The sequence below is a fragment of the Paenibacillus sp. genome (assembly GCF_035645235.1).
In the GTDB taxonomy this organism is placed as follows: Bacteria; Bacillota; Bacilli; order Paenibacillales; family YIM-B00363; genus Paenibacillus_AE.
Map to the genome: position 1 here is coordinate 1 of NZ_DASQMZ010000010.1, position 57,099 is coordinate 57,099.

Genomic DNA, 57,099 nt, shown 5'->3' on the forward strand with positions numbered 1-57,099 from the left:
GTAAGTGGGCGGGAAAGCGGCGGAAACCGGGCAAGTTAGCGGAGAACTCCGGTAACGCGGCGGGAAAGCGGCGGAAACCGGGGGAGTTAGCGGAGAACTCCGGTAAGTGGGCGGGAAAGCGGTGGAAATGGTGCGAGTTAGCGGAGAACTCCGGTAAGTGGGCGGGAAAGCGGCGGAAACCGCCGCTGTACTGAAAGGTTTTTCGCTGCAGCAGCGGAAGGGGCGCCGGCGGCTCAGCCGCCGAGACGCCGCGCGGAGGCGCGCTCCTCGAGCACGGCGTCGAGGAGCGACTCGCGCCGGGCCGGGCCGTCGGCCGCGAGCAGCTCGAGCAGCGCCTCGGCGATGCGCTCGGCGAACCGGTCGACCGGCGCGCCGACGGCCGTCACCGGAACGTCGAGCTCGGCGAGCTGCGGAATATGGTCGTAGCTGACGAGCGACAGGTCGTTCGGCACATGGAGCCCGCCGTCGAGCGCGGCGCGCAGCAGCCCGGCGGTGACGTCGTAGGCGCCGGTGATGACGGCGGTCGGGCGACGGTCGAGCGACAAAAGCCGCCGGCCCGCCTCGAAGCCGTGCCGCCACGTGTTGCCGTCCGAGTTCAGCACGATCGCGTCGGCGGACGACAGCCCGCAGGCGAACGCGCCCTCCGTAAAGCCGGCGACCTTCTCCTGCTGCTTGGCGTCGGATTCGCGGGCATCGCCGATATAGGCGATGCGCGTATGGCCGAGCCCGGCGAGGTACGTGACGGCCGCGCGCAGCGCCTCCTTGCGGCGCACGTCGACGACGGCGAAGCGCGAACCGACGAGGTGCGAGACGCCGATCGAGACGACCGGGATGTCGGTCGAGACGGGCTCGACGTGCGCCGCTTCCGGCGTAATGTCCTCGAAGACGATGATCCCGTCGACCTGCAGCCGCTGAAACAGCCGAACGGCCGATGTCGGGGGCAGGATCGACAGGATGACCTCGTATCCGCGATCCGCCAATGCGTCGTTGATGCGGCCGACGAGCGCCGAGAGCGCGACGCGTTCGAGCGATGGAAGCAGCACGCCGACCGTCATGCTGCGCCGCGAGACGAGGCTCTTCGCGGCCAGGTTCGGCTCGTAGCCGAGCTGCTCGGCGAGCTCGACGATGCGGTCGCGCGTCTCCGACTTCACGAGCGGGCTGCCGTTCAGCGCCTTCGAAACGGTGGAGTAGCTGACGCCCGCCAGCCGGGCGATATCTTTGATGGTGACGTTCATGCCGGACGCGGCCTCCTCGCGATCGCAAAAATGCAAACGTTGTTATTTTTTTAGTATACTGAAAAAATAGCATTGATGAAACTTAATTTTCAACATATGATAGACGCAGGCAAAAAAATAACAACGTTGTTATTATGGAGGGACGTACGCAATGGGAACGGCAACGAATACAGCGACAGCGGCGGCGGCGCTTGCGAAGGGTTCATCGCTCGAAGGCTTGGAAGGCGTCTATGCGGCATCGGCGGCGGAGCGAGGCGGGGACCGGGTCGCGATGGTAAAGGACGGCGGCGAGCGCAAGCTGCTCGCGGTCGGCGGCGGGGCGTTGTACAACGCGCTCGAAGGCGCGGAGCGGACGGAGGAAGGCGTCGCTTATAAGCTCTGCCCGCTCACGCACGCCAACCGGCTCGCGCTGAACGAAGCGTTCGATTATACGCGTCCGCGCGCGATCGGCACGCAGACGGCGACGATCGGCCTCGGCGACCGGCTCGGACTGGCGTCGCCGGGTCACATCCAGACGACGCGCGGCCGCGACGTCCGTCCGATCCTCGCGCAGCAGAGCATCCGCGAGCTGACGCTAACCGGACGTACGTACGAGGATGTGCTGGATGCGGCGTCGTACGCCGTTTTCCAAGAAGGGTATAAGGACGGCTGGGGCGCCGACGGCGACCACCTGAAGACGACGGCCGACATCGAATACGCGCTGCGGCTCGGCTTCTCGATGCTGACGCTGGACGCGTCGGAACATATCGACAACGCGGCGGGCGCGGCGAATCAAGACGAGATCGAGCGCCGGTACGAGTCGGAGCTGGACGCAGGCTACCGCAGCCGTCTCGAAGCGGAATATGCGAATCAAGCGTTCGAAATCCCTGGCGCGACGCTCGAGCTAAGCAGCGACGCGCTGAAGCGGTACGCGCTCGTCTACGGCAAGGCGATCGCGTTCATGGTCGACATCTACCGCAAATATATCGAGCCGGCCGGCAGGCCGATCGACTTCGAAATTTCGATCGACGAGACGGCGACGCCGACCGATCCGGCGGCGCATTGGTTCGTCGCAAGCGAGCTGAAGCGCGAGGGCGTCGAGGTGTACAGCATGGCGCCGCGCTTTTGCGGAGAGTTCCAGAAGGGCATCGATTACATCGGAGACCTGGCCCAGTTCGAAAAGGAGCTCGCCGTCCACGCCGCCATCTGCGATTATTTCGGTTACAAACTAAGCGTTCACTCGGGCAGCGACAAGTTCAGCGTCTTCCCGCTCGTCGCGCGGTACACGAAGGGCCGCTTCCACTTGAAGACGGCCGGCACGAACTGGCTCGAGGCGGTGCGCGCCGTCGCCCGCGTCAACCCGTCGCTGTACCGCCGGATGCACGCCTACGCGGCTGCGCACGTCGAGGAGGCGCTCAAATATTACCACGTGTCGGCGGATTTCACGAAAATCAAGCCGCTGGGCGAGGTGTCCGACGCGGAGCTGCCGGAGTATATGAACGAAGACAACGCGCGGCAGCTGATCCATATTACGTACGGCATCTTGTTGACGGCGAAGGACGAGAACGGCGCCTCGCTGTTCAAGGACGAATTTTACGCGACGCTGCGCGCGAACGAAGACGCCTACGAGGCGGGACTCATCGCGCACATCGGCAAGCACCTCGAACTGCTGAACAAATAACGATCCGCGAGAGGGGACATTCCCATGAGCGATATGATTCGAGACATGCTGCGCCCGATTCCGATCCCGCCGGTCGTGCGCATTAAGCAGAAGTTCGACCCGTCGAAGCTCGACGACCCGGTGGGCGCCCTGCGCGAAGAACTCAAGAAGCCCGGCGCGATCGACCGCATCCGGCCGGGGCAGCGCGTCGCGGTCGCCGTCGGCAGCCGGGGCGTCGCGAACATCGCGGGGCTCACGAAGGCGACGATCGACGCGATCAAGGCGGCGGGCGCCGAGCCGTTCATCGTGCCGTGCATGGGCAGCCACGGCGGCGCGACGGCGGAGGGGCAGGCCGAGGTGCTGCGGCATCTCGGCGTCGACGAGGCGTCGATGGGGGCGCCTATCGAGTCTTCCATGGAGGTCGTGCAAATCGACCGCCTCGCGAACGGCCTGCCGGTATACGTCGATAAAATCGCCTCGACGGCCGACGCGATCGTCGTCATCAACCGCGTCAAGCCGCACACGGCGTTCCGCGGCCCGATCGAGAGCGGCATCATGAAGATGATCGCGATCGGCCTCGGCAAGCAGAAGGGCGCGGAGGCGTGCCATCAGCTCGGCTTCAAATACATGGCGGAGTTCGTGCCGGAGATGGCGACGCTCATGATGAAGAAGCTGCCGATCGTCTTCGGCGTCGCGACCGTCGAAAACGCGTACGACGAGACGTGCCACGTCGAGGTGCTGCCGGCGGAGCGCGTGCACGAGCGGGAGATCGAGCTTCAGAAAATGGCCAAATCGCGCATGCCGAAGCTGCTGTTCGACCAAATCGACGTGCTCGTGATCGACTACATCGGCAAAAACATCAGCGGCGATGGCATGGACCCGAACGTGACGGGCCGCTACCCGACGCCGTACGCGTCTGGGGGGCCGGACGTGAACAAGATGGTCGTGCTCGACGTGACCAAAGAATCGAAGGGCAACGCGAACGGCGTCGGCACGGCCGACTTTACGACGCGGCGGCTCGCGGACAAGATGGATTTCACCGCGACGTACCTCAACGGCCTGACGTCGACCGTCTGCGCGCCGACGAAGCTCGCGACGACGCTCGAGAGCGACGAGCTCGCGATCAAGGCGGCCGTGAAGACGTGCAACGTGCTCGACTTCGCCGCTTGCCGGCTCGTGCGCATTAAGGACACGCTGCACCTCGGCGAGATCGAAATTTCCGAAGCGCTGATCGAGGAAGCACGGAATCACCCTGACATCGAGATCGTCTCCGAGGCGCCTTATCATTGGACGTTCGACAGCGAGGGGTATCTCACCAAATGACGAAGCCTTACATCGTAGCCGCGGACATTGGCACGACGAGCACGAAGGCGGTGGTCGTCGACGAGAACGGCGTCGTCCGCGCGTCGCTGTCCGTCGAATATCCGCTTCACACGCCGGCGCCGGGCCGGGCGGAGCAGGACCCGGACGAGATCGAGCGGGCGGTCGCCGAAGCCGTCCGCGCCGCCGTCGCCAAAGCGGACATCCGGCCGGACGACATCCGCTGCGTCGTCTTCAGCGCGGCGATGCACAGCCTCATCGCGCTCGATCGCGAAGGCGCGCCGCTCACGCCGTCGATCACGTGGGCCGACAACCGCGCGGCCGCCTACGTCGACGTCCTGAAGCAACAAACCGACGCGCAAGCGATCTACGCCGCCACCGGCACGCCGATTCACCCGATGTCGCCGCTGCTGAAGCTCATGTGGCTGAAAGACCTCGACCCGGACACGTTCGGCAAAGCGCGGAAGTTCGTCGGCATTAAAGAATACGTCCTCGGAAAATGGTTCCCGCACGCGGAGCTCGTCGTCGACCATTCGATCGCCAGCGCCACCGGTTTGTTTTCGCTTGCGACGCGCGACTGGCACGCGCCGTCGCTCGCCGCTGCGGGCGTCGACGCCTCCCGCTTGCCGGCGCTCGTCTCGACGACGCACGTCCTCGAGGGGCTGCCGAGCGCGACCGCCGAGCGGCTCGGCCTCGCGCCCGGCACGCCGGTCGTCGTCGGCGCGTCCGACGGCGTGCTCGCGAACGTCGGCGCGGGCGCGCTCGAGAGCGACAAATTCGCCGTGACGATCGGCACGAGCGGCGCGGTGCGCGCTATCGTCGATGCGCCGCGCACCGACGCGACCGGACGGACGTTCTGCTACGCGCTGACCGACGACAAGTGGGTCGTCGGCGGCGCGATCAACAACGGCGGCGCCCTGTTCCGCTGGGTGCGCGACCACCTCGCCACGAAGGAAGCGGACGAAGCGCGCGCCGCGGGCGTCGATCCGTACGAGCGGCTGACCGAGCTCGCGCAAACCGCGCCCGCCGGCAGCGACGGCCTTATCCTGCTGCCGCTGTTCGCGGGCGAGCGGGCGCCGTACTGGAACGCCGACGTGCGCGGCGTCTACTTCGGTCTCTCGCTTGCGCACGGCAAGCCGCATATGGTGCGGGCCGCGCTCGAGGGCGTCGGCTACGCCGTGCGCTCCGTCGCCGAAGCGGTCGCGGACGCGGCCGGCAAACCCGGCAAGATCGTCGCTTCGGGCGGCTTCGCGCGGTCGCCGTTTTGGCGCCAGACGATCGCCGACATTCTTGGCGCGCCGCTGACCGTGCCGGACGCGATCGAAAGCTCCGCGCTTGGCGCGGCGGCGCTCGGCCGCGTCGCGCTCGGCGACTGGCGCGACTTCGAGCCGTGCCGCGGCTGGTCGACCGCATCGCATACGCACGAGCCGAACCCGGCGACGCGCGCGGCGTACGACGAGCTGTTCGGCATCTACAGCGAGCTGTACCCTAGGCTCGTCGACCCGTTCAAGCGCATCGTCGATTTCCAAACGAAATAGGAGGCTAAACCCGATATGAACTTATTCGATTTGTCCGGCAAAACCGCCGTCATCATCGGCGGCAACAGCACGCTCGGCTCCGTCATGGGCGAAGCGCTCGGCGCGTACGGCGCGAAGGTCGCCGTCGTCGGCCGAAACGCGGAGACGTCCGAAGCGGCGCGCGAACGGATCGCGGCGGCCGGCGGCGACGCCGCGGTATTCCAAGCCGACGCGACGAGCAAGGAAGACCTCTCCCACATTCTTGACGAAATCGTCGCTTGGAGCGGCGGGGTAGACATCCTGATGAACTGCCCGGGCCGCAACAGCGCGACGCCGTTCTTCGACATTACCGAAGAAGAATGGGACGGCATTATGGACGTGAACCTGAAGAGCGTCGTGCTCGCCTGCCAAGTGTTCGGGAGGCGCATGATCGACCAAGGCCGCGGCGGCAGCATCGTCAACATCTCGTCCGTCTCGTCCGGTCCGCCGCTCTCCCGCGTGTTCACGTACTCCGCTTCCAAGGCGGGCGTCAATTCCGTCACGCAATTTCTCGCGCGCGAGTTCGCGCCGCACAACATTCGCGTCAACGGCATTATCCCGGGCTTCTTCCCGGCCGAGCAAAACCGCAAGATTCTCTCCGAGGATCGCATCAAGAGCATCATGGGACACACGCCGATGAACCGGTTCGGAACGCCCGAAGAACTGCAGGGCGCGGCGGTGTATCTGGCGTCGGAGAAAGCGTCGGGCTTCGTGACCGGCACGTTCCTGCGCGTCGACGGCGGATTCGGAGCGATGACGATATGAAGAAACAACAGATCGGCGTCGTCGGCCTCGCGGTCATGGGGAAAAACCTCGCCCTCAACATGGAAAGCAAGGGGTTCTCGGTAGCCGTCTACAACCGGTCCCCGGAGAAGACGAAGGAGCTCATCCAGGAAGCCGAAGGCAAAAATCTCGTCGGCGCTTACAGCGTCGAGGAATTCGTCACCCGGCTCGAGACGCCGCGCAAAATTATGATCATGGTTAAAGCGGGCGAGCCGACGGATAAGACGATCGAGTCGCTGCTGCCGCACCTCGATCCGGGCGACATTCTCATCGACGGCGGCAACGCCTATTTCCCGGATACGCAGCGCCGCGAGCAGGAGCTTACCGCGAAGGGCTTTCGCTTCATCGGCACCGGCGTGTCCGGCGGCGAGGAGGGCGCGCTCAAGGGGCCGGCGATTATGCCGGGCGGCCCGAAGGACGCGTACGAGCTCGTCGGCCCGATCTTCGAAGCCATATCCGCGCACGTGAACGGCGAGCCGTGCTGCACGTACATCGGGCCGGGCGGCGCCGGGCACTACGTCAAGATGGTGCATAACGGCATCGAGTACGGCGACATGCAGCTCATCTGCGAAGCGTATCAGTTGCTGAAGGACGTGCTCGGCTTGTCCGCCGAGGAGCTGCACACGACGTTCGCAGAGTGGAATCGCGGGGAGCTGGACAGCTACCTCATCGAAATTACGGCGGACATCTTCCGGAAGAAGGACCCGGAGACGGGCCTGCCGATGGTGGACATCATCCAGGACACGGCGGGGCAGAAGGGCACGGGCAAATGGACGAGCGCGAGCGCGTTAGATCTCGGCGTGCCGCTGTCGATCATTACAGAGTCCGTCTTCGCGCGGTTCCTCTCTTCGATGAAGGCGGAGCGCGTCGAGGCGAGCGAGCGGCTGAGCGGACCGACGGGGACGCAGCCGACGCCGGACAAGGCCGAGTTCATCGAGCAGGTGCGCCGGGCGCTGTACGCGAGCAAAATTTGCTCGTACGCGCAAGGCTTCGCGCAGATGCGCGCGGCGTCGGAGCATTACGGGTGGAATTTGCAGTACGGGGAAATCGCGAAAATTTTCCGCGGCGGCTGCATCATCCGCGCGCAGTTCCTGCAAAACATAACGGACGCCTACAACCGGAACCCGGCACTGAAAAACCTGCTGCTCGACGACTATTTCAAGAGCGCAGTCGAGAAGTACCAAGACGCATGGCGGAGCGTCGTCGCGACGGCGGTTACGCGCGGCATTCCGACGCCGTCGTTCTCGTCGGCGCTCGCTTACTACGACTCGTACCGGACGGCGCGGCTGCCGGCGAACCTGCTGCAGGCGCAGCGCGACTACTTCGGCGCGCACACGTTCGAGCGCGTCGACAAGGAAGGTTCGTTCCACTTCGAGTGGATGCAATAACGGCTCGACCACGAAAGCCAGCCGACTCGGACCGAGCGGCTGGCTTTCCCTTTTTCGGACTGTTCCGACTTGGCGGCTTATGTTATGATGTTGAAAAAAATGGGACGGGGTACAAGGCGTGACCGCTAACCAACGCAACATTATTTTGATCGGGTTCATGGGGACAGGGAAGTCGACGGTGGGCGCAGCGCTCGCCGACCGGCTCGGCTGGCGGTTCGTCGACACGGACGAGCTCCTCGTCGCCCGGGAAGGAAAGAGTATTCCCGAGTTGTTCGAGGAACGAGGGGAGCGGTATTTCCGCGACGCGGAGACCGCCGTATTGGCCGACGTACTGAAGGGAACGAAGCAGGTCGTCTCGACCGGGGGCGGCGCCGTGCTACGCCCCGAGAATCGGGAAGCGATGCTAAGCGGCGGACTCGTCGTCGCATTGACCGCGCCTGCGGAAACGCTGCTCGTTCGGCTTCGCGGGGACGTGAACCGACCTCTCTTGTCGGGCGATAAAGAAGAACGCGTTCATCGGCTCCTCGCGGAGCGGAAGAACGCGTACGATTTCGCGCCGCTCGTCATCGACACGTCCCGAAGCAACGTGCGCGAGACGGTGGATACGATCTTGGAACGGGCAGGCGCGGCGAAGCGATAGAGCGCGTTAGAGCGCTTCCCAGGCGAGCATGCCGCCGTTCATGTTGATCGTGTTCGCATAGCCTTGCGCTTCAAGAAAGTCGTACACGCGGCCGCTGCGGTTGCCGCTGCGGCAGACGAGAACGACTTCTCCTTCGGTCGGGATTTCGCTCAGGCGATCCGGAATGGTGCCCATCGCGATATGTTTCGCGCCCGGGATCATGCCCTGGGCGACCTCATCGTCCTCTCGTACGTCGACGATCAGGAGGGTCTCGCCGGCGTCAAGGCGTCTCTTCAGTTCACTCGGTTCGATCGTGCGTCGGGTGTTCAAGCGCAACGCTCCTTTCGGGATATCGGATGGCGGCGAACGGATGAACGCCGCGTCTGCCAACATCTTACGTCTGCACAATTTTCAAGTCAAATGGGAGGTGCGCGGATGCGTTACGCGTGGATCGCCGTCGGCGGCGCGGCGGGCTCCTCGGCGAGATGGCTCCTCGGTTTATCGATGGCCGGCGTGACGGTCGGCGGGTTTCCGCTGCCGACGCTGCTCGCGAATCTGGCCGGCTCGTTCGCGCTCGGATTCGCGTTCGGCCGATGGGGCGATCGAAGCGCGTCGGCGGCATACCAAGCGGCGACGTCCGGCTTCCTCGGCGCCTTCACGACGATGTCGGCGTTCGGCTGGGAAGCATGGACGCTGCTGTCGGACGGCCGCGCCGCCGCCGCTGCTGCGTACGTCGCGGCATCCGCGCTCGCCGGCCCGCTGCTTGCCGGCGCCGGCTTGCGGGCGGGGGCCCCTTGAACGCCGCCGCGCTCTTTGCCGTCGCCTGCGGCGGCGCGATCGGCGCCGTCCTTCGCGCGGCGTTGCTGCGACGCGGGCGGGCAACGTTCCGGATGCCGTACGATACGCTCGCGGTCAACGGGGCCGGCTCGTTCCTGCTCGGCTGGGCGGCGGCGGCGGGCTTCGCGCCTCCGATCGCGGCGGCAGCATTTACGGCCGGGTTTTTAGGAGGCTTTACCACGTATTCTACGTTTGCGCTCGAGACGGCGCAACTTGCCGCCGCCGGCCGCCGGCGGCGGGCAGCCGCTTATGTCGCGCTGACGTTCACCGCGTCGATCGCCGCGGCCGCCGCCGGCGCCCTCGTCGGCGGATTCGCTCTACGATAAGAGAGGAGATTATATTCATGGATGCAATCGTGAAACCGACCGCCCGCCTGCAAGGCGAGCTCCAAGCGTTATCTTCGAAAAATTACACGACGCGGTATATGCTGGTCGCCGCGCTCGCCGACGGGCTGAGCCGCATTCGTTACCCCGCCAGGAGCGAGGACAGCGACGCGCTTCGCCGTTGTTTGAAAGATTTGGGCGCGGAGCTGACCGAAACGGAGGACGAAATGACGATCCGCGGCTTCGGGCGGAATCCGTACCCTGCCAAGGAGCTGAATGTGGGCAATGCGGGCGCGGTGCTCCGGTTCTTGCTTTCGATCGCGTCGCTGCTTCCGGAAGTCACATTCGTGAATACATATCCCGATTCGCTCGGCAAGCGACCCCACGACGACTTGATCGCCGCGCTGCAGACGATGAACGTGCGCATCGACCATAATCGCGGGAAGCTGCCGATCACCGTGTACGGCGGAGACCCGAAGGGCGGCGCCATCGAGGTTTCCGGCAGCGTATCGTCGCAGTTCCTAAGCTCCTTATTATTTCTTGCGCCGCTGCTGCGAGAAGACAGCGAAATCCGCGTGCTTCACGATTTGAAATCGAAGATCGTCGTCGGACAGACGCTCGAGGTGCTTCGCGACGCAGGAATCGTCGTCGAAGCGAGCGACGACTTGATGTTTTATCGCGTCCCGGGCGGCCAATCGTACCGGACGGCCGACTATACGGTGCAAGGCGATTATCCGGGCTCCGCGGCGATTTTGGCCGCGGCGGCCGTTACGCAATCGGACGTGACGGTACACAGGCTGCTGGAACATAGCAAGCAAGGGGAGCGCAAGGCGGTCGACGTCATTCGCGCCATGGGAGCGCCGCTCACCCACGAGAACGGCGTTGTGCGCGTACAGGGGAACGGGAAGCTTCAGGCGGTCGAGTTCGACGGCGACGAATTTACGGATGCGGTGCTCGCCTGCGTGGCGGCGTCCGTCTTCGCCGAGGGCACTTCGCGCTTTTATAACGTCGAAAATTTGCGTTATAAGGAATGCGATCGGATCACAGACTACCTTACGGAGCTCCGCAAGGCGGGCGCGAACGTCGAGGAGAAGCGGGACGAAATCATCGTCCACGGCAAGCCGGAAGGCGTCCAAGGCGGCGTCGTGATCGACGCGCACTACGACCATCGCGTCATTATGGCGTTGTCCGTCGTCGGGCTTCGCTCCAAAGAAGGGCTCGTCATCCGAGACGCGCATCACGTAGCGAAATCGTATCCGCAGTTCTTCGATCATCTCAAGTCGCTCGGCGCAGATATTCGACTGGAATAGGGGGAAGTACCTATGGCATATGAACACCCGGACAGAGAAACCATTAAATCGCTGCTCGAGCAAGCGGGCGCGATCGCCGTCGTCGGGCTGACGAACAATCCCGATCGGCCGGCGTACGAGGTTTCCGAGGCGATGATGCATCGCGGCTACCGGATTATCCCGGTCAATCCCCGGGGCGAGGACGTACTGGGACAAAAGGGGTATGCGTCGTTGGCCGACATACCGGAGCCGGTCGACATCGTCAACGTATTCCGACGCGCGGAGCATACGCCAGAGGTGGCGAAGGAAGCGGTCGCGATCCGGGCGAAGACGCTCTGGCTGCAGCTCGGCATCGCAAGCGAAGAAGCGGCCGACATCGCGCAGCGGGGCGGCCTGAACGTGATCATGGACCGGTGCATTAAAGTGGAAGACGCGGTGCTGCGCCCGAACCGAAAATAAGGCGGATCGTCATAAATAATTTCGCTCCTCGGTAGACACAATATAAGAGGCTTCGTTCGAAGGCGGGGCGCAGGCGCCGCCCGCGGGGGAAGACCACAGACATCGAGGAGGAAATTCAATCGTGTACAATCCATCGTACCAACCTTCCTTCGGGCAACAACAGGGCTTCTCGCAACAGCAAAGCTTCGGCCAACCGCAGGGCTTCGGTCAGCAAGTGCAGTCCCAGTACCGCGGCCTGCAAAAGACGTTCCAACCGACGGGCAACGTGCAATCCTTTTATCAGCCGCAGCAGACGTCGTCTTTCGGGATGAACGCGAATTCGCAGCAGTATCATACGAGTTCGTATAACGGCAACCAACCGAGCCACGATTCGTATCTGCGCGAAGACAGCTTGTCCCCGACGGGCATGAGCGCGAACGCGGCGAATTATCACACGAGCAGCTATATCGGCAGCCAGCCGAACCACGATTCGTACCGCGAGGACAGCACGAGCCCGAGCTCGTACGCATCGAACCGCGGTCCGTCCTCGTTCGGCGGCGCGGTAAGCAACGCGCAAATGGGTTCGTTCCAAAATACGAACCGTTACCACACGCAAAACTACGTCGGCAATCGTCAAGACCATGACGCGTACCTGCGCGAAGACAGCCTTCGCGGCAGCACGTATTCGACGGGTCGAGCGCAAGGCATGAACACGCTCAACAACGTGCAAGGCACCTATAACGTAAACACGCCGACAAGCCAATTTACGCAACAGCAAGGCGGCTTCGGCGCGTTTCGCAATTTCTAGTTCAAAGGCTCGCTAGAAGAACGGCGGACGAAAGACGTCCGCCGTTTTTTCTTTGACAAATGACAAGCGGTTCATTACCATAACGATAGACGAGAGGGGGATCGATGCGTGAATTGGATGGGGCTGTTACAGCAATTCGGCAGGTCGTTGATGATGCCGATGATTGCGCTTCCCGCCGCCGCGATCCTGCTTCGGCTCGGCGCATTCCCTTGGGAAGCGCTCGGCTGGACACAATTCGGCGATTTGCTCACTTACGCGGGAATGACCGTCTTTACCTATTTACCGTATATTTTCGCCGTCGGCGTCGCGCTCGGGTTGTCGGAAAGCGCCGGCATCGCGGGCATGTCGGCGTTAGTCGGTTATTTCGTTTACGACCGAGTGACGCAATTTTTCATCCCGGCCGGTTTTGAGCTCGGGGTGACGAGCGGAATCGTAATCGGCATTATGTCCGCGGTATTATTTCATAAATTCAAGGAAATTCAATTTCCCGAATACATACAATTTTTCGGCGGTCCGAGATTCGTCCTGCTCATTATGTGCTTCGCTTCGTTCCTGTTTTCTTTCTTGGTCGTTCAGATCGGGCCGTATGTGCAGACGGGGCTTCGAGACCTGAGCGGCCTGCTGCTCGGCATGGGGGGCTTCGGAACGTTCCTGTACGGCATGATGCACCGACTGCTCGTTCCTTCGGGCCTGCATTACATTCTGAATAATATCGTCTGGTTCCAGACGGGGACGTACGAGCGCTGGGACGGCAGCATCGTGAACGGGGATTTGCCTCGATTTTTTACGGGGGATCCGTCCGCGGGCATCTTTATGGCCGGGTTGTACCCGACGATGATGTTTGCGCTGCCTGCAATCGCTTTCGCGATTATCCACGAAGCCCGCGAGGACTTAAAGCCGAAAGTAAAGGCGACGTTCCTGACCGCGGCGTTGTCCTCTTTCCTTACGGGCGTTACGGAGCCGATCGAATTCGCGTTTTTGTTTGTCGCGCCGTATTTGTTCGTCGTCCATGCGCTGCTCTCCGGCATTTCGATGTGGATCACCTACGCGCTCGACATCCACCACGGTTTCGCGTTCTCCGCGGGAGCGATCGATTACTTGCTGAATTATCATTTGTCGACGAACGGATGGATGCTCCTGCCGATCGGCCTTGCCTACGGCGCATTATATTATGTGCTGTTTCGGTGGGCGATCCGCCGCTTTCAAATTCCGACCCCGGGCCGAGAGGAGGGCTCCGCCCTCGACGACTGGGCCGGCGATATCCCGTATCGGGCGCCGCTCATTCTGCAGGCGCTCGGCGGGAAAGAAAATATCGTTCGGATCGAAGCCTGCATCACGCGGCTGAGGCTGACGCTCGCCAACGATCGCGAGATGGACGTAGCGACGCTGCGCCACTTGGGCGCGGCCGGCGTCATCACCTTAGGCGGGGGCAACGTGCAGGTCGTGTTCGGCACGTTCTCCGAACTGATCCGGGAAGAGATCGTAAAGACGATGCGGAAGGATCCTCGGGTCGTCTTGTTCCGCGCCCCCGTGGCGGGCCGGATGATTCCGCTGGAGGAAGTGTCGGACCCGGTGTTCGCCGCGAAGATCGTCGGCGACGGCGTCGCGTTCCTGCCGGAGCGCGGGGAGCTTCTCGCTCCGGCCGCCGGCAAGGTGACGCACTTGTTTCCGACGGCGCATGCCATCGGCCTCGCGACCGCGGAAGGACTCGAGGTGCTGCTGCACATCGGGATCGACTCGTCACAGGTGGAGGGCGCGTTCGAAGCGCATGTACGGGAAGGGGAAACGGTACAGCCCGGCCAATTGTTGATCTCGTTCGATCTCGGCAGACTTCGCAAGCATGCCAAATCGGTCGCCACCCCGATGGTCATCACCAATTCGGAACGCGTGAAGGCGTGGAGCTATGCGCCGTTCAAAGCCGTTCGCAAGGGTCAAGCGTCCGTTATGTCAGTCACGCTAAAGGAGGATCCTACCGATGTCAACCGCGCGTAGCATACAAGGAACGGGAGCCTCGACAGGCATTGCGATCGGCAAGGCGTTCGTTCTTCCGCATTGGGAGTGGGACGTAACCGAGAACAAGAAGGACGTGACCGATCTGGCCGCCGAGTTCGAGCGGCTTTACGAAGGAATCCGGCACTCGAAGCTAGAGATTGCATCGATCAAACAAGAGATTTCCGGCTATATCGGGGAGCAGGAGTCAAACATTTTCGACGCGCATCTCGCCATTCTCGACGATCCGGTGTTCATGAACGAAATCCAAGGCATTATTCAGCGGCAGTATAAGGCGGCGGAGGTGGCGGTGAAGGAAGTCATCGACAAATTCGTCAACATGTTCGACCTGCTGGACGATCAATATATGAAGGAACGGGCGCTTGACATCAAGGATGTGGGGAACCGGCTGCTGAAGCATCTGATCGGTTCGCCGGACGTCAAACTGCCGACGGATAATAAGCCGTTCATCCTTGTCGCGAAGGAGGTATCGCCCTCTCAGCTCGTGCATCTGAATCCGAACCATGTGCTCGGGATCGTCACGCTCGCGGGGGGCAGCACCTCGCATACCGCGATTATGGCCAGGGCGCTCAACATTCCGTTGGTGCTCGGCCTCGAGGGCAAGCTGCCCGAGCCGATCCACACCGGGGATGCGCTCATTATCGACGGCAAAGCCGGCATCGTAATCGTGCATCCGACCGATGCGGAACGGGCGCGGTACGAAGAGCTGCGCCTGTCGCAGGTGCGCGTGCGGGAGCGGCTGCAATCGCTCGTCACGGTGCCGAGCGCGACGAGGGACGGCGTGCCGATGTCGTTGTTCGCCAACATCGCTTCGCTTCGGGATTTGGAATCGGCGCTCGAAGGCGGGGCGGAAGGAGTCGGACTGTTTCGGACGGAATTTATTTATATGGATCGGGAGACGTTCCCGACCGAGCAGGAGCAGTACGAGATCTATTGCCAGGCGGCGTCGCTGCTCGAGGGCAAGCCGCTCACGATTCGGACGCTCGACGTCGGAGGCGATAAGCAGCTGGACTACATGGAACCGCCCGAGGAGGAGAACCCGGTCCTCGGGTTCCGCTCGATCCGCATCTCGCTTGTGCAGCCCGGCCCGTTCAAGACGCAGCTTCGCGCGATTTTGCGAGCGGGGGCCTGCGGTACGGTGCGCGTGTTGTTTCCGATGATTCAATCGGTGGAGCAATTTCGGGCGGCAAAGCGGATTTTCGACGAGGCGCGGGCCGAGCTTCGGGCGGAGCGCGTCCCGTTCGACGATCATATGCGCGTAGGCATGATGGTCGAGGTGCCGGCGGCTGCGATTATCGCCGATCTGCTGGCAGGCGAGGTCGACTTCTTCAGCATCGGCACGAACGACCTCACCCAGTACGTGCTTGCGGCGGATCGTCTGAACGAGCATGTCGCGCACCTGTACGATCCGTACCATCCCGCGGTGATCCGCATGGTACAGACGACCGTCGCCGCCGCGAAGCAGACGGGGATCGGCGTCAGCGTTTGCGGCGAGCTGGCCGGCGATCCGCTGGCGCTGCCGATTTGGCTGGCGCTCGGCGTGCGGGAGCTCAGCATGGCCGGCGGTCTGGTACTGCCGCTGAAGAGCGAATTGCTGCGCTCGTCCTCGGCGGAGTCCGCCTCCTTATGGACGGAGCTGTCGAGGCTGCGCACGAGCGCCGACGTGAAGGAAACGCTGGAGCGGTTCGCCGCGAGCGGAGTGGAAGCATAGGAGGCCGGAACCGCTTGCCGGGGCCGGAAACATTTTCTACGAGAAAAAGGAAGGAATGATCGACATGCGGTTGGCGGGAATGAAAGTGTTGAGCCTTGTCGACGAGGAATTCGAGGATTTGGAGCTGTGGTACCCGATCTATCGGGTACGGGAAGAGGGAGCGGAGGTCGTCGTCGCCGGCGCGAAGAAAGGGCATGTCTATACCGGGAAATACGGAGTGCCCGCCGCGTCGGACGTCTCCTTCGACGAGGTCGACATCGATGCGTTCGACGGCCTCTTGGTGCCCGGCGGCTGGGCGCCGGACAAGCTGCGCCGGTATCCGCAGGTGCTCGAGATGGTGCGCCGCATGGACGCGTCGCGCAAGCCGATCGGCCAAATTTGCCATGCCGGATGGGTGCTTATTTCGGCGAAAATTTTGAACGGGCGGAACGTGACGTCGACACCCGGCATCCGCGACGATATGGAGAACGCCGGAGCCGTCTGGCATGACGAGCCGGTCGTCGTCGACGGCCATCTCGTGTCGAGCCGCCGTCCGCCCGATCTGCCGCCATACGCGAAGGCGTTCTGCGATGCGCTGGCCGCGGGCGCACGCGCGTAACCCCCGAGTTCCAAGAACTTCTAACGGCAACGCGGAAGGAGTCTCGCGCCGCGCCTCGAATACGTAAAGAGGCACAAACGCGCGAACGATCTTGCCACGGCTCTTAGGAGGGCTCGGTTTGGAGAAATATTGCGTCTGCGGGCATTCGATGTCCATTCGGCTACGTACGGTGATCTTTTCGAACAAAGTAAAAATTGAAAACGTTCCGATTTATTCCTGCGGCGGCTGCGATCGCAGCGAAGTGCTGCAGGACGTCAAGCATGAACTCAGCTCCTTGATTCGGCGACTGGGCCGCAATCCGGAAAAACAGGAAATTCGATTCAACGAATCGAACGAAGTGGCGTTCTTGCTTCACGAAGTGACGAAGAAAGAGCGCGCGAACGTTCCGGTGGAGCAAATCGTGAAGGAGCGCGTCAATCAGCTGCTTGATTTGCTGCTGCTTGCGCAATCGCTCGGCGACGAACCGTGGTCGGAGGAAATCCGCGATCGGCTGTCGCAAATCGCGAAAGGCAGCATCGCGACGTAATTCGGAATACGACCTTTCCCGCCTCCGGACCTGTGCCGGAGGCTCTTGTTTTTTGCGCGCGGGGGGCGGTCGTTGCGTAAAGTAAAAATTTGTCGTATCATTAATAATTATATCCGTATTTCCGCCTTGCCGAGGATTGGTCTACTACCCGCTGTTCATATCTACAAATATTTATTATTGGAGAGAATGCTCGTGACAGTGACAATTTACGACGTGGCTCGGGAAGCCGGAGTATCGATGGCGACGGTGTCGCGCGTTGTGAACAACAACCCGAACGTCAAGCCGCAAACCCGGAAGAAAGTATTCGAAGCGATCGAACGGCTCGGGTACCGCCCGAATGCGGTAGCCCGCGGACTGGCCAGCAAGAAGACGACCACGGTCGGCGTCGTCATTCCGGACATTTCGAATACGATGTATTCCGAGGTCGTACGGGGCATCGAAGATATCGCGAATATGTACCATTACAATATGATCCTTTGCAACTCGGACAAGAAGAAAGACAAAGAAATCCGAGTGATCAATACGTTGCTCGAGAAACAAGTCGACGGCTTGTTGTTTATGGGCGGCGTCGTAACGGACGAGCATATCGAAGCGTTCCGCACCTCGGTGCCGATCGTCTTATGCGCGACGACCGATGCGAACCGCGTCATTCCGTCCGTCGATATCGATCACGAAGCCGCGGCTTATGACGCCGTGAAAGTATTGATCGAGCACGGCCACCGCAACATCGGCATGATCAGCGGCAACCTGCAAGACCCGTCCAACGGCTTCGCCCGGTATCAGGGCTATAAGCGCGCGATCGAGGAGGCGGGCATTCCGTTCCGGGAATCCCATGTGCGTGTTGGCAACTACCGATACGAAGCGGGACTCGATACGATGGAGTACTTCCTTCAGCTCGAGGATCGTCCGACGGCGATGTTCGCCGCGACCGACGAGATGGCGATCGGCGCCATTCATGCGATTCAAGACGCCGGACTGCGCGTGCCCGAGGATATCGCCGTCATGTCCGTCGACAACGTTCGTATGGCTTCGATGGTCCGTCCGCAGCTGTCGACGGTCGCTCAGCCGATGTACGACATCGGCGCGGTATCGATGCGGCTGCTCACGAAGCTGATGAAGAAAGAACCGGTTTCGAATCCGGTCGTAGTTTTGCCGCACGAGACCATCATGCGCAAGTCCGTGGCTCATGTCTAATGAGCCCTATTTTTTTTGACGCGGAGGTATACGGCACGTGGAATATCGTACGTTAGGCGTAATCGGCGCGATGGACGAAGAGGTGGAGCGGTTCTTGCTCCGCATGGAGGACGCGGTCGAGACGGTGAAAGCGGGCATTCGGTTCCGCGAAGGGGAATGGAACGGCAAGCGCGTCATCGTGTGCAAATGCGGCGTCGGCAAAGTGAACGCAGCCGTATGCACCCAACTGCTGATCGATACGTTCGGCGTCGAAGCGGTCATCTTCACCGGCGTCGCCGGCGCGGTGCATCCGGAGCTGAACATCGGAGACATCGTCGTCTCGACGGATTGCCTGCAGCACGACATGGACGTCACGCCGCTCGGCTTTGCGAAGGGCGTCATCCCGTACGCGGAGGAATCGACCTTCCAGGCGGAGCCGTCGCTTGTGGAGGCCGCCCTGGCCGCAGGGGAGAGCCTATACCCTGGATTGACAAGGGCCGGCCGCATCCTCTCCGGCGATCAATTCGTCGCGAGCCGGGAGTCTGTCGCTTCCTTGCACCGGGATCACCAAGGCGCATGCGTAGAGATGGAAGGCGCCGCCGTCGCGCAAGTATGCCGCATGAACGGTACGCCGTTCGTCGTGCTGCGTTCCATGTCGGACAAGGCCGACGGTTCCGCGCACGTCAACTTTCCCGAATTTACGAAGCTTGCGGCAGAGCGTTCGGCGGCGATCGTGGAGCGTATGCTGGGTGTGCTGTAAGACGAATTCGTATGGAAAAAGGAGCCGTCCTCGTCGTCTCGAACGACTGGGGACGGCTCCTTTCTGTTCATGCGCCTTCTTCGGTGCGGCGTAGGTTACTCCGGCGCCTTCGGCTTGAAGTGGACGGCGGCGGTCGGCTCGGATTCGCCCGCAGGGTTGACCGCGGTTATGCGATACCAGCCTTCAGAGGTTAACGTTATATATTCGAATTCGGAGCTGCGCGAGCTTCCGATTCGTTTGTACGGTCCCTCCTGGGCGGGGGCGTAATAAATATGGTACGTCTCCACGCCCTCCTCCTCCGGGCTCGGGCTCCACGCGACGCGAACGCCGAGATCGCGCTCCGTCACGAGCGGCGTCCCGGGCGGCTGCGGCGGGGAGACGTCGCCCGTCTCCTGAGGCTCCTCCTCCGGAGGAGGTATCGGGAACGGCTCGCCGTTAAAGACGGTTTGGCTCGGCTCGGATTCTCTTCCCGCGATATCGACCGCCGTCAAATAATACCCGTAAATTCGGTCCTTGCTCGCTTGATCGGTGAAAGCGAGCTCGCCGCCCGTCAGCACCGTCTTGTTCGGCAACGGCAGGAACGGCCCGCCGTCGATGGAACGGTATACGCGGTATCCGGCTACGTCGGCATTGTAGCTCGCTCCGAAGGAGACGCGGACGCCGTCGGCCGTGTCGGCCAATTGTACCCAAGGGGGCGGGGCCGGCGGGATGCCGTTCTCCTGCCGCGGGTCGACCTCCGTCGGGGCGTCGCCGTACCCGTCCGTCGGTCGGTACGATTCCAGCGGTCTGCGGTTATTCGCAGGCAGCTTCGCCAACGCTTCTTCGATGCGCTTCATTAAATCGCTGATCGGCTCCTCCCGGCGGACGACGCGCATCTTACGGATCATATCCGGCGGGGTGCCCGGCTGCGGCGCGTACGCCTTCCCGTCGACGATAACGACGTCGGCAAGCGCAAGCACGTCGTCCTGCTGGGTCGGGATGAATTCCCGGTTAAAGATGTCGGTGACCGTCAGCTTCTCTTGGGTCACAATTTCGCTCGGCAGCATGCCGGATACGGCCGACACGGTCTTGGACACGATGCCCTCCGGCTTCTCGAACGCCGGCGTAACGAATAAATCTGGCGTCGACTCGACGAGCTCGTTCATGACGTCGGCCCAAACGTACTTCGCGCGGTTCGCGTCCGTCAGCGTAGACGGCTGATCGTACCCGATCCATACGCCCAGCGTGACGTCTGGCGAATAACCGACGAACCAAAGGTCGTAGTTGTCGGACGTCGTCCCGGTCTTGCCGACGATCGGCACCTTATCCTCGTGCTCGAATCGGCTTTTCACCCTCGTCGCGGTCCCGTTCGTAATGACCGTCCGCAGCATGTCGGTCATCAAATAAGCCGTCTGCTCCGAAAAGACGCGCTCGGGCTGCGGTTGATGCTCGTAGACGACATTGTCGTTCGAGTCCGTAATCTTCTCGATAAAGTACGAGTCTACATACACCCCGCGGTTCGCGATGGCGGAATAGGCGTTGGTGAGCTCCTCGACCGAGACGCCGTACTGCAGGCCGCCGATGACGCCGGTCTGAGCGTGGTAGTCGCTGTCCGTCAGCGAAGTAATGCCGAGCTTCTTGGAAAATTCCCACGCCTTCTCGATGGTCACGTCGTACAAAAACAGCTTGATCGCGGGGATGTTCCAAGACTGGTTCAGCGCTTCCCTCGCCGTTAACAAGCCATGGTATTTGCCGTTGTGATTTTTCGGAATATGGACGCCTTTCGTGCCGTCGGGCAAGATGATCGGCACGTCGTCGATAACGTCGCCCGGTTGAATCGCGCCGGATTCGAGCGCCGGCAAGTACGCCGCGATCGGCTTCATCGCCGAGCCCGGCTGCCGCTGCATCTGCGTCGCATGATTCAACTGCTCCAGGTAGAAGTCCCGTCCCTCGATCATGCCGAGGATCGCCCCGGTATCGTTGTCGAGCAGGATGCCGCCGACTTGTTCGACGCCTTTCTTCTCATGGTCGGCCGTAAACAGCTCCGGATTTTCGGAAATCCGATGCATCGCTTCGTAGACCGCTTTGTCGATGGTCGTATAAATCTTGTACCCTCCGCGAAGAAGAGCCTCCCGCGCGTCCTCTACGGCTTCTTGATACTCCGGCTTGCGGAAATCCGCGGGCCCGAGCTCCGGGTTGCTTTGCCGCAGAAGCACTTCCGCCGCTTGGCGTTCGGCTTCGAGCATCAAATACGGGTACGTCGAGTAAGCTTTCTGACTCGGCTTCGCGAGGCTCCCCCGGATATCGAAGGCGAGCGCTTCTTGATATTGCGCTTCGGTAATTTTCCCGACGCGCTTCATATGATGCAGCACGAGCTCTTGGCGCTTCCTCGCTTCCCGGAAGCCTTCCTCGTCGAACTCGCCCTTGCCCGTGAACGCCGAATACGTGGAGGGAGACTGCGGCAAGCCCGCCAAGTAGGCGGCCTGCGCGATGTTCAGCTCGTCCAGGTTTTTGTTGAAGATCCCGGTCGCGGCGGCTTTAATTCCGTAAAGGTTATACCCGGAAGATCCGTTGCCGAACGGAATTTTGTTTAAGTACGCGGCTAAAATTTCTTCCTTGGTCATGAATCGCTCCAGCCGCAGCGCTAGAAAAATTTCCTTGAATTTCCGGCTGTCGGTCCGATCGAGGCTCAGGAAGACGCGGCGCGCGACCTGCTGCGTAATCGTGCTGCCGCCCGTCTGGACGTCTTCGTTGAGCACCTTCTGCTTTACGGCCCGCAGCAAGCTGGTCAAGTCGATGCCGATATGGTTGAAAAATTCCTCGTCTTCGGTCGCGAGGACGGCGTCTTTCACGATCTGAGGGATTTCCTCGTACTCGATCAGGCGGCGGTCCTCTTCGGTGCGGAGCTGCCCGATGACCGTACCGTCCCGAAAGTAGACGAAGCCGGTTTCGGTATTGTGCTGCATCGCTTGCACGATCGTTTCGCGGCTGCGGACCTCGTCGTCGCGCACGAGCGCGGAGACGTAGCCGGCGACCGCCGCGCCGGCGGTCGCCGCGCCGACGATGCCGAGCAGCACGGCCCATTTGGCCGTAGACAGCGCGATCTTCGCGGCGATCGGCATTCGTTTTCGCTTCTTCGGCGCCCTCGATTCGGCCGGGTCGGCGGCGGTTGCGTTCTCTTTCGTATCAGGCATGTATGATGTACCTCCCCAATTTCCATCCACATTATAACATAGTCCGGCAAGGGAGGTCACCGTTCGATTGTCTTCGTGTTGACTCGACTCGCTTGATATGCTATATATTGGAGATTGTAAAGGGAGTTGATCGCGAGCATGGACAAGGCAATCGAATTAACCGACGCCCAGAAGGCGGAGGTAGAGCGGCAGCTGGCGCGCATCAAGCGAGGGGTCGCGGAGATCGTGCCGGAGGACGAATTGCGGCAGAAGCTGGCCCGTTCCGTCTCGACCGGAACGCCGCTGAAAGTAAAACTCGGGCTCGACCCGACGGCGCCGGACATCCATATCGGACATACCGTCGTGATGCAGAAGCTGCGTCAGTTCCAAGACTTGGGGCACCGCGTACAGCTCTTAATCGGCGATTTCACGGGCCGCATCGGGGATCCGACGGGCAAGTCGGAAACGCGCAAGCAGCTGACGGACGAAGACGTCAAGCGCAATGCGGCGACGTACCGCGAGCAGCTCGGCAAAATATTGGATCCCGATAAAACCGAAATCGTATATAACTCCGAATGGCTCGCGCCGCTCACGTTCGCAGACGTCGTCTCGCTGTCCGCGAAGGTGACGGTGGCTCGCATGCTCGAACGGGAGGACTTTACGAAGCGTTATACGAACGGGCAGCCGATCTCGATTCATGAATTTTTCTACCCGTTGATGCAGGGGTACGATTCCGTGGCGCTCGAGTCGGATATCGAGCTCGGCGGCACCGATCAGAAGTTTAACCTGCTCATGGGGCGGACGCTTCAGAAGGAGTACGGCAAGGAGCCGCAGGTGACGATCATGACGCCGCTGCTCGAAGGGCTGGACGGCGTCCAAAAGATGAGCAAGAGCCTCGGCAACTACATCGGTATCAGCGAAGCGCCGAAAGAAATGTACGGCAAGGCGATGAGCATCCCGGACGAGCTGATGGTGAAATATTACGAGCTGGTCACGGACGTGCCGATGGAAGAGGTGGACGCGCTGCGCCAAGGGCTCGCGGACGGCGCGGTCCACCCGCGCGACGCGAAGATGCGGCTGGCGGCGACGATCGTCCGCATGTATCACGGCGAAGCCGCGGCGCAGGAAGCGGAGCAGCATTTCGTCACGGTGTTCCAGCAGCGGGCGCTGCCGGACGATATCGAGGATTACGTCGTGCCGGCGGAGGAGCTCGAGGACGGGGCGATCCGGCTTGTCAAGCTTCTCGTGGCGAGCGGCCTGCAGCCGTCCGGCGCCGAGGCGAGACGCACCGTCCAGGGCGGCGGCGTGAAGCTGAACGAGGAGAAGCTGAGCGATCCGAACGCTTTGCTCGTCGTTCGGGACGGCGACATTATGCAAGTAGGCAAGCGGAAATTCGTACGGCTTCGCACGCGATAAGGAAGAACGGCCCGCGCAACCGCGCGGGCCGTTCTTTGCATGAAGGCGTAAAAAAACCGGCCTGCGCATGCAGGCCGGTTGTTGATTAACGGCTGTAGAACTCGACGATTTGCTTCTCGTCGATTTCTTGCGGGAGCTCGGAACGCTCCGGAAGGCGAGCGAACTTGCCTTCGACGGCGGCTTCGTTGAACTCGAGGTAGTTCGGCAGGAAGTTGCGGTTCGCGATCGCTTCCTTCACGGACGCGAGGCCGCGGCTTCTCTCGCGAAGGCCGATGACGTCGCCCGTCTGCACGAGATAAGACGCTACGTCGACCTTCTTGCCGTTCACCGTCACGTGACCGTGGGACACGAGCTGGCGGGCGCCTGCGCGGGAATGCGCGAAGCCGAGGCGGTAGACGAGGTTGTCCAAACGGCTTTCGAGCAAGACCATGAAGTTCTCGCCCGTGATGCCCTGCATCTTCGAAGCCTTCTCGAACAGGTTCGCGAATTGCTTCTCGTTAAGGCCGTACATATGGCGCAGCTTTTGCTTCTCCATCAATTGTACGCCGTAGCCGCTGACTTTCTTGCGCTGGCCGGGGCCGTGCTGTCCCGGAGGGAACGGACGCTTCAGTTCTTTGCCTGTGCCGCTAAGAGAAATGCCGAGTCGGCGGCTCAATTTGAATTTGGGTCCGGTATAACGTGCCATAGGTTGAGTTGCTCCTTTGTCCGATGAAAATATTGTAGGTTTCGCGTTAGCTGATGGATTCCGCAAGCGGAACCGTCTTGCGCCTGTTCGCGGGCATCTTGCGATGCGCTTCTCGAGCAAGTTCAGCCGCTGGCTCGAAAAGGCGTTCAGGAGGGTATCGCGAAGGGGTCCGATTTACGTACTCGACTATACATTTTACGTGAGTAGACCAGGCGCTGTCAAGGAAAAATCAACGCCGCCAAAAAGGGCGGATTTTCCCCCCAAAAATGTAACGAGCCAAAAAAATATAGTACAATATTGAGAGTAATAACCGATATACATTTTAGAGAGAAGCAGTAGGCAAGGAGGCGGGGAGGATGGGCGGTTCCGAGAGCTTTTATCGTTCGATGTTCGATTTAAGCCGATCGTTGTTTTTGCAGCAGACGACGGACGGCGTGTTAAAGCATATCGTGACCTCGCTGAAGGGACATTTCCCGGAAGCCGTCTCCCAAGTATATATGTCTCAAGATACGGCGCCTACCGATCCGTCGGTACTGCCGTTGGTGTTCCGGCACGACGGCAACGATCTTTGCACCCGCGCCTTCATGGAAGGCAAACCTGCGCTGGGCCATCCCGCGGAGGGAGCGGACGCGTCCGGCCTGCCGGCTTTCGCCGCCGCCGTGCCGTTGATCGGTAAGCAGGGCGTGTACGGCGTGCTGGAGGTTCGCGCAAGCGGGAGCCCGCTCGGTCCCGAGCAGATCGACCTGCTGGTCGGCATCGGCGAAACCGCCGGTGCGGCGTTCGAGAACGCGAAGCTGTACGAACAGTCGAATTTGCTCGTGACGGAGCTGCGGCTGATCAACGAAATTACGAAGCGGCTGAATCAAAGTCTGCGCGTCTCCGAAATATTTCAATACGCTTGCCAGGAATTGATCGAGGTGTTCCGAGCGGACTTCGCCTGCATCTTGGAGCTCGACCGCAAGACGCGGACGTTCCGCGTGCAAGCGACCAATATGACGGAGATGCTGAGCGACATCTTCGAGCTCGACTACGGCTTCGCGGGGCTGCTGCATCGAACGAAGGAACCGGTCATCGTGTCCGACTACGCCGCGAATTCCAGAGTCGAGTCGAAGCTCATGCATTCCACGGGCTCCCGTTCGCTCATCGCCGCCCCGATCCTCGTAAACGAGGAGGTCGTCGGCGCCGTACTGGTGACGCACTCGCAGCCTAGTTATTTTACCTATGAAAATTATAAGCTGTTATTGCTGCTCGCGGGACATATCGGCCTTGCGATCATGAAGGCGCAGCTGCACGCCGAGTTGAACCGGATGGTCATCACGGACAACTTGACGGGGTTATACGCGCGAAGGTACTTGGATGAACAAGTGCACTCGATGCAGGCGAAGGATGTCCGCGGGTCGCTCATCGTCGTCGATATCGACAACTTCAAGCAAGTGAACGACACGTACGGCCACCAGATCGGCGATCAAATTTTAAAGCAGGTGAGCGGCATCGTGCGCTCCTGCATCCGAGATACCGATATCGCGGCGCGGTGGGGCGGGGAGGAGCTGGCGATTTACCTCCCTCAGCTGACGCTCGAGCAAACCGAGCGCGTCGCCGAGCGCATTCGCAGCCGAGTCGAAGCGGAAACCGATCCGCAGGTGACCGTCTCGTGCGGCATCGCGGAGTGGAGCCGGAGCGACGAAAAAATCAGCGTCGAATCGCTGTTTTACAAGGCGGATATGGCGTTGTACTCGGCGAAGCACAACGGGAAAAACCAATACTGCATAGGGTAAGGAGAGCCGTCCCATCGAGCGAAGTCGCTCCGGGGGCGGCTCTTTCGCGCCGAGGATCGCCTCGGGCTCGCCGCCCCCGCGAGTTGTTCCGAAGAAAACGGCTATGCTACAATTGTCCAGTATGGGCCTGCGGGCCGCGCGACAGCCGAAGGAGGAAGTCTCTTGAAGGATCCTAGAATTCAAAAATTAGCCAAGACGATCGTAAATTACTCGACTCGGGTGCAGAAAGGCGAACGCGTGTTGATCGAGATGATCGGCCCCGAGCGCGAGCTGCTTAAAAGCATTATCGACGAAGTGCATGCGGCCGGCGGACATCCGTACGTCCAGCTGACGGACCGGGCCGTGCAGCGGACCTTGCTGAAGTCGATGACGAAGGAAAATTTGGAGCACTGGGCGCAGCTGGATTTGAACCGAATGAAGGACATGGACGTGTACATCGCCGTCCGCTCCGGCGAGAACGCCAGCGAGCTGTCGGGACTTCCGGACGGGCAGCTGGGATTGTACGAGAAAACTTATTATAAGCCGGTTCATCTGGATCAGCGGGTGCGGCATACGCGTTGGGTCGTCATGCGGTATCCGAGCCCGTCGATGGCGCAGCTCGCCGGCATGAATACGGATGCGTTCGAAGACTTCTACTTCGACGTATGCACGCTCGACTACGAAAAGATGTCGAAGGCGATGGACCCGCTCTCGGCGCTCATGGCGAGAACGGATAAGGTGCGCATCGTCTCTCCCGGCACGGATCTCACCTTTTCCATCAAAGGCATTCCGAACGTCAAGTGCGTCGGCGACAAAAACTTGCCGGACGGGGAGCTCTACACTGCGCCCGTTCGCGACTCGGTGAACGGCACCCTGCGCTACAATACGCCTAGCGTGTATTCGGGCATAACGTTCGAAAACATTTTCTTCCGGTTCGAAAACGGGAAAATCGTCGAAGCGACGAGCAACGATACGAAGAAGCTGAACGACATTCTCGATAACGACGAGGGGGCGCGCTATATCGGGGAGTTCAGCATCGGCTTCAACCCGTACATCCAGCACCCGATGAAGGATACGTTGTTCGACGAGAAGATCGACGGCAGCCTTCATTTCACGCCGGGCCAAGCGTACGAAGAGGCGGATAACGGGAACCGCTCCTCGATTCATTGGGACCTCGTCCTGATCCAACGCCCGGAATACGGCGGGGGCGAAATTTGGTTCGACGACGTGCTCATTCGCAAGGACGGCCGGTTCGTCTTGCCGGAGCTGGAAGGTCTGAATCCGGAGCGTTTGAAATAAGACTCTTGATTCCGCGGCAGGCCGGCAGTATGATAGAGGAAAGCTGTCACATTATGGGAGGCGACGACGATGACGAACAACAAAAACGCGGCAATCGTAGACATCGCGCAAACGGCGGGTAAATTTAAATCTTCGATCGTTCTGCAATACGATAACAAGTATATCGACGTAAAGAGCATTCTCGGCTTATTCACGACGCTCGTATCGGACAGCGCGTACGAGCTGCATGTCCACGGTCCGGACGAGGAAGAAGCGAAGAAGGCGATGGTCGACGTCTTCGCGAAGCACGGACTGACGATCAAAGCGTAAACCGTCCGGCGGCAGTACGCCGTCGGCATAGAGGGACGATCGCGAGCCGGACGCCGGCGGACGGTCGTTTTTTCGTTTTCGGCCCGATGGCGCGCCTTCCCAACTTGTATGCGGGACCGTTTTCGACTAATATGAAAGTATCATCGGTTGCCGGTAGGGGGGAACGCCATGTCTTCTTCGGATTTGTTGCTGCATCTTTCGCACAAGGCGTTACAGTTGCTGCAAGAGGATGCGAATAAAATAGAAAACCTCATCCAGGTGCAGATGGAAAACTTAGCGACGCGCAAGTGCCCGTTGTACGAGGAAGTGCTGGATACGCAGATGTACGGCCTCTCGCGCGAGATCGACTTCGCCGTGCGCGCCGGCCTGCTTCAGGAAGCGGACGGCAAGGACTTGCTGGCAAAGCTGGAGCGCAACTTGGCGCAGCTGTACGAGGCGCTCGCGTTTAATCAAAATCCGAACTGATCCGCGATTCGTACGCGGCCCGCGAGGGCCGTTTTTTTCGAGGCGAAGCCCAGTTGCAGGCGAATCGGAAACCCTTTACAATGGAAGTACAGCGAACGGGAAGAGGTGAGTGCCATGACGGAGGGAAGCGGAATCATTCGCATCTCGGACGACGTCGTCGCCACGGTGGCGGGGTTGGCCGCGCTCGATACGCCGGGCATTGCGGCGATGTCGGGAGGCATTTCCGAAGGTTGGGCGAAGCGATTGTCCGGAAAGAATGCGCAGCGAGGCGTGTCCGTCGAGGTCGGCGAGCGGGAAGCGGCGGTCGACTTGCGTGTGATCGTCCATTACGGCGTCGCGATTCATGACGTGTGCTGGCAGCTTCAGGAGCGCGTCCGCGAGGCGATCCAGACGATGACGGGATTGACGGTCGTGGAAGTGAACGTGAAGGTCGAAGGCGTGCAGCTGCCGGGCGAAGAGCCGGAAGAGGCGCCGGCGCCGACGGTGCGAGTGAAATAGCATATTACGGGAAAGCGGAAGGGCTGCCGAATGCGGCGGCCCTTTATGTTTTCCCGCACAACGAACTAAGAGGCCGCCGGGTTTCCCCGGAGGCCTCTTTACGTTCTAACGAATCATCGGCACGTGCTCGGGTACGCGAGACGTCGCCTTGCCTTTCGTTTTGCGTCCGTTCGCTTTCGGCTCCGCCGGCTTGGACGCGGGGACGGTTCCCCTGGACACGCTCAGCAGCACGCCCATGCTCATCAGACTGACGAGCAGGGAAGAGCCGCCGGCAGAGATGAACGGCAGCGTAATGCCGGTCATCGGGATCGCGCGCGTCACGCCGCCGATGTTAATGAACGCTTGAATGCCGAACATGCCGACGATGCCGATCCCGACAAGCGTGCCGAACGGGTCGGCGCACCGCAACGAGACGATGATGCCTCTCCATAAGAACGCTAAGTATAAAAGCAAGAACACGGTCACGCCGATAAACCCGAGCTCCTCGCCGATAATGGCGAAGATGAAGTCGTTCTGCGCTTCCGGTAAGTAAAACAACTTCTGGACGCTTTGCCCGAAGCCCGCGCCCGTCACGCCGCCGTGCCCGAACGCCATCTCGGCCTGTACCTGCTGCCAGCACCAATTTTGCGTGTCGTGCCACGGATCCAAATAACATTCGATCCGCTTCATCTGGTAGCCGCGTTCGCCGCCGTCGTCGCCGGATATCAGCTTGCCGCCGAGGAACAGCGTGCCCGCCACCGCGATCGCGACGACGCCCAGCAGCAGGTGGCGCAAATTCGCGCCGCCCGCCACGATGACGATCGCGGCGCAGAACAGAAAGACGACCGTCGAGCCGAAGTCGGGCTGCATCAAAATAAGACCGCCGACGCTGCCGACGACGAGCGCGACCGGCAGCAAGCCGGTGCGAAACTGCTCGAACTTCTCGCCCTTGCGCGTAATGATGGACGCCAAGTAAATAATGATCGCGAGCTTGGCGAATTCGGCCGGCTGAATCGACATGACGCCGAAATCGATCCAGCTGCGGGGCCTCTCGCCCGCCGGCTGGGTCAAGACGAAGACCAAGAGGCCTACCACGCCGACGAAGAAGGGCAAATAAAGCTTCTTCCAGCGAAGGAAGGGGACGTTCATGAACGCGAGCATCAAGACGACCCCGAGGCCCGCGGCCAAAATTTGTTTTTTCGTGTACCAGAGGGCGTCGCCGTATTGCGTCGCCGCTTCGGGGCCGCTTGCGCTGAACACCATGACGATGCCGAATCCGACAAGCAAGACGGTCATCAGAAACAAGAAAAAATCAGGCGTCCCTCTGCGTGCCATGGGCGGTCCGTCCCGTTAGGCGAGAAGCTGCTTTAACGCGGCCAGCTTCTGCTTTGCGCTCTTCAGGATCGCCTCCGGCACCGGAGATGCGTAGTCGAGCCCGTGCGGGAACGTCGCCCGCCCAAGGTATACGTGCTCGACGGCCAGCACCGCGGCCGGGTTTTCGAGTTTGCCCTCGACCGCCCGCGTATTGATGCGCAGGAAGTAATCCTCGCGATTCGGCTTGTCCTCGAGCTTCAAATCGTACGTGGCGCGGGTATATTCCCATTGCCAGCGAACGAAGCCGAGCTTCTCGGACGACTCGTCCAAATCGGCCAGCTCCGCTTGCAATCCATTCAATCCGCTATCTTCGATCAACAACTTGCATTCCTCCCGTAACCAAATCCGCATAAGTGTCGCGGAGAGCGACAACCTCATGATATTATGAATACACCATGGACGCAACCTTAATCCGCGAACGAAAGCGACAAATCTGTTAAGATAGAAGCAACGCGCAACCGAACGTCCGAAGCCCCGGAAGGAGAGTGCCGCAATGGAATCGATTCGACAACGCACCATGGACAAGGTGATCGCATGGAGGCGTCATTTGCATAAATACCCGGAAGTCTCTTATTCGGAAAAGGAGACCGCCGCCTTCGTCGCGCGCCATCTGACGGAGATGGGCTGGCGCGTGCGGACCGGCGTCGGCGGCCACGGCGTCGTCGCCGATCTCGACGGCGGCGCGGGCGCGGGAAAGCGCATCGCGCTCCGCGCCGATATGGACGCGCTCCCGATTCAAGATCAGAAGACGGTCGAGTACGCGTCTACGGTCCCCGGCGTCATGCATGCTTGCGGCCACGACGGCCACACCTCGGCGCTGCTGGGCGCGGCCGAGCTGCTGGCGGAATCGCGGGCGTCTTGGACCGGCGCCGTACGGCTGCTGTTCCAGCCTGCCGAGGAGCTGCCGCCCGGCGGCGCCCAGGCGATGATACGGGACGGCGCGCTCGACGGCGTCGACGAAATTTACGGCATCCATCTATGGTCGCAATTCCCGGCGTGCACCGTGCAGACCGCCCCGGGTCCGCTGATGGCCGCCTCCGACGAATTTACGATCCGCATCTTCGGCAAAGGCGGCCACGGCGGCTTGCCGCACCAAGCGATCGACGCGGTGGCGATCGGGTCGCACCTGGTCGTCAACCTGCAGACGATCGTCAGCCGGAACACGGACCCGATCCTTCCGCACGTCATTTCGGTCGGCGCGTTCCACGGCGGGACGACGTTCAACGTCATCGCCTCGGAATGCAAGCTGCAGGGCACGGTGCGCACGATGACTCCGGAGAGCCGGTTGTACGTGAAAGAACGGCTCGAGCAGGTGCTCGAGACGACGTGCGCCATGTTCGGCGCTTCGTTCGAGATCGATTACTCCTTCGGCTACCCGCCGGTCGTCAATCATGCCGAGCCGACCGACCGGGTGCGGCGCCTTGCGAGGGAGCGGTTCGGCGAGGACGCCGTGCGCGTCTGCCAGCCGCTTATGGCTGGAGAGGATTTCTCCTTTTACCTCGACCGCGTGCCGGGCTGCTTTCTCTTCGTCGGCGCCGGGAACGACGACGTCACCGCGCCGCACCACCACCCGCTGTTCGACATCGACGAGCGGGCGCTGGAGACGAGCGTGCAACTGCTCTACGATTTGGCGACGAAGCGGTGAATGGTTTCCTCCTCGTCCGGAGATTCTATGGAGGAGGAGGGATGAACCCATGAACGCAAACGGAACGGTAAAAACCGTCAGAGACATCATGCAAACCGACATCGTTACGGTGACCTTGAAGGATAACATCTACGAGATCGCCTTGAAAATGAAACAGCACGACATCGGCTTCATTCCGGTCGTAGAAGGAAAACAGCTGCTCGGCGTCGTCACGGACCGCGACCTTGTCGTGCGCGGCTACGCGGAGAAGCATTCCGGCTCGACGGCCGTCAAGGAAGTCATGAGCGACCAACAGGTCGTCTCGGTGCCGCCGACGACGCCGGTCGACGAAGCGGCGCGGCTGATGGCGAAAAACCAAATTCGCCGCCTGCCGATCGTGGAAAACAACGAACTCGTCGGCGTCGTGGCGATCGGCGACTTGGCCGTCCGATCCAAGCTCGAGGAAGAGGCCGGACATGCGCTCAGCGAAATTTCCGAAAAGCACAAGCAATCGATCGGGCATAACTGATCGATGCGGCGGCTCCGTTTTCCTTCGGGGAAACGGATTTTTTGCATATAAGCAATTCCGAGAGGAGGCGCGGCATGAAGGATAAGCCGTTAATCGTCCAAAGCGACTTTACGGTGCTGCTCGAGACGCGGCATCCGCGGGCCGACGAGGCGCGCGAGAAGCTGTCCTCGTTCGCTGATCTCGCCAAGAGCCCGGACGGGCTGCATACGTATCGAATTACGCCGTTGTCGCTTTGGAACGCGGCGTCGGCGGGGGCGACGGCCGAAGGAATCGTGGAAGCGCTGACTACATACGCGAAATTCGGCGTGCCCGCCGCCGTCGTCCGCGATATACGGACGTACGTCAATCGATACGGCCTCGTGCGCATCGAACGGGTCGGCAAGCAGCTCGTGCTGCGCTGCGAGGACGAGGCGACGCTCCGCAAAATCACCTCGTACGACGCCTTGCGCTCGTACTGGGAACCGAGCCCGGCGGAGGAACGGCATACGATCGCCGTGCGTCTGTCGGAGCGGGGCGCGGTCAAGCAAGAGCTCATGCGCCTTGGATATCCGGTCGTCGACTTGGCCGGATATCAAGAGGGCGAGCCGGTCGGCATCGCGCTGCGGGATACGCTGCGCCGCTCCGGCAAGCCGTTCGCGCTTCGCGATTACCAGGCGGAGGCGGTGGAGGCGTTCTATCGCGGCGGCGCGGCGACCGGCGGCAGCGGCGTGCTGGTGCTGCCGTGCGGCGCCGGGAAGACCGTCATCGGCATCGGCGCGATGGCGCGGCTCGGCCGGGCGACCCTCATTCTGACGACGAATTCGACGTCGGTGAAGCAGTGGCGGGCGGAGCTGCTCGACAAGACGACGCTGACGGAGGAAGAGATCGGCGAATACGGCGCCGACCGCAAGGAGGTGCGGCAGGTGACGATCGCCACGTATCAAATGCTGACGCACCGCAAGACGAAGGACGGGGAATTTTCCCACCTCAAGCTGTTCCGCGAACGGTCCTGGGGCCTTATCGTGTATGACGAGGTGCATCTGCTGCCGGCTCCCGTGTTTCGGGCGACGGCGGAAATTCAGGCGACCCGCCGGCTCGGCCTGACGGCGACGCTCGTGCGCGAAGACGGACGCGAAGAAGACGTCTTCTCGCTCGTCGGCCCGAAGCGGCTCGAGGTGCCGTGGAAGCGGCTCGAACGGCAGGGCTGGATCGCGTCCGTCGAGTGCGCGGAGCTGCGGGTGCCGATGCCGGCGGACACGCTGGAGGCGTACCGGAAGGCGACGGCGCGGGAGCAGCATCGGATCGCCGGAGAGAACCCGGCCAAGCTGCGCGCCGCCGGCCGGCTGCTCGAACGGCATCGCGGCACGCCGACGCTCGTGATCGGACAATACTTGGATCAGCTGCGGCGGTTCTCGGAGGCGCTCGGCGCTCCAATCGTGACGGGCGAGACCCCTTCCGCGGAGCGGGAAGCGCTGTACGGCGCGTTCCGCCGAGGCGAAATCGGGGTGCTGATCGTGTCGAAGGTCGCGAACTTCGCGATCGATTTGCCCGACGCGGCCGTCGCCATTCAAGTGTCGGGCAGCTTCGGCTCGAGGCAGGAGGAGGCGCAGCGGCTCGGACGCGTGCTGCGCCCGAAGGCAGGGGATAATACCGCCTACTTCTATGCGCTCGTATCGGAGGATACGAAGGAGCTCGAGTTCGCGATGAAGCGGCAGATGTTTCTGGTGGAGCAAGGCTATCGGTACCGCAGCGCCCCGTGGCGCGAAGCGGAGGAGGAGCTGCAGGGCGGCGAACCGGCGTTCGCGAACCCGGGGGAAGGAGGGCAAGCCGGATGAACGAATTCGCGTTAACGAAGGTCGAACGCAAGACGCTCGAGGCGATCGTGCTTCGATTCGCGGAGGAGCCGTTCGCCGCCGAGGCGCTTGAGCGCGCGTTTGCGGGCCGGTTGACCGGCTTCGAGGCGGAGCTCGGCATCGAACGGCTGCGGGAACGCGGCATCGTGGAGACGAGGCGGAAGGCTTGGGGAGAGACGATTCATTCGCTTGCCCCCGGGCTGTTCGACGATTGGCAGCGTCACTTCGTCACCGCCATCGCCGATGCGGCGCTCGCGGACGGCGAAGCGGCCCCGGCGTACGAGCCGAAGGCCGGGCTGGCGAAGCTCGTGTTGTTTTTTTTGGCGGAGACGGCGCATCGCGGCCTCGCGCTCACGCAGAAGGGGACGTTCCACAAGAAGGACGCTGCGCGACTCGCGGCGCGCATCGATGCGTCGGAAGCGTCGCTGCGCGGGCTGGATATCGCGTACCTGCATCAAGATAAGCTGGACAAGCCGCTCGCCGTCGTCTTCGACGCCGCGCTGCGGCTCGGCTTGGCGCGGACGGGCCCCGCGTCCGTCGCGGTCGATCGCTCCCGCCTGGACGAATGGCTCGATACGCCGCTCCCGGACGTCGAACGAAAAATACGTAAGCTGTGGTGGGACGTCTATACGCCGCCGGACGTCTGGCTGCAGCACGGGGCTGCGGCGATTCGGAACGTGCCGGAAGGCCGATGGTTTTCGGTCGACCGGCTGGCGGAGGCGCTGTTGGCCTCCGGCGTTCCGACGGGCGGCCGAACGGCGGAAGCAGCCCGCGACGCGATCGTCGCATACTGGCTGGAGCCGATGGCGGCGTTCGGCCTCGCCGAGCTGGGCGATTCGCCGGACGGCGCGGCCGCGAGGCTGCCGGCGATCGAGCCGGTCGACGAGGCCGAGTCGCAATGGTACGTGCAGCCGGATTTCGAAGTGATCGTGCCGCCGGCGGCGCCGCTGCGGGCGCGATGGGAGCTCGAGGCTTGCGCCGATTACGCCGGCGGCGACGCGGTCGACCGATATCGGATTACGAAGGAGAGCTGGGAGCGTGCGCTCGCCGGCGGAAGGGACGGCGGCGCGCTGCTCGATTTCGTGCGCTCGCGCGCCGCCTACGGCATGCCGGAGACCGTCGAGGCGTCGCTGCGCCAATGGACAAGCGCGTACGGAGCGATGACGCTCGAGGACGTGACGCTGCTGCGGTGCAGGAACGCCGAAGACGCGGCGCATGTGGAGGCGGACCCGGCGTTCGCGGGCTGCCTCGTCGCCCGACTCGGCGAGCTTGATTTTATCGTGGATCGAAGCAAGGCGAAGGGGCTGGCCGAGACGCTCAAGAAGCAAGGCTTCTCCGTTCGAACCGGAAGCGGGGGAGCCGATGCGGCCGGCGCGGGAGAGCGGGAGGCGGCGGACGGCGATTCGCTGCGAACGCCGGCTTCTTCCGGGCTCGTCCATTCGCGGCGCAACGCGGCGCTGTTCCCGCTCGATCCGTCTCCCGTCGGCGCTTCGAGGCTCAGAGAGCGCATCGCGTCGGTGCCGCAGGCATGGCTTCGCTCGCTCCGCAAATATCATGCTTCGACCGTGCGGGAGCTGGTGGAGACGGCGATCGAAGCGCGGACGGCGGTGCGGCTCGTCGTCGACGGACGGCAAGTCGAGCTCGTTCCGAGGCGCGTCACGCCCGTCGGCGGCGAATGGGTGGTACAAGGCTATATCGACGGCGAGGAGACGAGCGTCCCGTCGGGCGCCTGCGCGGAAGCGCAGTTGCTCTTGCCCGAACAAGCCTAGTCCGGATACACGGTTTCGTGATATGATAGAAGCCGTGATAGCTACTGAATATAGACGAGGTGGAAATCCATGAGCGTAATGGAGCGCGAGGCATTGGATTTTTCCATGCTGCTGTCGAAGACGAGCGATCTGGCCGACGCGATGCTGCGTTCGGTCGAGATGGCCGATTTTCTATATTGGAAAGAACGCATGGAGCAAGATCCGCAAGTGAAAGCGATGCTGGGGAAGATGGCGCGGGCGAAGGAGCGCTTCGCCGAGTGCGAGCGGTTCGGGCATTACCATCCGAATTATCACGAAGCGATGGACGCCGTACGCGCCGTCGAGGCGGAGATGGATGCGATCGAGTCGGCTCGGGAGTTTAAGCGGGCGGAGAAAGCGCTGGACGCGCTGCTGTACGACGTCTCCGTCGTCATCGCGCATGCCGTGTCGGACTCGATTAAGGTGCCGAGCAACGACCCGCTGCCGAAATCCGGCGGCGGGTGCGGCTCGGGCGGGAGCTGCGGCTGCGGGTAAGGAGATTTGGGGCGGGCGGTTCCGCGGCGATTACCGAAGGTCGAACGCCGGCACGATCGCGCCGACCTCGTCGCCGCCCCAGTTATGGATCGGCGGCCGATGGTAGGCCGCGAGCCCTTCGCCTTCGGCGGCATCGATCCAGCCGAGGCGAAGGAGCGCTTCGACGACCGCGGGGTACAGCGCGCGCTGCGCGCCGTCCTCGATCTTCAGCGCAAGGCCGAGCCCTTCGTCCGGGACGGTCACGGCGAAGACGCCTTCCGCGCCCATCTTGCCGACGATGCGGCCCCGCGTGACTCGGATGAGCTCGGTGTCGAATCGGTCCGTGCCGGCCAGCATCTCCGGATGCGCCCGCAAGGCGGAGACGACGGCGCGGCACGCGTCGGCCTCCGGACCGTCAGCGCGCGGGGCGCCGAGCCGGGCGTATGCGAGCGCGAGCGAGGCGAGCGGAGCGCCGTAAACGGGCACGCCGCAGCCGTCGACGCCGAGGACGACGTCCGCTTCGGCGACGCCGGCGAACGAGGCGTACGACGCGAGCATCGCCCGCTGCACCGGGTGGTCCGGGCGCTTGTAGTCGTCGAGCGAGGCGCCGAGATGCTTCGCGAGCGCGAGCATGCCGGCGTGCTTGCCGGAGCAGTTGTTGTGCACCGCCCGCGGACGCTCGCCCGAGTCGCGAAGCTTCGCCGCGGACGCCTTGTGGTACGGCGGATGCGCGCCGCATTGCAGCGCGTCTTCCGCGAGGCCGAGCTTCGCGAGAATGCGGGCGACGGCTTCGACGTGTTGCTCCTCGCCGTTATGGGAGGCGCAAAGCAAGGCCAGCTCGGAGGCGTCGAGTCCGAATCGGGCCGCCGCGCCGGACGCGACGACGGGAACGGCCTGAAGCAGCTTGGCGGCGGAGCGCGCGTAGGTCGCGAAAGCCGGCTCGCCCGCCGAGGCGACGGCCCGGCCTTCGGCATCCACGACGGCGATATGGCCGCGATGCACGCATTCGACGAGGCCGCCGCGCGTAACCGAGACGAGCGGAATCGATTGATTGTTCATTCGTCCACTTCTCCTTAGGAAAGAGGGATCCCATTGATCGCAGAACGTACGGGCTATATCGTCTGGCTGAACGACGCGAAGCCGGCACGAAATTTGGAAAAATACGGTTCCTTGCACTATGTTTCTCGCAAAATGAACTATGCGGTCATCTACCTGAACGCGGACCGCGCGGAAGAGACGTTGAAAAGTATACAACGATTGCCCTACGTAAAGAAAGTGGAGCGTTCGTATCGAAGCGAAATCCGTACGGAATATAACAGTAATATGCCGGATAAAACAAGATTTTACTCTTACTAGACATATTTTCGATCATTTTGCAATGCCCTCTGGCCTTCGGAGGGCATTTTTTTATGCGTTTCAAAATGTCTGGAAATTCCCGTAAGATACTGTAATATAAAGATATAAACGTCGTTAACATTTGCGCGGCGGCTCAAGGAATGGAGGGAATGACGAATGAAGGACAAGAAGATGGATCGTTATAGCACTTACGAATCGTTTTATGTGCAGCTGGCTGACAAAAAAGTCGCAGACATCATCGTCACCAACCATGCCAAGGCGCGTTGGTTGGATCGGGTCGAATCCGAGAAGACGGGGACAGACGACATCTGCGCGTTCCTCTGGGAGCACCTGAAGAACGGCACGGTCAAATCGTATTATCGGAACGAGCAAGACGTCTACACGGTGGAAGACGACCTTGTGTTCGTCGCGGAATTTTCCGAATCCGACCGACATCGGGATTTGGTCGGCAATCCGCTGCACAAGATGATCGTGGTGACCTTCCTTGGCCGCATGTCCGAGACGATGGAGCTTCGAGATTTACGGACATATTACTCTTGGCTGCGCCATTCGCGGCGTATGACGCTGATCAAAAACAGCCGAAAGCGGCGATAACCGAATACACGGCATTGACGGAAAGCGCGGCGGGAGGTATGCCGCGCTTCTTTCGTGTATAATTGGAAATGCAGGTATCCGACGCACGGGGGTTCTTTCGCATGGCGCTTAACTTCCATCAGCTGCATATCTTTTACACGGTCGCGGACCGAGGCAGCTTCTCCGCCGCGGCGCAGGCGCTGCACATGACTCAACCGGCGGTCACGATGCAAATTCAAGCGCTCGAGGAATATTTCGGCACGAAGCTGTTTCTCCGTTCGACGAAAAAAATCGAGCTGACCGAAGCGGGAAGAGCGCTCATGGTTTATGCGAAACGAAGCATAGACTTGGTAAAGGAAACCGACCTGGCGATGTCGCGCTTCACGCATATGCTGCAAGGGCGGCTGCTGCTCGGCGCGAGTCTGACGGTCGGGGAATACATATTGCCGCGCTTGCTCGGCCCGTTCAACCAAGCGTACCCGAATATCGCCATCCAGATGAAGGTGATGAATTCCGCGCAAATTTTGGAGGAGATGCTGCGCCATCAATTGACGTTCGGGCTGATCGAAGCGCAGGTCGTCCATCCCGACGTGCACACGGAGCCGGTGCTCAGCGACGAATTGCGCCTGATCGTCCCGGACGGTCATCCGCTGACCGAACGAAGCGGCGCGACGATGGACGACGTATTGGAGTTTCCGTTTATCTTAAGGGAGCAAGGCTCCGGTACGAGGCAGGTGATGGAGGAAGAGTTGGCCCGCAAGGGCATCGACGCGGGACGAATGAAGATCGTCATGGAGCTGGGCAGCACCGGCGCCGTCAAGTCGGCGGTGGAGGCCGGGCTCGGCATCACGTTCTTGTCCCAGACGTCCGTAAAGCATGAGTTGACGCTCGGCGTCCTCCGGATGGTGCCGATCGAGGGCATCCGATTCGATCGGCAGTTTTACGCGACGTATCTGAAATCCAATCTATTGCCGATTTCGGCGGTGACGTTCCTCTCGTTCCTCCGGGAGAAAGATTTAAGCCAATGGTTGTAAAAGGGAAAATCGGGCAAGGCTACGATTTGCATATGCACACGACCGCCTCGGACGGTTTGCTCGTTCCCCGGGCATGCGTCGAACTGGCTTCGCAGCGAGGGCTGCGGGGCATCGCCGTGACGGATCACGATACGGTCGCCGGAGTCGCCGAGGCGGTGGACGCGGGAGGCGAACACGGCGTCGACGTCGTGCCCGGGGTAGAGATCAGCGCGCGGGGGCAGGCCGGCGACGTCCACGTCCTCGGGCTGTGGGTCGACCCGTTCGATGACGCCTTCGCCGCACGGCTCGCCGCGAACCGAGACGTCCGGCGCGGCCGGAACGAAGCGATGCTCGAGGCGCTCCGCCGGATCGGCTTCGACGTGCGGCTCGAGGAAGCCGAGCGCATCGCCGCCGAGCGTAGGGCGGACGGAGACGTCTCGGTCAGCCGGCCGCATATCGCCGAGCTTCTGGTGCGCAAAGGGTACGTATCGACCGCGAGAGAGGCGTTCGACTCGTACTTGGGCGAGGGCGCTTCCGCGTACGTCGCCGCGGAGCGAATTTCCCCGGAGGAGGCGATTCGCTGGATTCGGGAGGCCGGCGGCGTCGCCGTCCTGGCGCATCCGGGGCTGTATCGCGGCGCCGACGAGCTGATCGCCCGCTTGGGACCGATGCTGGACGGCATCGAGGCGGGCCATGCCGATCATACCGACGAGCAGGAACGAAGCTTTCGGGATACGGCGGCGCGGCTCGGCTTGGCCGCGACGGCCGGCTCCGACTTTCACGGCGTGCGGGACGGCGATCCGTTCCGCGCGATGCTCGGGTCGAGGCGCACGGACGAAGAGACCGTCGAGCGGTTGTTTCACAACAAGAAGAAGAGAGGGATCCTTCATGATTCGTAAAGCGATTATTCCGGCGGCGGGTCTCGGCACGCGATTCCTGCCCGCGACGAAAGCGCAGCCGAAGGAGATGCTGCCGATCGTCGACAAGCCGGCCATTCAATACATCGTGGAGGAAGCGATCGAGGCGGGCATTACCGACATAATCATCGTTACCGGGCGAAACAAGCGCGCGATCGAGGACCACTTCGACAAATCGGTCGAGCTGGAGCTCATGCTCGAAGAGAAGGGCAAGGAGGAGATGCTCCGGCAGGTGCGCGACATCTCCCAGATGGTCGACATCCACTACATCCGGCAGAAGCAGCCGCTCGGCCTTGGGCATGCGGTGCTGTGCGCGCGTACGTTCATAGGGAACGAGCCGTTCGCCGTGCTGCTCGGCGACGATATTATCGAGTCCGATCCGCTGGCGCTCCGGGAGATGCTTCGGCTGTACGAGGCGCATCGGTCGTCGTTGCTCGCCGTACAGGAAGTGCCTTGGGAAGAGGTCGAGAAGTATGGGATCGTCTCTCCGGACGGCGCGGTGCCGGGCGAGCCGAACGCTTCGCGTGTGGTCGACCTCGTGGAGAAGCCGGACCGAGACCAAGCGCCTTCCAATCTCGCCGTCATCGGCCGATACGTCATCGAGCCCGGCATCTTTGAAATTTTGGAGCGTCAGCAGCCGGGACGCGGCGGCGAAATTCAACTGACCGACGCGCTGCGGGAGCTGAACCGCCGGAACCAAATGATGGCTTACACGGTACAAGGCAAGCGGTATGACGTCGGGGACAAATTCGGCTATATCGAGGCGACGATCGAGTTCGCGCTTCGTCGGCCGGATTTGGCTCCGGAGATGAAGGCGTACTTGACCGAGCTCGTACGGAGCTGGGAGGGAGCGTAACCGGTCATGGGGAATGAATCGATGCGTATCGGCGTGCTGGGGGCGGGCTATGTCGGCCTCGTCTCTGGCGCCTGTCTCGCCGAGGTCGGCCATCGCGTCGTCTGCGCCGATCCGGACGAGCGGAAAATCGCCTCGCTGCTGCGAGGCGAAATGCCGATCTACGAAGCAGGGCTCGAGGAGCTCGTCCGCAGCAACGTCGAGCGCGGGCGGCTTTCGTTCACGACGGAAGCGAAAGACGCGGTCGAAGCGTCGGAGCTTTTGTTCGTCGCCGTCGGGACGCCCGCGCTCGATAACGGCGACGTCGACATGTCGCAGGTGAGGTCGGCGCTCGTCGGCATCGCGGAAGCGGCGCGCGAGAGCAAGATCGTCGTCATGAAAAGCACCGTGCCCGTCGGCACGGGCACGATGGCGGAGACGCTGCTCCGTTCCCGCGCGCGGCCTGGCGTCTCGTTCGAGGTCGTGTCGAATCCGGAATTTCTTCGGGAAGGGACGGCGGTGCACGACACGTTCCATATGGACCGCATCGTCGTCGGCGCGACGTCGGACGCGGCCGCGGAGCGGGTGCTCGCCGCGCTCGCTCCGTTCGGCGCGCCGGCGCTCAAGACGAACCGGGAAAGCGCGGAGCTGATCAAATACGCATCGAATTCGTTCCTCGCGACGAAAATTTCGTTCATTAACGAGATGGCGAACGTCTGCGAGAAGGTCGGCGCCGACATCGGCATGGTGGCCAAAGGTATGGGCATGGATAAGCGTATCGGGCCGTCCTTCTTGAACGCGGGGATCGGATACGGCGGGTTTTGCTTGCCGAAGGATACCCGCGCGCAGCTGTTTATCGCCGAGAACGTCGATTACGACTTTAAGATCATGCGAGCCGTCATCGAGGTGAATCAGCTGCAGCGGCAGCGCTTCGTTCGCAAGGTACGCGCGGCGTTCGATGGCGACCTTGCGGGCAAGACGCTGGCCGTCATGGGGCTGAGCTTTAAGCCCAATACGGACGATCTCCGGGACGCGCCCTCCCTCGATATTATTTCGATGCTGCTCCAATACGGCGCGAAGGTGCGGGCGTACGATCCGGTGTCCGCTCCGAAGGCCGCGGCGCTGCTGCCGGGCGTTCCGATTTTCGACGACCCGTACGAAGCGCTGCAAGGCTCGGACGCGATGCTGGTCGTCACGGAATGGGATCAGGTGCGGACGATCGACCTCGATCGGGCGAAGCTGGCGCTGCGCCTGCCGATCGTCTTCGACGGACGCAATGTGTTCGACGCCGATACGATGCGGGAGCGCGGGTTTCGTTACATTGCCGTAGGGAAACCATAAGGCAAATATTGACAATTCCGAGCGGGCAGGTTGTATAACGTTTGACAATTCTTTATAATGTCATAAGGAATTCCGATCACGGAGGCTGCGTCGAGCCTTGCACTCCGGAGGAACTTATGAACAAGCGGCTTCATACCATCAAAGAAGTGTCTCTGCGAACCGGCTTGTCTACGCAGCTCATCCGAAAGTGGGAGGAGCGGTACGGCGTCGTGTCGCCGTCGCGGTTCCCGAACGGGTACCGCGGGTATACCAAGGAGCATGTAGAGACGTTCCTTTGGCTGAAGGGGCGCGTGGACGCAGGAGTACCCATCGGGCTCGCGGTGCAGGAGCTCCAAGCGGGCGGGCTTCCGGGGCCGTTCGCCGAGGCCGAATGGTTCGGCGCGCCGGCGTCGCCGAACGCGGCCGCCATTCCGAGCGCGGAAGAGTATCAGCGGCAATTTTTAACCTTCTTCTTACGGCTGGATTATCGCGGCTCCCAGCAACTGTTCGACCATCTGACGGCGCTGCATCGGCTTGATTTCGTGCTGGCGCGCGTCCTGCAGCCGGCGCTCGTCGAGCTGGGCGAGATGTGGCTCCGCGGCGAGGCGTCCGAATACCAAGAGCATTTCGGCAGTCACTTCGTCCGCGACAGATTGCTCGCGATGAAAAATTTATTTGTCGCCGCGCCGTCCCAGCCGTTGTTCGTCACGGCGTGCTCGCCGTACGAGCGGCACGAGATCGGCGTGCTGTTATTTGGCTTCTACGCATTGCAGCAAGGATTTCAAATCGTCTATTTAGGCACCTCCCCTTCCGAGAAGGGGATTATGGACTGTCTCCGCCAAGCGACGCCGCGCGCGTTCGCCTTCGGCGTATCGACGATGGACGCATATCGGAATACCGTCCCGTTCCTCCGCAGACTCGACGACGCCATCGCGGCGCAAGGAACGCGGACGAAGGTGTTCGTCGGCGGACGCGTCATCGGAGAAGACGCCGTCCTGCAGGGGACGCGCGCCGTCCATTTGCTGGCGGGCGACGCCAAAGCGTCGCTTCCGAAAATCAAGGCGATCCTTTCGGTGTGACTCCAACGCGAAAACCTCCCCCGCCGCTTCGGCGGCAAGGGAGGTTTTTTCGCGCCCGTTCCGGCGCCGGGTCACTTGAGCGGACGGAGCGCGCGGACGCGGGCTTCGTCGGGCGTAACGAACAGCGTCTTTTGCTTGTCGTAGATGACGAAGCCGGGCTTGGCGCCGGAAGGCTTCTTCACGTGGCGCACGAGCGTATAATCGACCGGCACGAGGCTCGACTGCTTCGCCTTGCTGTAATACGCGGCGAGGTTCGCGGCTTCCGCGAGGGTGACGTCGCCGAACGCGTCGCCGCGGATGACGACGTGCGAGCCCGGAATGTCCTTCGTGTGCAGCCATGTATCGGACGGACGGGCGAGACGGTTCGTAATATAATCGTTCTGCGCGTTGTTGCGGCCGACGTAGATCGGCACGCCCTCGGACGATTCGTAGGCGTGCACCGCGGGCTTGTCGTTCTTGCGCGCTCGCCGCGCGTCCTTCCCGCCGCGATGACGCAAGTACCCGCCTTCGACCAGCTCGGCGCGGATTTCTTCGATATCCTGCAAGGAGGCGCCCTCCAGCTGCTGAAGAAGCAGCTCCATATAGGCGATTTCTTCGCGGGCCTGCGCCATCTGTTCTTCGACGACGGCGAGACTGTTTTTCATCTTCTGGTATTTTTTAAAATACCGCTGCGCGTTCTCCGACGGCGTCAGCAGCGGATCGAGCGGAATCGTGACGGAGGCTTGCGCTTCGTCGTAATAGTTGGCTACCTCGACGGCGTCGGCCCCCTTGGCGAACGTGTGCATATACGCGTTCAGCAGCTCCCCGAACACGCGATACCGATCCGCGTCCCGCGCCTCTTCGAGCGTATCCGCAAGCTTCTCGAGCTTCTTCTCGTTCTTGCTGCGCTCGTTCGCCAGCAGCTTCGCAAGATCCGACGTTCGCTGCTTGACGAGATCGCGCTCCGCCTTGTCCCCATAGTAGCGTTCCAGGCATGCGCTGACGTTGTCGAACGTCTCCACGACCGCGCCGTCGAAGGCAAACCGGAGCGGGACGACCGAGAAATACGACTTTCCGCGGCCGGGCTCGGTCGCGATATTCGGCTCGTACTCGTGCGAGCGAATGCGCGCCATCGCGTCCGCGAAAGCGGCGGCCGGATCGGAGGCGCCGGCGAGGATCGCGCGCGCGGCCAGCGGGCTGATGCCCGAGTACGTCTCGACGAGCCGCTGCGCCGCGGCGCCGGGGTCTCCGGCGTCCGCGCCGAGGGCGTCGGCGATGTCCCTCTTCGAAACCTCCAACGGATTGCGTTTCTCCTGCTCCGGCGGCGGCGTATAGACGGCGCCCGGCACGACGATGCGATGCGCGCTGATGGCGGGCGTCACGCGGTGCGCGGCCTCGAGCACGACGCCGGATTCCGGGTCCATGAGCACGATATTGCTGTGCCGGCCCATCAGCTCGAAGACGATGCGTTTCACGCCGACGTCCCCGAGCTCGTCCCGCTGGCGCACCTGGATATGCACGATGCGCTCCATGCCGAGCTGCTCGATCGATTCGACGACGCCGTTCTCGCAGTACTTGCGCAGCAGCATGCAAAACATCGGCGCTTCGAGCGGATTGACGTAGGCGCGCTCGGTCAGGTGGAACCGCGGATACGTCGGGTTCGCGGACACCAGCAGCCTGCGCGTCGTTCCCGAGCCGCGCAGCGTAAAGACGAGATCGGAATCGTTCGGTTGATGGATTTTATGAATTCTTCCGCCGACGAACGGCTGCAGCTCCTGCACGACCGCGCGTACGACGAGTCCGTCGAAAGCCATAGTTGTCTTCGCTCCTTGTAAGACGATGGCCGGGCGGCAGCCCGACTTCATCTTTAGAATTATATGCGTTTTCGCAATGAGAAGGCAACGACGGCCGCCGCGCGTCTCCGGACAAGTGGGATATTCTCGTCCCCCCGCGAATACATTGTACCTAGTACAAGTTATTCGAAGCGAGGGAGGGAACACGGGGGTATGAGTGAACGCACGTGGTACCAACTGGAGGCCGAGGAGCTGCTGGACGCCCACGGCCTCGACCCGTCACGCGGGTTATCGGCGGACGAAGCCGCGCGAAGGCTGGAGGAAGCCGGCCCCAACGAGTTGAGCGAAGGGGTGAAGCTGTCCCCGCTGGCGCTGTTTTTGAACCAATTCAAGGATTTCATGGTACTGGTGCTGATGGGCGCGACGCTGATATCGGGCTTGCTCGGCGAATATTTGGACGCGATTACGATTCTTGCCATCATCGTCCTCAACGGCGTGCTCGGTTTTATCCAGGAGTTCCGCGCGGAGCGGTCGCTCCGGGCGCTGAAGGAGCTGTCCGCGCCGACGGCGAAGGCGCTGCGCGACGGCGCGTGGGTCGTCGTGCCCGCGAAGTCGCTCGTGCCCGGCGATATCGTCGCGCTCGAGAGCGGCGATCGGGTGCCGGCGGACATTCGCTTTCTCGAAGCGAACAGCGTGTATGCGGAGGAGTCCGCGCTTACCGGGGAGTCGGTGCCGGTCGCCAAATCGACGGCCGCGATTCCCGAGGCCGACGTGCCGCTCGGGGATCAGCGCAACATGGGCTTCCTCGGCACGATGATTACGATGGGCACGGCCCGCGGCGTCGTCGTCCGTACCGGCATGCGCACCGAGATGGGCAAAATCGCGGACCTTATCAACAATACGGAAGAGGCGGAGACGCCGCTGCAGCGCCGCCTCGAGCAGTTCGGGAAAATTTTGATCGGCGTCGCGCTCGCCTTGACCGTGCTCGTCGTGATCGCCGGCATCATGCACGGACAGCCGGCGTACGGCATGTTCCTGGCCGGCGTCTCGCTCGCCGTCGCGGCGATCCCCGAAGGGTTGCCGGCGATCGTGACGGTCGCGCTCGCGCTCGGCGTGCAGCGCATGATCAAGCGCAAGGCGATCGTGCGCAAGCTTCCGTCCGTCGAGACGCTCGGCTGCGCGTCGGTCATCTGCTCCGATAAGACGGGGACGCTGACGCAAAATAAAATGACCGTGACGCGGGTGTGGATCGGCGGCCGGCTGCTCGACGTATCGGGCGAAGGCTACGAGCCGGTCGGCGACATCGTCGAACGCGGCGCGAAGGCCGGCGTCAAGGACGACCAGGCGCTTCGGCGGCTGCTGCAGATCGGCGTCCTGTGCAACGATGCCGTGCTGACCGAGGAAGTGCCCGAGCCGCAAGGGAAGAAGAAGCGATCGAAGGAAACGCCGAAGCCGGTATGGACGATCAAAGGCGACCCGACGGAAGGGGCGCTCGCCGTGCTCGGCGCGAAGGCCGGCGTCACCCGCGCGAGCCTCGAGGCGATGTATCGCCGCGCGGCGGAGTTCCCGTTCGATTCCGAGCGCAAGCGCATGTCGGTCGTCGTCGAGCACCCGGGGGGGCGCCTCGTCGTCGCGAAGGGCGCGCCGGATATGCTGCTGGAGCGCTGCAGCTATATTCTCTGGGACGGCAAGCTCGTCCCGTTCACCGGGACGCTGCGCCAGAAGGTGATGGACGCGAACGAGGCCTTCGCCGGCGACGCTTTGCGGGTGCTCGGCCTCGCGTATCGCGATTTGAAAGCGGGCGAGACGGTGGAAACCGCCGAGGAGGCGGAGCGCGGCCTCGTCTTCGTCGGGCTGACGGGCATGATCGACCCGCCGCGGAAGGAAGTGCGAGAGGCGATCGCCAAGTGCCGCAGGGCGGGCATCAAGACGGTCATGATTACGGGCGACCACTTGACGACGGCGGAGGCGATCGCGGCGCAGCTCGGCATGATCCCGAAGGGCGGCCGCACGGTGAGCGGCAGTCAGCTCGCCGCGATGACCGACGAACAGCTCGCGAAAGTCGTCGACGACATATACGTCTACGCCCGCGTGTCGCCGGAGCATAAGCTGCGCATCGTCAAGGCGCTGCAGGAGAAGGGGCACGTCGTCGCGATGACGGGCGACGGCGTTAACGACGCGCCGGCGATCAAGGCGGCGGACATCGGCATCGCCATGGGCATCACGGGCACGGACGTCTCGAAGGAAGCTTCGGCGCTCATCCTCTCCGACGACAACTTCGCGACGATCGTCGCGGCGATCGAGGAAGGGCGGGGCATCTACGAAAATATTCGGAAGTTTATCCGCTACTTGCTCGCGTCGAACGTCGGCGAAATTCTCGTCATGTTCATCGCGATGATGCTCGGCATGCCGCTGCCGCTGCTTCCGATCATGATTCTGTGGGTCAACCTCGTGACGGACGGCTTGCCGGCGATGGCGCTCGGCGTCGATCAGGCGGAGCGGGATCTGATGGAGCATAAGCCGCGCGGCAAGAAGGAGAACATTTTCGCAAGAAGGCTGGGCTGGAAAATCATCTCCCGCGGCTTCTTGATCGGGGTGTGCACGCTCGTTCCGTTCTGGCTCGTGCTGCAGCAGGGCGGCGACGATGCGGCGACGCTGACGCACGCGCAGACGGTGGCGTTCGCCACGCTCGTCATGGCGCAGCTCATTCACGTGTTCGACTGCCGGAGCTCGCGCTCCATCTTCCACCGGAATTTGTTCGAAAATAAAGCGCTGGTGCTGGCCGTCGCCTCGTCCGTCCTGCTGCTGCTCGGCGTGCTGTACATCGAGCCGCTGCAGCCGATCTTCAAGACGATGGCGCTGGGCGTCGCCGACTGGGCGCTCGTGCTCGTCTTCGCCGCGATTCCGACGTTGTTCTTCGGGGTCGGCAGCTTGATTTCGGCGCCGAAGAAGAAGCGGACGATCCGCTACGACGGCGGCGCGACCACTGCGGCCCGATAAAAACGATGCGCTTCGCTCCTTTTTGCGGTATGATATTGGCTAACCAATTTCATGCCTGCAAGAAGGGGCGTTTTTTTTCTTTATCGGAAACGCGGGGGAGAGATAAGGATTGGACACGAGGACGGAGCGCGCGGACGGAAAGCCGGATTTGCGCGAACGCATAAAGACGCGGGCGATCGTCGGCGACGGCGCGATGGGGACGTATTTGTATCAGTTAGGCGTCCCGATCGGCGTGTGCGCGGAAGAATTGAACGAGACGCGCCCGGAGGTGATCCGGGACGTGCACCGGCAATATTACGGAGCGGGCGCGCGGCTCATCGAGACGAACACGTTCGCGGCGAATCGCCACAAGCTCGCCCGGTTCGGGCTCGAACGAAGCGTGGACGCGATCAATCGCGCGGGCGTCGAGCTGGCGCGGACGTCGGTCGGACCCGACGCGTACGTCGCGGGCGCGATCGGGTCGGCTCGCGCGGCGGGACGCGTTAACGTGTCGAGGGCGGACGCCGAGGCGGCATACGACGAGCAGATGTCCGCGCTGCTCTCGGGCGGCGTCGATTTGCTGCTGCTCGAGACGTTTTACGATGCGGACGACGCGGAGGCGGCGGTGCGCATCGCGCGCCGGCTGACGGACAAGCCTTTGATTTGCCAGCTGTCCGTCGAAGCGGACGGCGCGGCTCCGGACGGGCGTTCCCTCGACGACGCCTTCGCGCGCCTCGCCGACGCGGGCGCCGACATCGTCGGCCTCAACTGCCACAGCGGACCGTACGGCATCATCCGTTCGCTCGAGAAGCTGCGCCGGCGCGGAGAACTGCCGCTTTCGATTTTCCCGAACGCGGGGCTGCCGGCTTACGTCGACGGCACGTTCTCGTACCCGGCCGGGCCCGATTACTTCGGCGAGAACGCGCTCACGCTCGCGAAGCTTGGCGCGCGCATCGTCGGCGGCTGCTGCGGCACGACGCCGGCGCATATCGAGGCCGTCGCGAAGGCGCTGGCGTCGTTCCGGCCGGAAGCGGCCGACGACGCCGCGGCGAACGCGCCTCCGCTGCGGGAGACGGTCGCCGTCCGGGCGCCAGCCGAGCCGATTCGCCGGGAGCCGACGATCTTGGACGCGGTGCGCGAACGCCATACGGTGCTCGTCGAGCTCGATCCGCCGCGGGATTTGAACATCGACAAGTTCATGAAAGGCGCGAAGGCGCTGCATGAAGCGGGGGCCGACGCGATCACGATGGCGGACAATTCGCTCGCGATGACGCGCATGAGCAACTCCGCGTTGGCGTATTTAGTCAAGGAGCGGGTCGGGGCGCGCCCGCTCGTGCATATCGCCTGCCGGGACCGCAATCTCATCGGACTGCAGTCGCATCTGATGGGGCTGCACGCGACCGGCATCGACCACGTGCTCGCCATTACGGGCGATCCGGCCCGGTTCGGCGATTTGCCGGGCGCGAGCTCGGTGTACGACGTGACGAGCTTTCAAATTATCAAAATGATCAAGCAGATGAACGAAGGGTTGGCGTTCTCCGGCAAAGCGCTGAAGGAGCGGGCGAATTTCCTCGTCGGCACGGCGCTGAATCCGAACGTCAAGCATCTGCATAAAGCGGTGGAGCGGCTGGAGAAGAAAATCGAGGCCGGCGCCGATTACGTCATGACGCAGCCGGTGTACGATCCGGAGCTGATCGTGCGGCTGCACGAAGCGACGAAGCATCTCGACATCCCGATTTTCCTCGGCATCATGCCGTTCACGACCGGGCGGAACGCGGAGTACCTGCATAACGAGGTGCCGGGCATTTCGTTGTCCGACGACGTTCGACGGCGTATGGCGGGGCTCGAAGGGGAAGAAGGGCGCAGGGTGTCGCTCGAGATTTCGAAGGAGCTGCTCGACGTCGCGATGGAGCGGTTCAAGGGCATCTATCTGATCACGCCGTTCCTCTTGTACGAGATGACGGCGGAGCTGACGCGCTACGTGCGGGACCGCGCGCAGAGCCGATTTCCACTTGTACCCACTAGGGAAATGGAGTAATATAGAGAAACGGAGCGTGCGAGGCTGTGTTGCGAAGCATGACCGGCTACGGCCACGATTCCGCAAGTTTGGGAACGCTAACGTTTACGGTCGAGATGAAGTCCGTAAACCATCGATATTCGGAGGTCGTCTGCAGGCTTCCCCGCGAGTGGGGGCATGCGGAGGATCGACTGCGGCGGCTGGTCCAGTCGCGGGTGAAGCGCGGACGGGTGGACGTCGCCGTCTCGGTCGAACGCGCGGGAACCGCCGCGCGGCAGGCGGTCGTCGATTGGCCGCTCGCCGAAGCGTACATCGACGCGGCGAAGCGGCTTTCGGAGCGGTTCGGCGAGGCGGTCGGCCGCGCGCCGACCGCGGCCGAGCTGCTGTCCGTCCCGGGCGTCTTCTCGCTTCGGGAGGAGGAGGCGCCGGACGATGCGGAGGACGTTTTGCTCGCTTGCGCGGAACGGGCGCTGGAGCGCCTGATGGCGATGCGCGAGACGGAGGGCCGGTTTCTCGCGGCGGATGCGGCCGTCAAGCTGAAGACGATCGAGGCGGCCGTCGCGCGCATGCGCGCCATGGCCCCGAGCGTCGCGGCGGCGTACCGCGACCGGCTCAGGGAACGCATCGCGAAGCTGCTCGGCGGCGAGGCGCCGGTCGACGAAGACCGGCTGTCGGCGGAGGTTGCATATTTCGCCGAACGGAGCGCGATCGACGAGGAGCTGACGAGGCTCGAAAGCCACGCGGCCCAATTCGCCGCGCTGCTGCGGGAGACCGAGCCCGTCGGCCGAAAGCTGGATTTTCTGCTGCAAGAGATGAACCGAGAGGCGAATACGATCGGCTCGAAGGCGAACGACGCGGAGCTCGCGGCGATCGTCGTCGACGTCAAGGCGGAGCTCGAGAAGCTCCGCGAGCAGACGCAAAATTTCGAGTAACCGCTGCATAGATATAGATTTCGTTCCGAGGAACGGCGTTCCGCCGTATGGCGGGATGCGGCGAGGGTTACAATGCCTATTAAGAGGCGCTAGGGGGAAGCAAGTATGGCAATCAAACTGATCAACATCGGATTCGGCAATATCGTCTCCGCCAACCGCATCATCTCCATCGTCAGCCCCGAGTCGGCTCCGATCAAGCGCATCATTCAAGAAGCGCGGGACCGGCACATGCTGATCGACGCGACGTACGGCCGCCGGACGCGCGCGGTCATCATCACGGACAGCGATCACGTCATCTTGTCCGCGGTGCAGCCGGAGACGGTCGCGCATCGGTTGTCCAATAAAGACGAGGATCACGACGAGTGACGGCGATGACCCATACCGTAACCACCACCCTAACCAAAGTCGAGGAACGGTTCATGACACAAGGCTTGCTGCTCGTCCTGTCCGGCCCGTCGGGCGTCGGCAAGGGAACGCTGTGCAATCGGCTCCGGAGCTTGTCTCCCGAGCTCGTCTACTCTGTCTCCGCCACGACCCGCAAGCCGCGGGAGGGCGAGGTGGACGGCGTCAATTACTTCTTCAAAACCCACGAAGAGTTTCGCGCGATGATCGAGGCGGGCGAATTGCTCGAGTGGGCGGAATACGTAGGCAACTACTACGGGACGCCGAAATCGTTCGTGCAGCAGACGATCGATCAAGGCAAAGACATCATTCTCGAGATCGACGTGCAAGGCGCGATGCAGGTGAAGGAACGGTTCCCCGAGGCGATCTTTATTTTCGTGCTGCCGCCTTCCCTCGAGGAGCTGCAAAAGCGCATCGTCGGCCGCGGCACGGAAACGGAAAGCTCGATCCGCTCGCGCATGGCGGCCGCGGCCGAAGAGCTCAAGCTGATGGAGCATTACGATTACGCCGTCGTGAACGACGTGCTCGAGACGGCGTGCAACCGCGTCCAGAGCATTATCGCGGCGGAGCATTGCCGGCGGGAGCGGCTGTTTCCCGCCATCCAATCATGGTTGAAAGAGGTGTAGGCATCCGATGTTATATCCATCCATAGACAAGCTGGTCGAGAAGGCCGGCAGCAAGTACTTGCTCGTCGTCGCCGCGTCGAAGCGGGCGCGGGCGCTGCGCGAGGGCGCGAAGTCCGATCTGCGGTCCCCGAAGGCGCATAAGCACGTCGGCGTCGCGCTCGAAGAAATTCACGGCGAGTACATCACATACGAGAAAACCTCGAAAGAGATCGCTTTAGACGATTCCACCCAACAACCCTAGCGGTTGTTATTTTTTTCTCAGGGGAGTTGAACGGGATGTTGCAAGGGAAAACGATTCTCCTGGGCGTCACCGGCGGCATCGCCGCCTATAAAGCGGCGGCGGTCGCCAGCAGGCTGACGCAGGCGGGCGCGGACGTGCGGGTCGTTATGACGGCCGCCGCGGCGAAATTCGTCGCGCCGCTGACGTTCCAGGCGATCACGCGGCATCGCGTCGTACTCGATACGTTCGACGAGGAGGACGCATCGGTCATCTCGCATATCGACTTGGCGGACCGCGCGGACGCGGTCGTCGTCGCGCCGGCGACGGCGAACGCCGTCGCCAAGCTCGCGCTCGGCCTCGGCGACGACATGCTGTCGACGACGCTGCTCGCGCACCGGGGCCGGACGCCGGTGCTCGTCGCGCCGGCGATGAACGTCCATATGTACGCGAATCCGGTCGTTCAGGAGCACATGGAGACGCTGCGCCGGCGCGGAACGACGTTCGTCGAGCCGGGGGAAGGCTTTCTGGCCTGCGGCTATACGGGCAAGGGGCGGATGGCGGAGCCGGAGGAGATCGTCAATGCCCTGATCTCGGCGTTGACGCCGCGCCGCTTGATGGAAGGCGTGCGCGTGCTCGTCACGGCAGGCGCGACGATGGAGCGCATCGACCCGGTGCGGTTTTTGACGAACGATTCCTCCGGGAAGATGGGCTTTGCGGTCGCCGAGGCGGCGCGCGATGCAGGCGCGAGCGTGACGGTCGTGGCGGGCCGGACGGACGTCGCGCCCCCGCGGGGCGTCGAGGTCGTGCGAGTCGAATCGACGCAGCAGATGTATGACGCCGTGCTCTCCCGGTTTCCGGAGGCCGACATCGTCGTCAAGGCGGCGGCGGTCGCCGACTACCGGCCCGTCGCCGTCGCCGACCGCAAGCTGAAGAAGACGGAAGGCGCCGACGCCAGTCTGACGCTCGCGCTCGAGCGGACGCCGGATATTTTGAAGGCGCTCGGCGAACGGAAAGGGCCGCGGCAGGTGCTGATCGGCTTCGCGGCGGAGACGCATGAGCTCGAGAAGCACGCGATGGGGAAGGCGGCGGCCAAGCGAGCGGATTATATCGTGGCGAACGACGTCTCCCGTCCGGGCGTCGGCTTCGGGCACGATACGAACGCGGTGTCCGTCTACACGGCCGACGGCCTCGTCGAGGACGTGCCGCTGCAATCGAAACGCGCCGTCGCCGAGCGGATCCTGGCGATCGGCTTCGAGGAGTACCGCGCCCGTACTGCCCCCGGGAGCGACGAGACATGATCGCGAAGGTAATCGTCGACTCGCCCGCGCGGGAGACGGACCGGCCGTTCGATTACGCCGTGCCGGACAAGCTCGCGCCGCTCGTCCGCCCGGGCGTGCGGGTCGGCGTGCCGTTCGGCCCTCGCGTCCTGCAAGGCTTCGTGCTCGGCGTCGCGGCGTCGTCGGAGATGGCGCCGAGTAAGCTAAAGCCGCTGAAGAGCGTGCTTGACGCGGCGCCGGTCGTGACGGAGGAGCTGCTGGAATTGGCCGGCTGGCTCAGCCGCAAATACGTGTGCCCGCAATATACGGCGCTTGCGGCGCTCCTTCCGAGCGCGCTGAAGACGAAGACGGAGAAGATCTACGCAGCAACGCCCGCGGCGGCCGCCGCCGCGGATGAGCGTGGCTTGCCGGAGGGGCTGCGGGAGCTGGTCGCCTACGTCTCGAAGCGCGGACGAGTTCCCGAGAAGACGCTGCTCGCCGCGTTCGCCGATCGGGCGGATGCGCTCGCGGAAGCGATCCGGCTCGGCTGGATCGAGGAAAGCCGGCACGTGAAGGACCGGCTCGGCGCGAAGACGCAGCTGTGCGCGGCGCCGGCCGCGCCGGCGGTACGGCTGCGGGAGGCGGCCGACGCGCTGCGTCGGCGCGCGCCGAAGCAGGCGGAGCTGTTGGAGCGGCTGGCCGCGGTCGCGGACGGCGAAGGCGAGGCGCCGTCGCTCGCGGAGCTGGCGCGGGACGCCGGCATCGGACCGTCCGCGGTGAAGGCGCTCGAGGCGAAGGGGCTCGTCGCGGTGGAGACGCGCGAGGTCGGACGGGATCCTTACGCGGATCGCCGATTCGCCGCCTCGCGTCCGCTGCCGCTGACCGAGACGCAAGCCGCGGCGCTCGAGCCGATCCGCCGCGCGATCGAGGCGCGGACGTACGAGCCGTTCCTGCTGCACGGCGTCACCGGCAGCGGGAAGACGGAGGTGTATCTGCAAGCGATGCAGGCATGCCTCGAGGCGGGCCGAGAGGCGATCCTGCTCGTGCCGGAAATTTCGCTGACGCCGCAAACCGTGAACGCGTTCAAAGGCCGCTTCGGCGATCAGGTAGCCGTCATGCACAGCCGGCTGTCGGCCGGCGAACGGTACGACGAGTGGCGGAAGATCGCCGGACGCCGGGTGAAGATCGCGATCGGCGCGCGGTCGGCGATTTTCGCGCCCTTCAGCGATATCGGGCTGATCATTATGGACGAGGAGCACGAGTCGTCTTATAAGCAAGAGGAGTCGCCGAAATATCACGCCCGCGACGTCGCGCTCGAGCGCGGCGCGCGCCATGGCGCGGCCGTCGTGCTCGGCTCCGCGACGCCGTCGCTGGAGACGTACCTCGACGCGCATCGCGGCGTCTATACGCTGCTCGAGATGCCCGAGCGGGTGGAGGGGCGGCCGCTGCCGAGCGTCGCCGTCGTCGATATGCGGCAGGAGCTGCGGGACGGCAACCGTTCGATGTTCAGCGCCCGCCTGCGGGAGGCGCTCGCGGAGCGGCTCGAGCGCGGCGAGCAGTCGGTGCTGCTGCTCAATCGCCGCGGCTACTCGACGTTCGTCATGTGCCGCTCATGCGGCTATGCGGCGCAATGCCCGCATTGCGACATTACGCTGACGTACCACCGCGCCGGCAAGCATTCGCGCTGCCATTACTGCGGGTATACCGAGCGGGAGACGACGAACTGCCCGAGCTGCGAGAGCGAGCATATTCGCCACTTCGGCGCAGGCACGCAGCGCGTCGAGGAGGAACTGGCGAAGCTGTTTCCCGGCATCCGAACGATCCGGATGGACGTCGACACGACGTCGCACAAGGGGGCGCACGAGCAGCTGCTCGCGGAGTTCCGGGAACGGAAGGCGGACGTGCTGCTCGGCACGCAGATGGTGGCCAAGGGGCTCGATTTTCCGTTCGTCACGCTCGTCGGGGTCATCAGCGCGGACACGGTGCTGCGCCTCGCCGACTTCCGGGCGGCGGAGCGCACTTTCCAGCTGCTGACGCAGGTCGCCGGCCGGGCGGGCCGGCATACGCTGCCGGGCGAGGTCGTCGTGCAGACGTATACGCCGGAGCATTACAGCATCCAGTTCGCCGCCGGCCACGATTACCGAGGCTTCGCCCGCAGGGAGCTGCTGTCGCGGCGGGAGCTCGGGTATCCGCCATACCGGAAGCTGGCGCTCGCGACGCTGTCGCACGAGGATATCTCGCGGCTCGTGCCGGCGGGGGAGCGATTCGCGGGCGAGCTGAAGCGGCGGCTGGCCGCGCTTCGGAGCGCGGGAGCCGAAGAGCCGGAACTGCTCGGTCCCGTGCCGTCCCCGATCCCGAAACTGAAAGATAGATATCGGTTTCAATGCATGGTAAAATATCGGGGAGAAACCGACGTAGCGGAGGCGCTGCGGGCGTCCGCGGACGCCCTCGCCGACGATGCGCGCAAGTCGAAGCTGAGCATTCAGCTCGACATGGATCCGCAGATGTTGCTATAACGAGGTACCCATACACGAAAGGGGCAAATCAAAATATGGCGATTCGCATCATCGTCAAGCATCCGGACCCGGTGCTTCGGGAGACCGCGAAGCCGGTGCCGAGCGTGACGCCGAACATCCAGAAGCTGCTGACCGATATGGCGGAGACGATGTACGACGCTCCCGGCGTCGGCCTGGCGGCGCCGCAGATCGGCATCTCGAAGCGGGTGATCGTCATCGACGTCGGCGACGAGCACGGGCTCATCGAGATGGTGAACCCGGAAATCGTCGAGGCGAGCGGAGAGCAGCTCGGTCCGGAGGGCTGCCTGAGCATCCCCGGCCTGCAAGGCGACGTCCGGCGCAAAGACCGGCTGAAGGTGAAAGGCCTCAACCGGTACGGCGAGGAGTTCGTCGTCGAAGCTTCCGGCTTCCTCTCCCGGGCGTTCCAGCACGAGATCGACCATCTGAACGGCGTGCTCTACATCGACATCGCGGAGCGCGTATACGAGCCGAAGCCGGACGAGGACGAAGAGGACGACGAGGTCGTATGAGGATGGAACCGAATATCGTATTCATGGGGACGCCGGACTTTGCCGTGCCGTCCCTTCGTTCGTTGATCGAGGCGGGATACCGGATTTCCGCCGTCGTCACGCAGCCGGACCGCCCGGTCGGCCGCAAAAAAATCATGACGCCGACGCCGGTGAAGGAGGAGGCGCTCCGCCGCGGCATTCCGGTGCTCCAGCCGCCGAAGCTGCGCGCCGCAGCCGCCGTCGAGGAGCTGGCCGCATACGCGCCCGATCTGATCGTGACGGCGGCGTACGGGCAAATTTTGCCGAAGGCGGTGCTGGAGCTGCCGAAACACGGCTGCATCAACGTGCACGGCTCGCTGCTGCCGAAATATCGGGGCGGCGCCCCGATCCAGCGCGCGATCATGAACGGCGAGCGCGTCACGGGCGTAACGATTATGTACATGGCCGAGGGGCTCGACACCGGGGACATGATCGCCAAGGCGGAGCTGCCGATCGGCCCGGACGACGACGCGGGGCATGTGTTCGAGCGGCTCAGCGCCGTCGGCGCGGAGCTGCTCCTGCGCACGCTCCCGTCGATTCTGGACGGCACG

Annotated in this window: 53 protein-coding genes (1 of these 53 only partly in view); 45 read left to right on the top strand and 8 right to left on the bottom strand. The window is 62.8% G+C overall.

The window, feature by feature from the left end; genetic code table 11:
• Positions 1-233: 233 nt before the first annotated feature.
• A complete protein-coding gene (locus tag VEZ38_RS00325; RefSeq protein ID WP_324890766.1) occupies positions 234-1,235 on the bottom strand; it encodes a LacI family DNA-binding transcriptional regulator in 1,002 nt (333 codons plus the stop codon).
• Positions 1,236-1,386: 151 nt separating this feature from the next.
• Between VEZ38_RS00325 and VEZ38_RS00330 the strand changes: the two genes are divergently transcribed.
• From VEZ38_RS00330 to VEZ38_RS00355, 6 genes are all read left to right on the top strand, one after another.
• Complete coding sequence (locus VEZ38_RS00330; protein WP_324890768.1) at positions 1,387-2,895, top strand: tagaturonate epimerase family protein; 1,509 nt, start codon at positions 1,387-1,389, stop codon at positions 2,893-2,895.
• A gap of 24 nt (positions 2,896-2,919) precedes the next feature.
• On the top strand, positions 2,920-4,197 hold the full coding sequence (locus tag VEZ38_RS00335) for a DUF362 domain-containing protein (RefSeq protein ID WP_324890770.1): 1,278 nt from the start codon (positions 2,920-2,922) through the stop codon (positions 4,195-4,197).
• Positions 4,194-5,732: a gluconokinase gene (locus VEZ38_RS00340; protein ID WP_324890772.1), complete on the top strand. Its 1,539-nt coding sequence runs from the start codon at positions 4,194-4,196 to the stop codon at positions 5,730-5,732. The genes VEZ38_RS00335 and VEZ38_RS00340 overlap by 4 nt, the downstream gene beginning before the upstream one ends.
• 15 nt (positions 5,733-5,747) lie before the next feature.
• Positions 5,748-6,515 carry an SDR family oxidoreductase gene (locus tag VEZ38_RS00345; RefSeq protein ID WP_324890774.1) on the top strand — a complete coding sequence of 256 codons (768 nt, stop codon included), beginning with the start codon at positions 5,748-5,750 and terminating at the stop codon, positions 6,513-6,515.
• The gene (gene gndA / locus VEZ38_RS00350) at positions 6,512-7,921 is read left to right on the top strand and encodes an NADP-dependent phosphogluconate dehydrogenase (RefSeq protein ID WP_324890776.1); all 1,410 of its coding nucleotides are present in this window, start codon (positions 6,512-6,514) and stop codon (positions 7,919-7,921) included. Before VEZ38_RS00345 ends, gndA begins: the two co-directional genes overlap by 4 nt.
• A 118-nt stretch (positions 7,922-8,039) precedes the next feature.
• Positions 8,040-8,561 (top strand): shikimate kinase, encoded by a 522-nt coding sequence (locus VEZ38_RS00355; protein ID WP_324890778.1) that lies wholly within the window; start codon positions 8,040-8,042, stop codon positions 8,559-8,561.
• Positions 8,562-8,567: 6 nt separating this feature from the next.
• On the opposite strand, the gene VEZ38_RS00360 is transcribed toward VEZ38_RS00355, so the two are convergent.
• Positions 8,568-8,870 carry a rhodanese-like domain-containing protein gene (locus VEZ38_RS00360; RefSeq protein ID WP_324890780.1) on the bottom strand — a complete coding sequence of 101 codons (303 nt, stop codon included), beginning with the start codon at positions 8,868-8,870 and terminating at the stop codon, positions 8,568-8,570.
• 105 nt (positions 8,871-8,975) lie between these two features.
• Between VEZ38_RS00360 and VEZ38_RS00365 the strand changes: the two genes are divergently transcribed.
• The 11 genes from VEZ38_RS00365 to VEZ38_RS00415 all read left to right on the top strand — a co-directional run bounded on the left by VEZ38_RS00365 (position 8,976) and on the right by VEZ38_RS00415 (position 19,013).
• On the top strand, positions 8,976-9,338 hold the full coding sequence (locus VEZ38_RS00365; protein ID WP_324890782.1) for a fluoride efflux transporter FluC: 363 nt from the start codon (positions 8,976-8,978) through the stop codon (positions 9,336-9,338).
• Positions 9,335-9,703, top strand: coding sequence for a CrcB family protein (locus tag VEZ38_RS00370; protein WP_324890784.1), 369 nt, complete (start codon positions 9,335-9,337; stop codon positions 9,701-9,703). Before VEZ38_RS00365 ends, VEZ38_RS00370 begins: the two co-directional genes overlap by 4 nt.
• A gap of 17 nt (positions 9,704-9,720) precedes the next feature.
• Entirely contained in the window at positions 9,721-11,010 is a 1,290-nt protein-coding gene (gene aroA, locus VEZ38_RS00375) for a 3-phosphoshikimate 1-carboxyvinyltransferase (RefSeq protein ID WP_324890787.1), read from the top strand.
• 12 nt (positions 11,011-11,022) lie between these two features.
• Positions 11,023-11,448 (top strand): CoA-binding protein, encoded by a 426-nt coding sequence (locus VEZ38_RS00380; RefSeq protein ID WP_324890789.1) that lies wholly within the window; start codon positions 11,023-11,025, stop codon positions 11,446-11,448.
• Between the two features lie 121 nt (positions 11,449-11,569).
• Complete coding sequence (locus VEZ38_RS00385) at positions 11,570-12,235, top strand: hypothetical protein (RefSeq protein ID WP_324890791.1); 666 nt, start codon at positions 11,570-11,572, stop codon at positions 12,233-12,235.
• A 108-nt stretch (positions 12,236-12,343) separates the two neighbouring features.
• Positions 12,344-14,227, top strand: coding sequence for a glucose PTS transporter subunit IIA (locus VEZ38_RS00390; protein ID WP_324890794.1), 1,884 nt, complete (start codon positions 12,344-12,346; stop codon positions 14,225-14,227).
• Positions 14,211-15,956 carry a phosphoenolpyruvate--protein phosphotransferase gene (gene ptsP, locus VEZ38_RS00395; protein WP_324890796.1) on the top strand — a complete coding sequence of 582 codons (1,746 nt, stop codon included), beginning with the start codon at positions 14,211-14,213 and terminating at the stop codon, positions 15,954-15,956. The genes VEZ38_RS00390 and ptsP overlap by 17 nt, the downstream gene beginning before the upstream one ends.
• Positions 15,957-16,020: 64 nt before the next feature.
• Complete coding sequence (locus tag VEZ38_RS00400) at positions 16,021-16,554, top strand: type 1 glutamine amidotransferase domain-containing protein (protein WP_324890798.1); 534 nt, start codon at positions 16,021-16,023, stop codon at positions 16,552-16,554.
• A 118-nt stretch (positions 16,555-16,672) separates the two neighbouring features.
• Positions 16,673-17,080: a hypothetical protein gene (locus tag VEZ38_RS00405; RefSeq protein WP_324890800.1), complete on the top strand. Its 408-nt coding sequence runs from the start codon at positions 16,673-16,675 to the stop codon at positions 17,078-17,080.
• 192 nt (positions 17,081-17,272) lie between these two features.
• Positions 17,273-18,274, top strand: a complete 1,002-nt coding sequence (ccpA, locus tag VEZ38_RS00410; protein ID WP_324890802.1) for a catabolite control protein A — start codon at positions 17,273-17,275, stop codon at positions 18,272-18,274.
• A 37-nt stretch (positions 18,275-18,311) separates the two neighbouring features.
• On the top strand, positions 18,312-19,013 hold the full coding sequence (locus tag VEZ38_RS00415; RefSeq protein ID WP_324890804.1) for a 5'-methylthioadenosine/adenosylhomocysteine nucleosidase: 702 nt from the start codon (positions 18,312-18,314) through the stop codon (positions 19,011-19,013).
• A 95-nt stretch (positions 19,014-19,108) separates the two neighbouring features.
• On the opposite strand, the gene VEZ38_RS00420 is transcribed toward VEZ38_RS00415, so the two are convergent.
• On the bottom strand, positions 19,109-22,186 hold the full coding sequence (locus tag VEZ38_RS00420; RefSeq protein WP_324890806.1) for a transglycosylase domain-containing protein: 3,078 nt from the start codon (positions 22,184-22,186) through the stop codon (positions 19,109-19,111).
• Positions 22,187-22,324: 138 nt separating this feature from the next.
• Between VEZ38_RS00420 and tyrS the strand changes: the two genes are divergently transcribed.
• Positions 22,325-23,581: a tyrosine--tRNA ligase gene (tyrS, locus tag VEZ38_RS00425; protein ID WP_324890808.1), complete on the top strand. Its 1,257-nt coding sequence runs from the start codon at positions 22,325-22,327 to the stop codon at positions 23,579-23,581.
• Positions 23,582-23,666: 85 nt separating this feature from the next.
• Here the strand turns inward: tyrS and rpsD are convergent, their stop codons facing one another.
• Positions 23,667-24,266 (bottom strand): 30S ribosomal protein S4, encoded by a 600-nt coding sequence (rpsD, locus tag VEZ38_RS00430; RefSeq protein ID WP_324890810.1) that lies wholly within the window; start codon positions 24,264-24,266, stop codon positions 23,667-23,669.
• A 356-nt stretch (positions 24,267-24,622) separates the two neighbouring features.
• Between rpsD and VEZ38_RS00435 the strand changes: the two genes are divergently transcribed.
• From VEZ38_RS00435 to VEZ38_RS00455, 5 genes are all read left to right on the top strand, one after another.
• Positions 24,623-26,041 (top strand): GGDEF domain-containing protein, encoded by a 1,419-nt coding sequence (locus tag VEZ38_RS00435; protein ID WP_324890812.1) that lies wholly within the window; start codon positions 24,623-24,625, stop codon positions 26,039-26,041.
• Positions 26,042-26,203: 162 nt separating this feature from the next.
• The gene (locus tag VEZ38_RS00440) at positions 26,204-27,319 is read left to right on the top strand and encodes an aminopeptidase (RefSeq protein WP_324890814.1); all 1,116 of its coding nucleotides are present in this window, start codon (positions 26,204-26,206) and stop codon (positions 27,317-27,319) included.
• A 69-nt stretch (positions 27,320-27,388) separates the two neighbouring features.
• On the top strand, positions 27,389-27,628 hold the full coding sequence (locus VEZ38_RS00445) for an HPr family phosphocarrier protein (protein WP_324890816.1): 240 nt from the start codon (positions 27,389-27,391) through the stop codon (positions 27,626-27,628).
• A 168-nt stretch (positions 27,629-27,796) separates the two neighbouring features.
• Positions 27,797-28,093 (top strand): YlaN family protein, encoded by a 297-nt coding sequence (locus tag VEZ38_RS00450; protein WP_324890818.1) that lies wholly within the window; start codon positions 27,797-27,799, stop codon positions 28,091-28,093.
• Between the two features lie 114 nt (positions 28,094-28,207).
• The gene (locus tag VEZ38_RS00455) at positions 28,208-28,591 is read left to right on the top strand and encodes an Asp23/Gls24 family envelope stress response protein (RefSeq protein WP_324890820.1); all 384 of its coding nucleotides are present in this window, start codon (positions 28,208-28,210) and stop codon (positions 28,589-28,591) included.
• A 105-nt stretch (positions 28,592-28,696) separates the two neighbouring features.
• On the opposite strand, the gene ftsW is transcribed toward VEZ38_RS00455, so the two are convergent.
• Together ftsW and VEZ38_RS00465 are read right to left on the bottom strand one after the other, a co-directional pair.
• Entirely contained in the window at positions 28,697-29,905 is a 1,209-nt protein-coding gene (ftsW, locus tag VEZ38_RS00460) for a putative lipid II flippase FtsW (RefSeq protein WP_324890822.1), read from the bottom strand.
• Positions 29,906-29,920: 15 nt separating this feature from the next.
• Complete coding sequence (locus VEZ38_RS00465; RefSeq protein ID WP_324890825.1) at positions 29,921-30,265, bottom strand: YugN family protein; 345 nt, start codon at positions 30,263-30,265, stop codon at positions 29,921-29,923.
• 172 nt (positions 30,266-30,437) lie between these two features.
• Between VEZ38_RS00465 and VEZ38_RS00470 the strand changes: the two genes are divergently transcribed.
• The 5 genes from VEZ38_RS00470 (at position 30,438) to VEZ38_RS00490 (ending at position 36,211) form a co-directional block, all read left to right on the top strand.
• Positions 30,438-31,589 (top strand): amidohydrolase, encoded by a 1,152-nt coding sequence (locus tag VEZ38_RS00470; protein WP_324890827.1) that lies wholly within the window; start codon positions 30,438-30,440, stop codon positions 31,587-31,589.
• A gap of 49 nt (positions 31,590-31,638) precedes the next feature.
• The gene (locus tag VEZ38_RS00475) at positions 31,639-32,097 is read left to right on the top strand and encodes a CBS domain-containing protein (RefSeq protein ID WP_324890829.1); all 459 of its coding nucleotides are present in this window, start codon (positions 31,639-31,641) and stop codon (positions 32,095-32,097) included.
• Between the two features lie 74 nt (positions 32,098-32,171).
• Positions 32,172-33,911 carry a DNA repair helicase XPB gene (locus VEZ38_RS00480; protein ID WP_324890831.1) on the top strand — a complete coding sequence of 580 codons (1,740 nt, stop codon included), beginning with the start codon at positions 32,172-32,174 and terminating at the stop codon, positions 33,909-33,911.
• Positions 33,908-35,698 (top strand): helicase-associated domain-containing protein, encoded by a 1,791-nt coding sequence (locus VEZ38_RS00485; RefSeq protein ID WP_324890833.1) that lies wholly within the window; start codon positions 33,908-33,910, stop codon positions 35,696-35,698. The genes VEZ38_RS00480 and VEZ38_RS00485 overlap by 4 nt, the downstream gene beginning before the upstream one ends.
• A gap of 69 nt (positions 35,699-35,767) precedes the next feature.
• Positions 35,768-36,211 carry a YlbF family regulator gene (locus tag VEZ38_RS00490; protein WP_324890835.1) on the top strand — a complete coding sequence of 148 codons (444 nt, stop codon included), beginning with the start codon at positions 35,768-35,770 and terminating at the stop codon, positions 36,209-36,211.
• Positions 36,212-36,241: 30 nt separating this feature from the next.
• On the opposite strand, the gene VEZ38_RS00495 is transcribed toward VEZ38_RS00490, so the two are convergent.
• The gene (locus VEZ38_RS00495) at positions 36,242-37,249 is read right to left on the bottom strand and encodes an asparaginase (protein ID WP_324890837.1); all 1,008 of its coding nucleotides are present in this window, start codon (positions 37,247-37,249) and stop codon (positions 36,242-36,244) included.
• Between the two features lie 33 nt (positions 37,250-37,282).
• On the opposite strand from VEZ38_RS00495, the gene VEZ38_RS00500 reads away from it, so the two are divergent.
• The 7 genes from VEZ38_RS00500 (at position 37,283) to VEZ38_RS00530 (ending at position 43,280) form a co-directional block, all read left to right on the top strand.
• Positions 37,283-37,546: a YlbG family protein gene (locus tag VEZ38_RS00500; protein ID WP_324890839.1), complete on the top strand. Its 264-nt coding sequence runs from the start codon at positions 37,283-37,285 to the stop codon at positions 37,544-37,546.
• A gap of 156 nt (positions 37,547-37,702) precedes the next feature.
• Positions 37,703-38,140 (top strand): hypothetical protein, encoded by a 438-nt coding sequence (locus tag VEZ38_RS00505; RefSeq protein ID WP_324890841.1) that lies wholly within the window; start codon positions 37,703-37,705, stop codon positions 38,138-38,140.
• Positions 38,141-38,241: 101 nt separating this feature from the next.
• Positions 38,242-39,153 carry a selenium metabolism-associated LysR family transcriptional regulator gene (locus VEZ38_RS00510; protein ID WP_324890843.1) on the top strand — a complete coding sequence of 304 codons (912 nt, stop codon included), beginning with the start codon at positions 38,242-38,244 and terminating at the stop codon, positions 39,151-39,153.
• Positions 39,144-40,031, top strand: coding sequence for a PHP domain-containing protein (locus VEZ38_RS00515; RefSeq protein ID WP_324890845.1), 888 nt, complete (start codon positions 39,144-39,146; stop codon positions 40,029-40,031). Before VEZ38_RS00510 ends, VEZ38_RS00515 begins: the two co-directional genes overlap by 10 nt.
• Complete coding sequence (gene galU, locus VEZ38_RS00520; RefSeq protein ID WP_324890847.1) at positions 40,021-40,905, top strand: UTP--glucose-1-phosphate uridylyltransferase GalU; 885 nt, start codon at positions 40,021-40,023, stop codon at positions 40,903-40,905. Before VEZ38_RS00515 ends, galU begins: the two co-directional genes overlap by 11 nt.
• A 6-nt stretch (positions 40,906-40,911) precedes the next feature.
• Entirely contained in the window at positions 40,912-42,222 is a 1,311-nt protein-coding gene (locus tag VEZ38_RS00525; RefSeq protein WP_324890849.1) for a UDP-glucose/GDP-mannose dehydrogenase family protein, read from the top strand.
• A 116-nt stretch (positions 42,223-42,338) separates the two neighbouring features.
• Entirely contained in the window at positions 42,339-43,280 is a 942-nt protein-coding gene (locus VEZ38_RS00530) for a MerR family transcriptional regulator (RefSeq protein WP_324890852.1), read from the top strand.
• A 71-nt stretch (positions 43,281-43,351) separates the two neighbouring features.
• Here the strand turns inward: VEZ38_RS00530 and VEZ38_RS00535 are convergent, their stop codons facing one another.
• The gene (locus VEZ38_RS00535) at positions 43,352-45,073 is read right to left on the bottom strand and encodes an Rqc2 family fibronectin-binding protein (protein WP_324890854.1); all 1,722 of its coding nucleotides are present in this window, start codon (positions 45,071-45,073) and stop codon (positions 43,352-43,354) included.
• Between the two features lie 192 nt (positions 45,074-45,265).
• Between VEZ38_RS00535 and VEZ38_RS00540 the strand changes: the two genes are divergently transcribed.
• The 10 genes from VEZ38_RS00540 to fmt all read left to right on the top strand — a co-directional run.
• Positions 45,266-48,052, top strand: coding sequence for a calcium-translocating P-type ATPase, SERCA-type (locus VEZ38_RS00540; protein ID WP_324890856.1), 2,787 nt, complete (start codon positions 45,266-45,268; stop codon positions 48,050-48,052).
• A 193-nt stretch (positions 48,053-48,245) separates the two neighbouring features.
• On the top strand, positions 48,246-50,069 hold the full coding sequence (locus VEZ38_RS00545; RefSeq protein ID WP_324890875.1) for a bifunctional homocysteine S-methyltransferase/methylenetetrahydrofolate reductase: 1,824 nt from the start codon (positions 48,246-48,248) through the stop codon (positions 50,067-50,069).
• Between the two features lie 26 nt (positions 50,070-50,095).
• The gene (locus tag VEZ38_RS00550) at positions 50,096-50,980 is read left to right on the top strand and encodes a YicC/YloC family endoribonuclease (protein WP_324890858.1); all 885 of its coding nucleotides are present in this window, start codon (positions 50,096-50,098) and stop codon (positions 50,978-50,980) included.
• A gap of 105 nt (positions 50,981-51,085) precedes the next feature.
• On the top strand, positions 51,086-51,346 hold the full coding sequence (gene remA, locus VEZ38_RS00555; RefSeq protein WP_199617827.1) for an extracellular matrix/biofilm regulator RemA: 261 nt from the start codon (positions 51,086-51,088) through the stop codon (positions 51,344-51,346).
• Positions 51,347-51,399: 53 nt separating this feature from the next.
• A complete protein-coding gene (gmk, locus tag VEZ38_RS00560; protein WP_324890861.1) occupies positions 51,400-52,008 on the top strand; it encodes a guanylate kinase in 609 nt (202 codons plus the stop codon).
• A gap of 7 nt (positions 52,009-52,015) precedes the next feature.
• The gene (gene rpoZ / locus VEZ38_RS00565; protein ID WP_324890863.1) at positions 52,016-52,249 is read left to right on the top strand and encodes a DNA-directed RNA polymerase subunit omega; all 234 of its coding nucleotides are present in this window, start codon (positions 52,016-52,018) and stop codon (positions 52,247-52,249) included.
• A 35-nt stretch (positions 52,250-52,284) separates the two neighbouring features.
• The gene (gene coaBC / locus VEZ38_RS00570; protein ID WP_324890865.1) at positions 52,285-53,526 is read left to right on the top strand and encodes a bifunctional phosphopantothenoylcysteine decarboxylase/phosphopantothenate--cysteine ligase CoaBC; all 1,242 of its coding nucleotides are present in this window, start codon (positions 52,285-52,287) and stop codon (positions 53,524-53,526) included.
• Positions 53,523-56,000 carry a primosomal protein N' gene (gene priA / locus VEZ38_RS00575; RefSeq protein ID WP_324890867.1) on the top strand — a complete coding sequence of 826 codons (2,478 nt, stop codon included), beginning with the start codon at positions 53,523-53,525 and terminating at the stop codon, positions 55,998-56,000. Before coaBC ends, priA begins: the two co-directional genes overlap by 4 nt.
• Positions 56,001-56,035: 35 nt before the next feature.
• Positions 56,036-56,530, top strand: a complete 495-nt coding sequence (def, locus tag VEZ38_RS00580; protein ID WP_324890869.1) for a peptide deformylase — start codon at positions 56,036-56,038, stop codon at positions 56,528-56,530.
• Positions 56,531-56,532: 2 nt separating this feature from the next.
• Positions 56,533-57,099, top strand: the 5' portion of a protein-coding gene (gene fmt, locus VEZ38_RS00585; RefSeq protein WP_324890871.1) for a methionyl-tRNA formyltransferase. The gene runs 423 nt beyond the window's last position; the window shows 567 of its 990 coding nt (coding positions 1-567); its start codon is at positions 56,533-56,535; the stop codon falls past the right edge of the window.

Excerpts from the sequence above, each read along its gene's own strand:
- VEZ38_RS00325 (WP_324890766.1), bottom strand. The coding sequence starts at position 1,235 with ATGAACGTCACCATCAAAGATATCGCCCGGCTGGCGGGCGTCAGCTAC.
- VEZ38_RS00330 (WP_324890768.1), top strand. The coding sequence starts at position 1,387 with ATGGGAACGGCAACGAATACAGCGACAGCGGCGGCGGCGCTTGCGAAG.
- VEZ38_RS00335 (WP_324890770.1), top strand. The coding sequence starts at position 2,920 with ATGAGCGATATGATTCGAGACATGCTGCGCCCGATTCCGATCCCGCCG.
- VEZ38_RS00340 (WP_324890772.1), top strand. The coding sequence starts at position 4,194 with ATGACGAAGCCTTACATCGTAGCCGCGGACATTGGCACGACGAGCACG.
- VEZ38_RS00345 (WP_324890774.1), top strand. The coding sequence starts at position 5,748 with ATGAACTTATTCGATTTGTCCGGCAAAACCGCCGTCATCATCGGCGGC.
- gndA (WP_324890776.1), top strand. The coding sequence starts at position 6,512 with ATGAAGAAACAACAGATCGGCGTCGTCGGCCTCGCGGTCATGGGGAAA.
- VEZ38_RS00365 (WP_324890782.1), top strand. The coding sequence starts at position 8,976 with ATGCGTTACGCGTGGATCGCCGTCGGCGGCGCGGCGGGCTCCTCGGCG.
- aroA (WP_324890787.1), top strand. The coding sequence starts at position 9,721 with ATGGATGCAATCGTGAAACCGACCGCCCGCCTGCAAGGCGAGCTCCAA.
- VEZ38_RS00380 (WP_324890789.1), top strand. The coding sequence starts at position 11,023 with ATGGCATATGAACACCCGGACAGAGAAACCATTAAATCGCTGCTCGAG.
- ptsP (WP_324890796.1), top strand. The coding sequence starts at position 14,211 with ATGTCAACCGCGCGTAGCATACAAGGAACGGGAGCCTCGACAGGCATT.
- VEZ38_RS00400 (WP_324890798.1), top strand. The coding sequence starts at position 16,021 with ATGCGGTTGGCGGGAATGAAAGTGTTGAGCCTTGTCGACGAGGAATTC.
- VEZ38_RS00420 (WP_324890806.1), bottom strand. The coding sequence starts at position 22,186 with ATGCCTGATACGAAAGAGAACGCAACCGCCGCCGACCCGGCCGAATCG.
- tyrS (WP_324890808.1), top strand. The coding sequence starts at position 22,325 with ATGGACAAGGCAATCGAATTAACCGACGCCCAGAAGGCGGAGGTAGAG.
- rpsD (WP_324890810.1), bottom strand. The coding sequence starts at position 24,266 with ATGGCACGTTATACCGGACCCAAATTCAAATTGAGCCGCCGACTCGGC.
- VEZ38_RS00435 (WP_324890812.1), top strand. The coding sequence starts at position 24,623 with ATGGGCGGTTCCGAGAGCTTTTATCGTTCGATGTTCGATTTAAGCCGA.
- VEZ38_RS00445 (WP_324890816.1), top strand. The coding sequence starts at position 27,389 with ATGACGAACAACAAAAACGCGGCAATCGTAGACATCGCGCAAACGGCG.
- VEZ38_RS00450 (WP_324890818.1), top strand. The coding sequence starts at position 27,797 with ATGTCTTCTTCGGATTTGTTGCTGCATCTTTCGCACAAGGCGTTACAG.
- VEZ38_RS00455 (WP_324890820.1), top strand. The coding sequence starts at position 28,208 with ATGACGGAGGGAAGCGGAATCATTCGCATCTCGGACGACGTCGTCGCC.
- ftsW (WP_324890822.1), bottom strand. The coding sequence starts at position 29,905 with ATGGCACGCAGAGGGACGCCTGATTTTTTCTTGTTTCTGATGACCGTC.
- VEZ38_RS00470 (WP_324890827.1), top strand. The coding sequence starts at position 30,438 with ATGGAATCGATTCGACAACGCACCATGGACAAGGTGATCGCATGGAGG.
- VEZ38_RS00475 (WP_324890829.1), top strand. The coding sequence starts at position 31,639 with ATGAACGCAAACGGAACGGTAAAAACCGTCAGAGACATCATGCAAACC.
- VEZ38_RS00480 (WP_324890831.1), top strand. The coding sequence starts at position 32,172 with ATGAAGGATAAGCCGTTAATCGTCCAAAGCGACTTTACGGTGCTGCTC.
- VEZ38_RS00485 (WP_324890833.1), top strand. The coding sequence starts at position 33,908 with ATGAACGAATTCGCGTTAACGAAGGTCGAACGCAAGACGCTCGAGGCG.
- VEZ38_RS00490 (WP_324890835.1), top strand. The coding sequence starts at position 35,768 with ATGAGCGTAATGGAGCGCGAGGCATTGGATTTTTCCATGCTGCTGTCG.
- VEZ38_RS00495 (WP_324890837.1), bottom strand. The coding sequence starts at position 37,249 with ATGAACAATCAATCGATTCCGCTCGTCTCGGTTACGCGCGGCGGCCTC.
- VEZ38_RS00505 (WP_324890841.1), top strand. The coding sequence starts at position 37,703 with ATGAAGGACAAGAAGATGGATCGTTATAGCACTTACGAATCGTTTTAT.
- VEZ38_RS00510 (WP_324890843.1), top strand. The coding sequence starts at position 38,242 with ATGGCGCTTAACTTCCATCAGCTGCATATCTTTTACACGGTCGCGGAC.
- VEZ38_RS00515 (WP_324890845.1), top strand. The coding sequence starts at position 39,144 with ATGGTTGTAAAAGGGAAAATCGGGCAAGGCTACGATTTGCATATGCAC.
- galU (WP_324890847.1), top strand. The coding sequence starts at position 40,021 with ATGATTCGTAAAGCGATTATTCCGGCGGCGGGTCTCGGCACGCGATTC.
- VEZ38_RS00525 (WP_324890849.1), top strand. The coding sequence starts at position 40,912 with ATGGGGAATGAATCGATGCGTATCGGCGTGCTGGGGGCGGGCTATGTC.
- VEZ38_RS00530 (WP_324890852.1), top strand. The coding sequence starts at position 42,339 with ATGAACAAGCGGCTTCATACCATCAAAGAAGTGTCTCTGCGAACCGGC.
- VEZ38_RS00535 (WP_324890854.1), bottom strand. The coding sequence starts at position 45,073 with ATGGCTTTCGACGGACTCGTCGTACGCGCGGTCGTGCAGGAGCTGCAG.
- VEZ38_RS00540 (WP_324890856.1), top strand. The coding sequence starts at position 45,266 with ATGAGTGAACGCACGTGGTACCAACTGGAGGCCGAGGAGCTGCTGGAC.
- VEZ38_RS00545 (WP_324890875.1), top strand. The coding sequence starts at position 48,246 with ATGGGGACGTATTTGTATCAGTTAGGCGTCCCGATCGGCGTGTGCGCG.
- remA (WP_199617827.1), top strand. The coding sequence starts at position 51,086 with ATGGCAATCAAACTGATCAACATCGGATTCGGCAATATCGTCTCCGCC.
- gmk (WP_324890861.1), top strand. The coding sequence starts at position 51,400 with ATGACACAAGGCTTGCTGCTCGTCCTGTCCGGCCCGTCGGGCGTCGGC.
- rpoZ (WP_324890863.1), top strand. The coding sequence starts at position 52,016 with ATGTTATATCCATCCATAGACAAGCTGGTCGAGAAGGCCGGCAGCAAG.
- coaBC (WP_324890865.1), top strand. The coding sequence starts at position 52,285 with ATGTTGCAAGGGAAAACGATTCTCCTGGGCGTCACCGGCGGCATCGCC.
- priA (WP_324890867.1), top strand. The coding sequence starts at position 53,523 with ATGATCGCGAAGGTAATCGTCGACTCGCCCGCGCGGGAGACGGACCGG.
- def (WP_324890869.1), top strand. The coding sequence starts at position 56,036 with ATGGCGATTCGCATCATCGTCAAGCATCCGGACCCGGTGCTTCGGGAG.